Source organism: Phyllobacterium trifolii (assembly GCF_014192095.1).
Classification (GTDB): Bacteria; Pseudomonadota; Alphaproteobacteria; order Rhizobiales; family Rhizobiaceae; genus Phyllobacterium; species Phyllobacterium trifolii.
Genome location: NZ_JACHXN010000008.1, coordinates 1 through 55,555, shown reverse-complemented (window position 1 = coordinate 55,555; position 55,555 = coordinate 1). Strand labels below are relative to the sequence as shown.

Below are 55,555 nucleotides of genomic sequence, written 5' to 3'. Positions count from 1 at the left end.
TGGTTGAAGCGCCAGCAAAGTCAGTACGAAAACCACCCGGCTCGACGATCGTTACCTTGACGCCCATTGGGCCAATCTCCTTGGCCAACACTTCCGAGAAACCCTCGACACCCCACTTTGCGGCCGAATAGGGCGCGCGGCCCAGCGCTCCAATTCGGCCGCCGACCGAAGAAAACTGGATGATGTGGCCAGATTTTTGCTCGCGCATCACCGGGATCGCAGCCTTGGTGACATTGATGACGCCAAACAGATTGGTCTCGATCTGCGCCCGAAATTCCTCGATGCTCGTGTCTTCAATCGCGTTGACATTGCCGTAGCCCGCATTGTTGACAAGGACATCAAGGCGTCCGAACGTATCGACCGCCCTTTTTACCGCTGCGTCTGCCGCCGCTGGGTCGGTCACGTCGAGTTCGAATAGGCGGACCTGGTCGCCATAACGCTCTGCCAGACCGGAGAGTTGGGAAGGATTGCGAGCTGTAGCGACGAGTTTGTGGCCGGCCCGAAGTACCGCTTCTGCCAACGACCTGCCGAGGCCGCGGGAGCTGCCCGTTATCAACCATACCTGTGCCATGAATGTCTCCTTGATTTAACTGAAAGCAACGTAGGACTGATAGTATCCTCTTGAAAGAAGGAACCCGTTGGAACTATACTTACCTATTGGAAACCAAGGAGCTGAGATGACTGTTCAACCTTCGAAGCAAGCCATCGACTTTTGCGCTACCATGACCGACGAACAGGACGAATTTGCGCGCGAAATGCTTGAGCGGGTCTCGGCCAAGTGGCCGCTGCGCACATTGCAGATATTGCAGGCCGCAGGCGGGCCTTTGCGGTTTTCCCGCGTGCTCGAGCGGGTAGGCGGTATCAGCCAGAAAGTATTGACACAGACCTTGCGCATGCTGGAACGGGACGGGCTGATCACTAGAACGCTTTATCCCCAGGTGCCGCCGCGCGTGGAATACGAACTCACGCCGCTCGGATATGAGTTTCTTTTGCAGACCGTTCCACTCTGGCACTGGATTATTGAGCACCTTCCGGCATTCACCGCTGCGCGCCATGAAGCCGCCAAGCGGTAGAGGGCTGCGTCAGGGAGTACAATTGACTTGCCAGCCAAAATCCCTATGTGAGCGGTAACTTTCCTGCTTTGGGGCGAATTTTTATGGCAAAGATCACTTTTGTCACTCATGACGGCGCGCGTATTGAAGCGAACGCGGAAAACGGTTCGACCGTGATGGAAAATGCCATCCGCAATGCGGTGCCGGGTATCGATGCGGAGTGCGGCGGTGCCTGCGCCTGCGCCACATGCCATGTCTATGTGGATGAAGAGTGGACCTCCACGACCGGCGAGCCCGAAGCAATGGAAGAGGACATGCTGGATTTCGCCTATGATGTACGTCCGAACTCGCGTCTGTCCTGCCAGATCCGCGTTTCTGACGATCTGGATGGTCTCGTCGTGCAAGTTCCGGAACGTCAGGCTTAAAGCCTGCTGATATTTTCTCATCGACCGATTAGAATATGTACTCGCGAGCCAATTTGGCGGGCAAGAGAAACGCATTGTCTTGACCTTGGCGAGTGCAATCGTTACGCGCTTGGCAGCCCGCGTGTCCCGGACACGCCAGCCATACCCCTTTTTCTATCTGCACGGCATGCAGGCATGAGGAATTTTCGATGAGCGAGATTATCAAAACCGATGTTGTGATCATTGGCGCCGGACCTGTCGGTCTGTTCGCGGTGTTCGAGCTTGGCCTTTACGATCTCAAATGCCATCTCATCGATATCCTGGATCGTCCGGGCGGCCAATGCGCCGAGCTTTACCCGGAAAAGCCGATCTACGACATACCCGCTTGGCCGATCATCAGCGGGCACGATCTCACTGAAAAGCTCATGGAGCAGATCAAGCCGTTCGCGCCGCAGTTCCATTTCAACCGCATGGTCACCAAGCTTGAGCGTCAGGCCGATGGCTCATTCCACGTCGAAACCGACGAGGCGGAGGTGTTCGAGGCCAAGCTCGTGGTAGTCGCTGCTGGCGGCGGTTCTTTCCAGCCGAAGCGCCCGCCGGTACCAGGCATCGAGGCCTATGAGGGCAAAAGTGTCTTCTATTCCGTGCGCCGCATGGAAGAATTTCGCGATCAGGACATCTTGATTGTCGGTGGTGGCGACAGTGCGCTCGATTGGGCGCTCAACCTGCAGCCGATCGCGCGCAGTCTCACCGTTGTTCATCGCCGCGCCGAATTTCGTGCGGCTCCCGACAGTGTCAAGAAAATGTTCGAACTGGTTGAGAGCGGCAGCGTGCGTTTCGAGCTTGGTCAGGTTTCCGGACTCAAGGGCGAGGATGGCCAGCTTACCCATGCAACGATCAAAGGCACCGAGGGCGAGACCGACATTCCGGTAACGCGTCTTCTGCCGTTCTTCGGCCTGACGATGAAGCTCGGGCCTATAGCCGATTGGGGGCTTAACCTGCACGAAAATCTCATTCCGGTCAGTGTCGAAACATTCGAGACATCGGAGCCCGGCATTTTCGCCATCGGTGACATCAATACCTATCCCGGCAAGCTGAAGCTGATACTCTCCGGCTTCCATGAAGCGGCGTTGATGACGCAGGCCGCCAAACACATCGTCAGTCCAGGCGAGCGTATCGTGTTCCAGTACACAACGTCATCGACCAGCCTGCAAAAGAAGCTGGGCGTTAACTGACACCAATCAAGGGCTTTTTGCGAATTCGCGCTGGAGCCGGAAGACGAGAAGCCGCTCAAAGCGACTATCAAAGTTGACGGCTTCGACGCGGTCGAACTGGATTTGCGCAAGATCATGCTTGCGCATCAATTTTGTAGTCAGCGCATCGATGTCAGTCTTCATGGCGGTGCAATCGCTGCGCCATGGCAGCGCCTTGATCGCCCGCTCCATATCGCCTGCAGCCGTGCGCGCGATGACGATGTGGCTCTCCTCGTGCCGTTTTATGTCGGCCGACAGCGTATCCCAGATCAGGGCAAGGTCCGGTTTCGCCGTGCGGCGCTGTATCCAGCGGGGCAGGAAGACCTGGGCGTGAACGACGACGTTGGCGTCAACGACACGGCAGTTCCTGCCATCGGAACCGTATTTTATCCTGTTGGTGAAGCGCATCTTCGTCATGCCGGGATGACGCTGGCCCGTCTTTAGCAAAATGGGCCCCCGGCGGTACAATTCACGATCGAGATCCGCTGCTGTACGGCCATTCAGCGCGAAATATTCATATTTGCGCAGGACTGTTGCCGCGTTGGCGGCGGGTACGGTCATCAAGAGTGCCATACCGAGGGACACAGCTCTGGCAAAAATATGCATCTGGTACTTTCCTTTTCAGCCAAGTCTGCCCGATCCTGACACTATCGTCAAAAACATTGCGGATGAATTGACGTTGCATGCGTTCTGTTCAAAAACAGAACAATGATATGTGAAGCATGATGGGAGCGCGCCGATGCAAAGAGAATGGAAACTGGCACATGGCCGGTCTCTGACGTTGGGTGACCGCGCACTGATCATGGGCGTGCTTAACGTCACTCCGGACTCCTTTTCCGATGGCGGTGTGCATTATTCTCTGGATCAGGCTCTGGAGGGCGCGAGGGAGATGATCGCCGAGGGCGCATCGATCATCGATGTGGGCGGCGAATCGACCCGGCCCGGCGCCACACGTGTCGAACCGGCCGTCGAGCAATCGCGTATACTGCCCGTGATCGAAGCGCTGGTAAAAGAAACGGATATAATCATCTCCGTCGATACCTATCGTGAAGAGACCGCCCGCCTTGCCGTCGCTGCCGGCGCTCATATCGTCAACGATGTCTGGGGTGTGCAGCGCGAACCTGCCATTGCCGATCTCGCAGTGGAGACCGGAGCAGGGCTGGTCATTATGCATACGGGCCGCGAGCGGGAACGCGACCCCGATGTCATCGTCGACCAGTTTGCCTTTCTCAACCGTTCGCTGGAAATTGCCAAGGTAGCCGGTGTTTCGCGTGACCAGATCGTACTCGATCCAGGCTTCGGCTTTGCCAAGGACACGGCGGAAAACATTGCGCTGATGGATCGCTTTGTGGAACTCGAGGCGTTCGGTTATCCATTTCTTGTGGGCACCTCGCGCAAACGTTTCCTGCGTGCCACTTCCGGTGGTGAGCAACAGGAATGGGATATCGCCACGGCCGCTTCGTCCGCGATATTGCGGATTGCCGGTGCAGATATTTTCCGGGTGCACAATGTCGCGATGAGCCAAAGCGCGCTGGCGCTGGCGGATGCGGTATTGCAATCGCGCAGATCGAGGCAATGACCGCCTTGAAGCAAAAAGCGTGGCTCGGGCTTGGCGGCAATATCGGCGATCCGGTGACTTCGATGGCCAAGGCATTGCGTGCGCTGAACGAGCGCAATGAAACGCGTGTTCTCGGTGTGTCGCCAGTCTACAGAACGCCGCCATGGGGCAAGACGGATCAGGCATGGTTTCACAATGCCTGCGCCGAAGTCGAGACTTCGCTCGATCCGGAAGCGCTACTCGCAGCTTGTCTCGATGTGGAGTTGCGCTTGAAACGCCAGCGGCTCGAACGCTGGGGACCACGGATCATCGATATCGATGTACTGGCTTATGAAGGTCTGGAGGAATTCGAAAGTCCGACGCTCATCTTGCCGCATCCGCGCATGACCGAGCGCGCCTTCGTGATGGTACCGCTCGCCGATATCGCGCCGGATCTGGTGATCAGCGGCAAGACCGTCGCTGAATGGGCTGTGCTTTGCGACAGAACCGGTGTCGAAACTGCGCGCGATGATTTGGACTGGTGGAAATAATATCGGCTATGGCGCTGTGCGTGGTTCGACAAGCTCACCATGAGGGAGGTTGGGGATTGCATGGAGCCAAAACGGGCGATGGCAATAGCTTCGGTCAGTCCGAGGCGTTTACGATGGGAAAAAATAGTTGTGAGGTGAGCGATTATCACTGCAATCAACCCACTTCCCTCATGGTGAGCTTGTCGAACCACGCACAGCGGCTAGGCCAATTCAGTTGGCTTAATTCTTGGCGATACTGCCAACAGCCCTTGCATCAACGCGTTTCAGCGTCATACCTACAACCGGGATCAGCGCCTCTTCGAGCCGCACAGAAATCGTGACATTCATCGTGTTGTCATCGTTGAATTTGGCCAGCATGGCGCCGTTCAATTGTTTGCGGCTGATGGCGAGCACCACGCGGTTGCCGGAGACATTACCGCCGGTGATGTCGAGACCCTTCCCGGCCGAACCATCGAGAAAGCTGCCCTTGTAGCTATTGCCAGCGCGAACGATCGTTGCCTTCATCGGCTGGTTGAAAATGCCGACGCGGCAGCTGCCGTCCAGTGTCATGCCGGCTTTTTCCGCTGGCGTGGTCCCATCGAGCGTGCAGACGAATTTGGTGCCCTTGTATTTGCCGGCCACGATCTCGCCGGGACCGACCCATTGACCTTCCGCGGTCTGGAAGAATTCGGTGTCCTTGTCTTTGGCTTGCGCCGGCAACGTCAGAAACGCGCAGGCAAACAGGGACAGGGTAGCGGCTGCTGCGCTTCTTTTCATCGACAAGACTCAACACAAATCATTGGAATGGGCACTTAGGCGATCATCGTCCGGAATGGTTAATGGATGGTTGCCATTCAGTGCTTATTGGAATGAAAAGGAACCTTCAAGGGGAGGGCGGAGCGATATTCTTGCATATCTCCTGCATAACCAACGTAAGCAGTTCGTTTGATACCTCGCCAATAATTTCCGCATCGCGTTTTTCTATGGTTGCGATCTTCGTGGGTCTTATCAGCGATACAATGGGCAGTCCGGTAGCCTCAAGCAGCTGAATTGTCTGATCTCCTGGCCACTTGCGGTTTTCGGCGCTTGTTATCATAACAACCCATAACAAGGCATCATCCTTGCCAATTCCTCCACGCGAAACAACCAGAGCGGGTCGGTGTTGCCGTGTATTTTTATCGGTATGGGGAAATGGAACCTTTACGACGTGGCCCGCCCTAAAGATCGCCATAAGCTCTCCGGTCCGCCTCGGAATTCCATTCCTCAAAAGTTGCAAAGGGATTGTCGCCCGATATTTCTGCCGCGTGCTTGACCAGGATGACCTTTTCGCCCTCAATCTTGTATTCGATATGGTCACCTTCGACGAGATGCAGGGCAGATCTCACCGGCTGGGGTATCGTCGTCTGCGCTTTGCTGGTTAATTTGCTCGTTATCATGTTTCACCCAATGAGAATGGACATTCCTTACAATGTAAGGAAGGATTTGTCAATTTTCACCCTTCTTCGCACCACCAATACGTGCCAGATCGCCGATGAAATCGCCGATATTCGGTCGCCTTTCCGCATTGAACGGGAAGGGCCGTACGAGGTCCATGGCCGAGATGCCGATGCGCGCAGTCATCAGTCCATTGATGACGCCTTCGCCGAGCCGCGCGGAAAGCCGTGCTGCCAGACCGTGGCCGACCAGTTGCTGTATGATGCTGTCGCCCATCGCAACCGTGCCGGTGACGGCGAGATGCGCAATGACATTGCGTGTGAGCTTGAGGAAACCAAGAGTGCCCGGCCGTCCGCCGTAAAGTTCCGAAAGCCGCCGGATCAGACGCGCAGACTCAAAAACCACATAACCGATGTCGACCAGCGCACGCGGACTGACTGCGGTAACGATCGATACGCGTTTCGAGGCGGCGAGGATCATCTCCCGCGCCTGCCGGTCGAGGGGGCGGAGCAGTTCGGTTTCAGTGAGCCGGATAAGGTCGCGGCCGTCGATCACGTCATCGCGCAGATCGTGCAAAAGTGCACGGCCCTTGGCCGTAGCGGGGAGGGTCTCGGCAATGGAGACAAGCTTGCCGACAGCCGCTTTCGCCGCTCGAGCGTCATTGTCCGCTGCAGCCTTGGCTGCTTCGTCGCGCAAGTGCTGCACCGAGGCGAGGCGGCGCAACGCCAGCCCTTCGCGCAGGACAATGGCAATTAGCGCGAAGGCTGCGACGACACTGACACCAAGCGCCACCCAGCCCAGCCATGGCGCACGCTCGAACAAGGTACGAATGAGATTGTCGGCCCACAGGCCCAGCGCCAGCGAAACCAGCACTCCGAGCGCGCCAGTGAGCAGGGAGGCGAAAGAAAAGCGCTTTTTCTGTGCGAGTGCAGGCGGCGGGGTCAGCGCATCGAGTTCGTTCGCGGTCTCCGGATCGAGGTCGAAGACGTCGACGGCTGCCGGTGTGATCACCGCGACATCCTTGATCGCGGTCGGCCTGCGCTGTTGCGGAGCGCGCGCCTTCTGCGGATCAGCGATTTGCTCTGGCTGGTCGAGCCGAAAGGCAGCGGGTTTGCGGGCGTTGTTATCCGTCATGCGAGGCGATCTCCTATGAGGAATTGTAGCGCGCGATCGAGCCTTATATGCGGCAGCGACAGGGTGAGGCCTTCCGCGGTCTTCTCCAGCCGGGGCGGGCGGAAGCGGACGAAACGAATGGCCGGGTCTTCAGACACCCTCTCCGGATGTTCAAAGATTGAGTCCGGTTTTGCCGGCAAGTCACCGGGAAATATGGCGGTTTCGGTTTTGCCGTCGAACGTCTCGCCGTTGATGGTCTCGCCTTTCAGCGGCGTTCCGATAATGACCGGGAGCGTTTCCTTGCCCTGCGTTACCGTCGCCTCGCGGGTGGTGCGTACGGCTGCCATCGCCAGCACGTCGACGCTTGCACCAGAAAAATCGGCGCGGCTGACGGCGCGGTCGACCAATCGCCGGACGATGGCTTGCAGCCGGTCGTGGCTCTCGTGGTGCAAATGATCGGCCTTGGTTGCGGCAACGAGAATGCGGCTGATACGCCGCTGCACGAGGCCTGTCAGGAAATTGGTGCTACCAGGGCGAAAGCAGGAAAGGATTTCCGTCAGCGCTCGCTCCAGATCAGCCACGGCGGACGGTCCGGCATTCATTGCCTGCATGGCATCAACAAGGACGATCTGCCGGTCCAGCCGGGCAATATGCTCGCGGAAAAAAGGTTTAACCACATGGGTCTTGTAGGCTTCATAACGCCGCTCCATCATTGCCGCCAGCGAGCCGGGACGCGGCTTACCCGCATCAAGGTTTGGCAGTGGAGCGAAGGTGAGCGCCGGCGAACCGTCAAGATCCCCTGGCATCAGGAAACGGCCGGGTGGTAACGTCGACAACGCCCGTTCGTCGGCCTTTCCAGCTTTCAGATAATCTGTGAAGCTCTTTGCCAGGCGCTGCGCCGTCATTTCATCAGCGTTCGCATCTGCCTCGGCATCGTTCGACACCTTGAACCAGTCCGCTGCAAGATCGCGATGGCTTTCGAGCTGGGCGAGCTCAAACGAATCCCTGGAAAACTCCGCATAGGTTTTACCCAATAGCGGGAGATCCAGCAGCCATTCACCGGGATAGTCGACGATATCGACCGAAAGCTTGCCGCCGGAGAACATGCGGTTCCACATCGAAGCGGATTCATATTCGATCGTCAGACGCAGTTCGGAGATTGCCCGCGTCGAGTCGGGCCAGATGCGCTCGTCGATCAGCGCCTTCAGATGCTCCTCATATTGAAAGCGCGGGACTGCATCGTCGGGCTGCTCTTCGAGATAAGCGCGGGCGATGCGTCCGGATTTCTGCGCCTCAAACAGAGGAAGGCGGCCGCCATGGATCAGATTATGTACCAGCGCGGTGATGAAGACAGTCTTGCCGGCACGAGAAAGGCCCGTGACACCGAGCCTCAACGATGGGGACATCAGTCCGCTGGTGCGGTCGGCCAACGTATCGAGCGCGATTTTCGCTTCATCGGTAAGTGTCGTCAGTGTGCCCAATTCACCCGTCCTGTGGCCGCGTCGCAGTCTTGATCTCATCCCTTGGCTCCGCCCATTTGGGTGTCTGGCGTGTCAAAGGCAAGAAAATGATGATCTTACAAATGTGTTGAGGGAGAAAAGAAAGCCTGCAATGTCCCGGTTCCCGGGCGGATTTCTGCAAGCGGACTGTCGAACTGGATGACAGCCAAGGCGGCGGTCGGAAACCCGGATACGAAGGTCGGATGGCTGGGAGGCTTGCCACGGCCGGCGAGGGCGGTGGCCAGTTCCTCCATCATCGGGTTATGACCGACCAGCATCACGGAGTTGGCTGCTTCGTGTTCGAGCCCGGCCATGCGGATCGCCATGAGATAGGCGTCAGGACCGGCCGAATAGAGCTTTTCTGATTCCTCGACGATGAAAGGGGGTTGGATATCAACGTACTCAAGCGTCTGCCGCGCCCTGATCGCGGGTGAACATAAAACGATCTCCGGCTTCATTCCGGAGCGCCTGAGTTCCTCCCCCAGGACCTTGGCGGCTTCGATGCCGTCCGTATCGAGCGTCCGGTCGAAGTCTTTCTGGCCGGGGGATGGCCAGACTGCTTTTGCATGCCGCAGCAAATAAACCTGGCTCATCCTGCAACTCCCTGATGATATTGTTCAACAGGTGCCATGCTTCCCCGAAAGACGCAAACTTTGGATAAAATCTCTGCGGCAAATGTGACAATTATCAAATAATTGTGCAAAACAGGCCTGTCGAATTTCTGGGCGGCATGCATTTTTGCAAGGCAGGCTACAACCGGTAGTAGAGCCTTGGAGCTATAAAATGCCGAAATTTGCCCTCGTTTCTTCGTATTTTTGGTTAGAGAATCGATGAATCCTGCCATTTTTGCCAATAATTTGGGCAAAAAATCATGGTTTCTTTCTTTGATTTACATGTCTTTTTGTAGTTGTGCGCCAATCTGACACGACCTATATAGGCCTCCTCGCGTCTTACAGGTGCAGGGTGATTCAAAGATGAATAAACTGATCGATCTTGACTACAAGCCCACGGATGACGAGCCCTTCATGAGTGATCGGCAGAAATCCTACTTTCGTGAAAAACTGATCAACTGGAAAAATGATATTCTGCGGGAGGCGCGTGAAACGCTTGAGATCCTGCAGCAGGAAAATGCCAATCTGCCGGATATCGCAGACCGTGCATCATCCGAAACGGACCGTGCCATCGAGCTTCGGGCCCGTGACCGCCAGCGCAAGCTGATCTCCAAGATCGACGCCGCCTTACAACGCATCGACGATGGGACCTACGGTTTTTGCGAGGAGACCGGCGATCCGATCAGCTTGAAGCGTCTTGACGCGCGTCCTATCGCAACCTTGTCAATCGAAGCTCAGGAACGTCACGAACGGCGCGAGAAAGTCTACCGCGACGACTGAGCGCAATCCGAATTAAAAAAGGCCCGGTTTTCCGGGCCTTTTTGTTGATATGGTTATAAAAGCAGTTCGAGAATTCAGCCTAATGACGCAGATGGCGTGGTTTTCGAGAACCGGAGCGGAGTGGACTTTTTCGTCCATGAGCCTAGGCAAGCGCAGAAAATCGCGTCAGGTGTCCATCAGGTGGATTTCTCCTCTCAACGCTTCTCAGGTCGAGATAGGTCTCCTAGCAGCCGTTCCATCTCGTCCTCGATGCTGTCCTGTTTTTCAGGCTTTGCTTCCTTGCCGGGTGCAATGTTGAGTTCGCTTCCGAGGTCTGTCTCGAATGCGTCGCTGAAATCCATGTCGCCCAAGGTTATTTCAGATTCTTCCGTTTCCACGGACGCCTCGAACGTCGGCTCCTTGACGGCCGCCGCCGGTTCGTTGCGCACGGCGAAGGGGAAGGCAGCGGCAGTCGTCGTTCTGGTTTCAGATGCAGCTACCTCCCTGGTAGGTTCTGGCGTGTCTATCTTCGGCTCGGCGCGAGGCACGGTTCCAAAGGATGGCGAAGCGGTTCGCTGCCAACCATTGTCCCGTGCCGGTGCACTGACAGCCGGTGGCTCGTTCGAAGCAGCGGACGCTACTTCCGGGGCCTTCGATACCGGTGGAACGGGTTGCATGGGCGGCGTGGGTGGCAAGGGGGCAGGTTGCTCGGCCTGTCTCGGTGGTTCGGTCGGCCGCCGTGGCGGCTCAGACTGCTGCGGCGGTGCCGGACGCAACGGTATCTGCGGCGCTGGCGCTGTCTGAACAGGTGGGGGAGGCGTGTGAACCGGAGGGGCTGGAGATGCGATACGGGGCTGTGCGCGAGGTGGCGCTTCCGCGACCTTTGGCTCCGGCTTCGGTTCAGGAATTCTCGGCTCGGGCTCGGGCGTTGGTCCCGACGCTGGCGGTTCAACCCGCGGCTGTCGCGCGAACTGGCGAATGTTTTGCTCGATCACCAGGTCGCTGGGACCACCGATCAAGATCAGATGCTCGACATCGTCGCGGCGCACGAGTACCAGCCGCCTGCGATTGTCGACAGCTGCCGCATCGGTAACCGAGAGACGGACCTGCCGGTTGCGCCCGCCGGCAACGAATGTTCCACCCGTCACCCGCCGCAATATGGCGAATACCAGTAGAAGCAGGGCGATGACCAGAATGAACAGAAGAATAAATCCCACGATGGGGGCAGCGCTTTCGCCAACAATAGTGGCAAGCCAAGCGTTCATGATAAACTCTCCTTGTGCGTTCCTCGGGCCCAAAACTTGTTCCCCGACATGGGCTTCGAAGCATTACTTTATGCGACACTAGTGCGTGCCATAGTTAGCCGCAACCCTAACGCAGTTTCGGCCTATGTAGTACGGATTGTCTACGCGCGATATTGGATGTTCTAAATCGGAATTCGTGCGAAACCGTGGAATAATCGCGGTCATATAAAGGATGGGGTTTATACCGCGTCAAAGATATGATCCAAACGATTCGAGAATAAACATCGGCTTGATGCAATTGCGCCGGTGATGAAGAAAAGGGGCCTGAGACGTATGTCTCAAGAAACGAATAGCAGACGTATGTCTCAAGAAACGAACAGCGATCTTTATCCAGAACCTATCATCGCGAACACGAAATCCAATAAGGCCGGCTTGCGCCTGGTCCTCCTCGGCGTGCTGCTGATCGGCGTTTCAGTCCTTTACTTCATCTATCGCGATCAGCTCGGGCAGCAGTTCCTGCTTGGCCTCCTCGGCACGCTTGCCATGACCGGCGTGTTCTATCTGTTCGGCTCGGCAATCAATGTCATTCAGTTCACGCCGCGGGGCACCAGCGATGAACTCACACGCGCGTTTGTTGATACGTTTCCGGAAGGCACGGTCGTCTGCGATCAAAAGGGCCGCATCGTTTACGCCAACAGGGCCTATGCCGAGCTGACCGGCGTCACCAATTCCAACGATGTGCGTGCGATCGAGCACATTCTCTCAAGTGAGGCCGCAGCGTCGGATCCGATCTATCGGCTCGCCAATGCGGTGCGCGACGGCGTTTCCGGACAGGAGGAGCTTCGCCTGTCCCGGCCGCTCGATCCCTCGCGTGAGCCTGTGCCGACATGGTACCGGGTCAAGGCTCGGCCTGTTGCGGGCATTCCAGACCAGACGACGCCGGTTTATGCGTGGCAGATCGCCGATATTTCGGCTGAGCGTGCCGAACAGGAGCGTTATTTCCAGGATATTCAGGAGGCCATCGATCATCTTGACCACGCTCCGGCGGGCTTCTTCTCAGCCGATCCTGACGGCCGCATCATTTATATCAACGCAACGCTGGCGGAATGGCTCGGCGTCGACCTTACGCGGTTTACCCCGGGCTCGATGATGGTTCGCGATATCGTCGCTGGCAATGGCATGGCGCTGATCAACGCGGTCAAGACCGAACCTGGCACCAGCCGCAATACGGTCATCGATCTCGATCTTGCCAAATCCAATGGCCAGAGCCTCGCCGTGCGTTTCTATCATCGCGTTCAGGCGCAACGCGATGGCAGGCGTGGACCAACCCGCACCATCGTTCTCAACCGCGCTGAAGGCGAAGACAATTCAGCCGCGTTGCGCGCGGCCGAAGTGCGATTCACACGTTTCTTCAATTCGGCATCCATGGCTATCGCAGCCGTCGATGCGACCGGCAAGATTCTGCGCACCAATGCGCGGTTCCTAGGGCTTTTCGCCCCGGTTGTCGATCGTGATGATATCGACCGGCGCATCCCGCTTGAAACCGTTGTGCATGAACGCGATCGCGAGGCCTTCGACCGGGCGCTGGCTGCGGCTTTCGCCGGCAAGGCGGAAATCTCCCCGGTCGATACCGTTATTCCGGGTAATGAGGACCGCCATCTGCGCTTCTACGTCAGTCCGGTGTTCGACGCCGGGTCCGAGGATGGTGCCGAGGAAGCTGCCATTGTTTCAGTGGTCGAAACGACTGAACAGAAGGCGCTCGAAGCCACGATGGCGCAAAGCCAGAAAATGCAGGCCGTAGGACAACTTGCAGGCGGCATCGCACATGATTTCAACAATGTGCTGACCGCAATCATCATGTCTTCCGATCTGCTGTTGACCAATCATCGCGCATCGGATCCGTCCTTTGCCGACATCATGAACATCAAGCAGAATGCCAATCGCGCCGCTTCGCTGGTGCGGCAGCTCCTCGCGTTCTCGCGTCGCCAGACCTTGCGGCCGGAAGTGCTCAACCTCACCGATGTAATCGCTGATGTGCGCATGCTGCTGACGCGTCTTGCCGGGACGCAGGTCAATCTCAAGATCGAACATGGGCGTGATCTGTGGCCGGTGCGTGCCGATCTCGGCCAGTTCGAGCAGGTCGTGGTCAATCTCACGGTCAATGCCCGGGACGCTATGCCCGAAGGCGGCAACCTGACGCTCCGTACCCGCAACGTGACCGAAGCGGAGAGTGCCGAATTGACATATCGAGACCTCGTTCCAGGCGATTATGTGCTGGTCGAGGTAGAGGACAGCGGTACCGGCATGACGCAGGAAGTGATCGAGAAGATTTTCGAACCCTTCTTCACGACGAAGGAAGTCGGCAAGGGGACGGGCCTCGGCCTGTCCATGGTTTATGGTATCATCAAGCAGACGGGCGGCTCGATTCATGCCGAGTCCGAGCTTGGCAAGGGGACGACATTCCGCATTTTCCTGCCGCGTTTTGTCGAGGAAAAGCAGCCGCAGGTCCTGAATGCCGATGGCGAAGCCGTTGTGACCGAAATGCCGAAAAAGGAGAAGAAAACGGAAAAAGCCACCGATCTCTCCGGTTCCGCAACCGTTCTCCTGGTGGAAGACGAGGACGCCGTCCGCATGGGCGGGGTTCGCGCGCTGCAATCGCGTGGCTACACGGTGCATGAGGCATCCAGCGGCGTCGAGGCGCTTGAGGTGATGAAAGAACTCGGCGGCAAAGTGGATATCATCGTTTCCGATGTGGTCATGCCCGAGATGGATGGTCCTACGCTGCTGCGCGAATTGCGCAAGGATTACGGCGATATCAAATTCATCTTCGTTTCGGGCTACGCCGAAGACGCTTTTGCACGAAACCTGCCGGAGGACGCCAAATTCGGCTTCCTGCCGAAGCCGTTTTCACTGAAGCAACTGGCGACTGCGGTCAAGGAAACGCTGGAGAATTGAGGTTTCAAAGTCATCGAAATGGATCAACGATTCTGACACCTTCAACGATCTGGCCATGCGACAGGTCTTCAGAAAAGAGCTCGCTGCATCCAGCCTCACGCGCCGCCGAAATGATTGCGCTGTCCCAATAGGAAAAGCCGTAAGCTCGCTTTATCTCAAGCGCACCTTGCAAGATTGGTACGGTATTCTCCTGAACACGGAACCGCAGCCACGTCTTGATCAGCCCGGCAGCCAATTCGTGGGGAAGGGGATCGGTGCGTGATGCGCGCGTGGCCTGGACATAAAATTCTTGCAGTACCTGCACCGAGACAACGCAATCATCCCGATCCGTGAGCGCAATGGCCCTCATGCGCTTGCTCACTTCGTCGGCGGCGGTGCTGATGGAATAAAGCAGGATATTGGTATCGAGAAAAGCTGTCACTCTCGAAGGCCACGGTCATGAAGCTTGTCGCGGGAGAGGCGATCCCCGGCCCGAAACAGCTTGACTGATGCTCGCAATACAGCCTCCTCCCGGCGCAGCCGCTCCGCCTCGGTTTCGATCGTCGCAATCTCCGACAGGAATTGACGAACGAGCGCGGAGACGGATGTGTCCTGCTCTGCTGCCTTCATGCGGGCACGGCGGTAGATATCGTCATCCACGGAAACTGTGATATTTTTCATAGTTACACAGTATCACAGTTTTGGGGTGAATCCAATACTTACCAAAAAGCCGAGCGGGACCACTCCTCTGTAGCGAGCTTCTATTCCAGGCCTTCGAACAGCGCGGTGGACAAATACCGCTCGGCGAAGGAAGGGATGATCACAACAAGGTTTTTGCCCTTGTTTTCCGGGCGGCTGCCAACCTCTATTGCCGCCGTCAGCGCTGCGCCCGATGAAATCCCCACAGGCACGCCTTCAAGCCGCGCCACGAGACGCGCATTGGCGAAGGAATCCTCGTTCGAGACCTGCACGACCTCGTCATAAATGTGCGTATCGAGCACAGCGGGAGCAAAGCCTGCGCCTATGCCCTGGATTTTGTGCGGGCCGGGATTGCCGCCGGAAAGAATGGGCGAATCCTTGGGCTCCACCGCGATGACCTGCACACTCGGCTTGCGCTGCTTCAACACTTGGCCAACGCCGGTAATCGTGCCGCCGGTGCCGATGCCCGCAACCAGGATGTCGACTGTGCCGTCGGTATCGTTCCAGATTTCCTCGGCGGTGGTCCGGCGGTGGATTTCAGGATTGGCGGGGTTGTCGAACTGGCCGGGGATGACCGCGTCCCCGATGGTCTCGACCAGCTCGTTAGCCTTGGCAATGGCGCCCTTCATACCCTTTGCGCCTTCGGTCAGCACCAGCTCTGCGCCAAGCAGCTTGAGCATTTTCCGGCGTTCGACCGACATGGTTTCAGGCATGGTGAGGATCAACCGGTAACCCTTGGCGGCGGCTGCGAATGCGAGCGCGATGCCGGTATTACCGGAGGTTGGCTCGACGAGTGTCGTCTTGCCCGGTTTCGCCTTCCCCTGCGCTTCGAGCGCTTCGATCAGCGCGACGCCGATACGGTCCTTGACGCTGGCGATAGGATTGAAGAATTCGAGCTTGGCCAGAAGATTGGCGCCCACACCCTTTTCCTTGGCCAGTTTGTCGAGCCGGACGAGCGGCGTATCGCCTATCGTATCGACAATAGAATTGTAAATGCGGCCACGGCCTGGCTTGCGCGCGCTGTCGTTGCTCATGAATATCTCCTGATCCTGTTTGGGTCGTGCGGCGATCTTATGGGCCTTGCCTGAAAATTCCTAGTTGGGCTCGTGCGTAAACGCGGTGCCGCTTAGAAGAAAATACTAATATTCGGCTACAGCTGTAATAGCATTCCAGATCAGGAGGAGCGACCTGCTATGGCGAGCGCAGCGCCCGCCATAAAGGCTGCCGCTGTGCGGTTCAGCCGTTTTAGCGCCCGCGGCGAGGCGAGCAATCCTCGCGCCTTCGCTGCCAGTGCGAGATAGGGCACCAGCACCACGAGCAGAACCAAAACAGTCAGCGCTGCGAGGATCGAATAGTCGGCCAGAGTGATCGTATGCAGATCGACGAGAGTCGGTGTCAGGGCGATATAGAAGAGCATGGTCTTCGGATTGCCAAGCGTCACTGTCAGGCCGGCCACAACGCTGGAGACAGCACCGCCGCGGCTCTTCTTGGCTTCGATCTTTTCCGCCGATATGCCCGATGTCCAGAAACCCCAGGCAAGATAGGCAAGATACGCGACGCCAGCCCATTTGATCACCAGGAAAACCGTGCCGAATGTCTGCGCCACCATGGCAAGACCAAGCACCACTGCGGTCAAATAAGTGAGGTCGCCGATGATCAACCCGAGCGACATGAACAGCGATGAACGAAACCCCGAGCCGAGCGCCCGGGCAACAAGGGCAGTTACACCCGGTCCCGGAATAGCGGCGGCGATAGCAAGGGCACCAGAATAGGCAACAAAACCGGCAAGCGTCATGATCGTTCTCTATCGGAGGTTGGCGGAGGCGGAAGATACTCCGGGGCCGGGCTTCTGTCCATGGACCGTGAAAAACCCGATTACACCTTGAACACAGGGCTTTGAATCTGTAGTTTAGAATTGTTCTAATTTAGGATCACGCCATGCTCACCCGTTTTTTCGGTCATCGCCGCCACGCCCTGGAATCCCTTTCCGAACAGCAATTGCTGGCGCTGGCTATTTCGTCGGAAGAAGACGACGCGCGCATCTATCTCGCCTATGCGGATGGGCTGCGTGAGGACTTTCCGCAAAGCGCCAAGGTTTTCGACGAGATGGCAGAAGAGGAAAATCGCCATCGCCAGGCATTGATCGATCTGCACCAGGAGCGTTTCGGCAACCAGATACCGCTTATCCGCAGGGAGCACGTGCGCGGCTATCTCGAGCGCAAGCCCGACTGGCTGGTTCGCCCGCTCGGTATAGAGAAGGTGCGCGAAATGGCCGAGAAGATGGAGGAGCAGGCCTACCGATTCTATATCGAAGCACTGAAACTTGTGCGGGATGCCTCTACGCGCAAGCTCTTGGGCGACCTTGCCATCGCCGAGAAGGCGCATGAATCGCTCGCCCACCGGCTCGGTGTGCAGCATACACCTGACGATGTGCAGGAGGTCGAGAAACAGACCGAAAGGCGACAGCTGATCCTGACCTATATCCAGCCAGGTCTTGCCGGCCTGATGGATGGTTCGGTCTCGACCCTTGCGCCGATTTTTGCGGCCGCCTTCGCCACACAGGACACATGGCAGACGTTTCTTGTGGGCCTGTCTGCGTCGCTCGGCGCCGGCATTTCCATGGGCTTCACGGAAGCTGCGCATGACGACGGAAAATTGTCCGGTCGCGGCTCACCCTTGAAGCGTGGCCTCGCCAATGGCCTGATGACGGCGATCGGTGGCCTTGGCCACGCGTTGCCTTATCTCATTTCGGATTTCTGGACAGCCACGACAATTGCTGCGATCGTCGTTTTCATCGAGCTCTGGGCCATCGCCTATATCCAGCACCGCTTTATGGAGACGCCATTCTTCCGCGCCGCGATCCAGGTCGTTCTCGGCGGTGGGCTTGTACTGGCGACAGGCATATTGATCGGTAACGCGTGATTCGATTTCTTGTAGAAATCCACGCGATTCACCAACTTTTCGGGCGCCTTATTGAAGCAAAAAGGGCGAATTTTTGCCCTTTTCCTGTTGCGAAAAGATATTTCTGCTCAACTGGTTAAGGCTAATTTTCTATGAATTCATGTGATTTTAACCAACGCCGTTCAGGAGGCGTTCATCTTTATGCATTAAATTTTAGCTAATTGATCGCTATCGGCCTGGTCCGGTATGCCAAAAACAAGAGACAAAAATGATGACCATGATTATCCAGCTACGCGATACGCTACGCGTCGTGCGAGAATTCATTGCTCCGAGTTACCGGCCCGAGCGCCACTATATGCGTGGCCCCGGACCGGCTTGTGCCCAGCGCAACCAGGTTCAGGCGTGATGGTACACTCGCGCATCAAGCGGAGCTTCATCACGGGCGCGCAACCCATAATCACGTATAACGGACGCAATCCGCAGCCTGTAGTCGGCAAAGATCCCGGCGCGGCCGTCACGTTGAGCCAGACGATGTTCCTCGGTCTGGCGCCAAGCCGCCACTGACGCTTCATCGCGCCAGAACGACAGGGAAAGATAGCGGTTTTCGTTGGCAAGGCTGCGAAACCGCTCCACGGAAATGAAGCCGTCCATCGTCTCCAGCAGCGGCTTCAGGTCCGCTGCCCGGTCGAAATAATCCTTGCCGCGGCCTTCCGCCGGCTCCACCTCGAAAATCACCGCAATCACTTGAGCATTCCTCCATTCGTTCCTGTCACAAGGCGCAGGAATGTACGGTCCTCACGCCGGATAAAGCGCTTATCCCTGGAAAATTCGTAGTTGGCCCGGCCCAGTGGATCGGCCATGAGCCGCGCGCGATAGGCTTCATACGCGGCCAGGTTCTCGATGTTGTAGACGCCGTAGGCCAGCGTCGCGGAGCCCTCATGCGGCGCATAATAGCCGATGAGATCTGCGCCGCAACGCGGTATCGCCTCGTTCCAGTTGCGCGCATATTCCTCGAAAGCGTCCTTCTGATAGGGATCGATTTCATATTTGATGAAACAGGTGATGGTCATTTCGGGCACTCCTTCGTTAGCGTTGACCATGGGTATAGCCGCCAATGAGCGCTTGATACTTCGATCGTTTTCGAAGCATCATCGTCTGTGTTGGGATCAGTCTTGATTGGCCAACAAACACGGAAACGATCATGTCGAACAATGCGAGATTTGCCGAAATAGCCGCGCTTGCGGGTGATCCCGGTCGTGCGAGCATGCTCAATGGGCTCATGGATGGCCGCGCGCTGACCGCATCGGAACTCGCTCAACTCGCCGGCATCACCGCGCAGACCGCCAGCAGCCATCTGACGCGCATGACCGAGGCCGGCCTTCTCGCTGTGGAAAAGCAGGGCCGGCATCGCTACCACCGGCTGGCTTCGCCTGCCGTGGCCCAGATGATCGAAAGCATCATGCGGCTCGCCGCGCCGGAAGTCACAGCCAAGCCGCTGCGCACCGGGCCACGTGATGCGGCGCTCAGGGCAGGGCGCACCTGCTACGACCATCTCGCCGGGCATCTCGGCGTTTCAATCACCGATGCGCTGATCGATGCTGGCCATCTCGATCTTGGCCTCGATGCGGGCGAAGTGACGGATAGTGGGCTTGCGCTATTTGCCCGCGCCGGAATCGCTATCGAAGCGTTGACCGCCAAGCGCAGCCGCATCCTGTGCCGTCCGTGCCTCGACTGGAGCGAGCGCCGCCCGCATCTTGCCGGTGCAATCGGCGCAGCGCTGTGCAGCCACTGCTTCAACAATGGCTGGATCAGGCGGCTGGAAGGAACCCGCGCGGTGTCGGTGACGCCGAATGGCCAGAGACATTTGCGCGAGACATTCGGCGTCAGTCTCTAAACATGCCGCGTGATGCCGCCATCGATCCGTATGTTCTGGCCGGTGATATAGCCTGCATCGTCTGACAGCAGGAAGGCGGTTGTCTTGGCAATTTCCGCCATCGTCCCAAGTCGCTTCATGGGCACCTCGTCTTCGGTTCCGGGCTTGTGGTCGAGACTGTCGATATATCCCGGCAGAAGTGCATTCATGCGGATATTGTCGGCGCCATAGCGATCTGAATAGAGCTTGGTATAGGCGCCGACGGCCGCGCGATAAGCACACGACACAGGAAAGACAAGGCTTGGCTCGAAGGAGGCGAACGTCGTGATATTCACCCAGGCGCCCTTGCCCTGCTTCAACATGTGGGGTGTCACCAGACGCGCCATGCGCACCACGCTCAGAACCATCAGATCATTGCCGATCACCCATTTTTCATCCGTGATATCGAGGAGATCGCCCTTCGGCGGATGGCCGGTATGATTGACCACAGCATCCACACGGCCATAGGCCTCGGCGGTCTTTTCAACCAGCGCCTCCAGATCTTTGGCCTCACCGGCAGAACCCTTGATGCCGACACCGCCAAGCTCGGCGGCAAGTTCGACCGCACTGCCCGACGGCGACATCAGTCCGAGACGATAGCCTCGCTCGTGCAATTCGCGGGCGATGGCGGCCCCCATGCCGCGTCCTCCACCGGTGATGATTGCAACTGGTGCTTGTGAAGTGTCGGTCATGATGCTCGCCTTTCAAGATTTTGAATGGCGGGGAGCATGTTTGATCGGTAGCTCCAGCGCAAATGAATTCAGGTGGCGGCGAGGCTCAAATATTTTGAACGAACTTCCGGAAATGAGTCAAAAGTCGAATTGAAATTGTTGAAATAATTGTGAGAAGTCATTGCTGGCTCATCAAGAAAGAACATGACGATGGCAATAGCATTTGATACTCTTGGTTATTCAAAGCGGTTGCGTTCTGGCGGCATAGACCAGCAACACGCCGAAACCCATGCCGAAGCTGCGAGGGATTTTATCATGGCCGAACTCGTTACCAAATCTGATCTGGCAGCGGCAGTAGCGGTTATAAACCTCACACTCACATTACGCCTCGGTGCCATGTTGGCGGTTGGATTTGGTGTATTGGCGACGTTGATGAAGCTGCTTTAGCACTCCGCTCTCCCCGGTAGCGATGAGGAGAATTATCATGAGCCCTGTTAGCAGCCGCAGCGGAGTGAGGGAAGTTTAACTCGCCCCACTCCATCTCCACGCCGTATTAATCCATTGTCACGCCCGTACTCTTTACGACAGGCTCCCATTTCTGGATTTCTGCTTTGACGTGGGTCGCAAGCTCGTCTGGCGTTGAACCGACAATCGTCGCGCTGAAATCTTTCATGCGTGAAACGACAGCGGGGTCTTTCAGAGCCGTATTGGCCGCCTCGTTAAGGCGGGTAACAACCTCGGGTGGCGTTCCCGCGGGCGCAAACAATGCATTCCAGGTATATGTCTCATAGCCCGGCACGGCCTCAGCGACCGTTGGCACGTCGGGGAAGGAAGGAGCCCGATCCTTCGTCGTGACACCGAGAGCTTTCAGGGATCCGGCCTTTATGTGTGCCGAAGACGACGGCAAATTGTCGAACATGATCGACACCTGATTGCCAAGCAGATCGTTCAAAGCCGGTCCCGCGCCCTTGTATGGGATATGTTCCATGGAGACCCCGGCCATGCTTTTGAAAAGTTCGCCGGATAAATGCAGCGGAGTGCCGTTTCCAGACGAAGCATAGGAATATTTGTCGGGGTTGTCCTTGAGCAGCTGAACGAGCTCTTTGACGCTGTTAACTGGCAGCTGCGGATTGATAACCAGCACATTGGGTACCAATACCAGAAGCGAAATCGGCGCAAAATCAGTGACGGGATCATAGGGTTTCGTTTTCAGCATCAGCGGATTCAGCGCATGGGTTGCAACCGTTCCCATGAGGATTGTGTAACCGTCGGGCTCCGCCCTGGCCACTTGGGCAGCTCCGAGGTTTCCGCCCGCACCCCCGACATTCTCGACGATCACTTGCTGTCCGAGAGTCTTTGACATGTTTGCTGCGACGAGACGGGCAACGAGGTCGGTCGAACCACCAGCCGCAAAAGGCACCACAAGCGTGACCGCGCGATCCGGAAATGTTTGTGCTGAAGCCGGTAATGCCGATGCGATTGCCGAACCAATCGCCAAGCCTAAAACAACGCGTCTATTCAATGCCACAGTATACCCTCCCGGTACGTTCACATGATGTCGAATGGCCATCTCGAGAAGATATTCTCGATCGGACCATAAACTCAATGAGCTATAGGACGGTATTTCAGAATCCATGTCCAGACCAGGATTTTGCCTCAGCGCTCTTTTTGCAGCAAACCGGCGGCGAGATGCCGGAAAGCGTCGACAGCCTTTGCAAAGACAATGCGAGGATCATCAGCCGCGGCAATCCAAAGCGACGCATCCAGCACGTCTTCTCGCAACCACGGTCATCTCCCGTAAAATACATACACTCCGTATGCCAGTTGACATACGGAGCGTATGCGAATATATGGCTACATACGGGACGTATATCAATGATCGCCCCGGACAGTAAAGCGCAAGGGCTTTGAAACCGGCGCGAACCGGCTCATCCATCCCCGCCTTAATTCTAACAGGAACAACCAATGACAAAACGCGATGCCATTTTCCCTGCCGGTCGGCAGGCACTCTATGAGATCAATCGATATTCGGCGGCGATCCGCTCGGGCGACCTTCTGTTTGTCTCGGGGCAGGTTGGCAGCCGCGAAGACGGGTCACCGGAGCCTGTCTTTGAAAAGCAGGTGCAGCTTGCCTTCGACAATCTTGCCGCCGTGCTGAAGGCTGCTGGCTGTACGTTCGATGACGTGGTTGACGTTACCACCTTCCACACGGACCCTGCCACGCAGTTTGAGGCAGTCAATACAGTTCGCCTGAAGGTCATCGGTGAGCAACCCTACCCGAACTGGACCGCGGTGGGCGTGAACTGGCTGGCCGGCTTCGATTTTGAAATCAAGGTAATAGCGCGCATTCCTCAGTTCAGCTGATCGGTTTGACCATTCCACACGATGACGGCCGGTGTGCGGCCGTCGTCTATGCAAGAGCCCGGATGTTACCGTTACGTACTTGCCCCTGACCATATCCGGACCGATCATTGTCCGCTCACGCCGCCCAGTCCTAGTTCAGCATCGCGGCGTGCACTTTCGCAGGACCATATCCGCAGAGCACACGAGATGTTACGGGCGCAACGTTCCCCGCAGCAGCATGTCCTCTGTTTTTGGCCTGACCAATGGAGGACGACAATGCCAGAAAATCCAGATCCGAGCAGGCGTGACATCTTGCTGACGGGCGGAACATTGCTCGCCATGTCAGCTATCGGCGCAGGTGCCGCAAGCATTGTTTCACCATCCTCGGCGCGGGCGGCCACAAGTGAAGAAATCCGCCCGTTCAGCATACACTTTTCGGACGAGCAACTTGCCGATCTGCGCAGGCGCGTTGCTGCTACGAGATGGCCAAGCAAGGAAATTGTCACGGACGCATCACAGGGCGTGCAGTTTGCGACGTTGCAGAAACTCGCACAATATTGGGCGACTGACTATGACTGGCGCAAGATGGAAGCGAAGCTCAACGCCTTGCCGCAATTCAAGACAAACATCGACGGGGTGGACATTCATTTCATCCACGTTCGTTCGAAGAATCCCAACGCGCTCCCGGTGATTATCACCCATGGCTGGCCAGGCTCTATTATCGAGCAGTTGAAGGTCATCGAGCCGCTCACCGACCCAACGGCCAACGGCGGTCAGGCCGAAGACTCGTTCGACGTCGTGATCCCGTCGCTGCCGGGCTACGGCTTTTCAGGAGTTCCCACCGTTACCGGCTGGGATCCTGTCCGCATCGCAAGCGCCTGGATCGTGCTGATGAAGCGCCTTGGCTACGACCGCTATGTTGCGCAGGGCGGCGACTGGGGGAACGCAGTCACGGAGCAGATGGCCGTGCAGACGCCTCCGGGGTTACTCGGCATCCACACCAACATGCCCGCCACGGTGCCCGACGATATTGCACAGGCACTGAGTTCCGGAGGCCCACCGCCGCCGGGCCTGTCTGCCGACGAGAAACATGCCTACGAGCAGCTCGACTTTTTCTATAAACACGGCCTGGCTTACGCCCAGGAGATGGGTAACCGCCCGCAGACACTATACGCGATCGAGGACTCGCCGGTCGGTCTTGCCGCCTGGATGCTGGACCATGACGCGGCCAGTTATGCACTTATCGCACGCGTTTTTGACGGTGTGCCCGAGGGCCTTACGCGAGAAGACATCGTCGACAACATCACGCTCTACTGGTTGACGAATACCGGCGTCTCTTCGGCCCGTCTTTATTGGGAAAGCAAGCTTCCCTTTTTCGCCCCCAAGCATCTCACCATACCGGTGGCCGTAAGCGCCTTTCCTGACGAGCTTTACCAGGCTCCGCGAAGTTGGGCCGAAAAGGCGTATCCGAAGCTCATCTTTTACGCCAAGCATGACAAAGGCGGGCACTTCGCGGCGTGGGAACAGCCGGCGTACATCACGGCCGACCTTAGGGCGGCTTTCAAGCCGCTGCGCCAGTAGATTTATAAAAACACTGCGCGAATTGCGCACAATCCTTTCAACAGGCATCGAGGAGGACCATGCCATGACTGAGACAAATCAAGCGCGAACGGCCGATATGAAACTCGAGATTGTCGTCATCCCTGTTTCGGACCCGGACCGCTCGAAGGAGTTCTACGCCAACCTCGGCTGGAGGCTGGACGCCGATTTCGCCGGCACCGATTTTCGCGTAATGCAGTTTACGCCGCCCGGTTCCGGCTGCTCCATCATCTTCGGCAAGAATGTCACCGCTGCGGCCCCGGGCTCCGCTCAGGGGCTATACCTGATCGTTTCCGACATCGAGGCTGCCCGCAAGGAGCTGATCGGACGGGGCGTGAAAGTCAGCGACGCGTTTCACCCTGCCGGTGACGTTTATACGGGTCCGGACGAGCCCTATTTGTTTGGACGAGTCCGGACTGGCGGTCTGCATCCCGAACGCGGCACTTATCGCTCATTCGCGTCGTTCAGTGATCCCGATGGCAATGGCTGGCTGTTCCAGGAGGTTACGGCGCGATTGCCAGGACGTGTCGATGCGACCGATACGATCTTCACCTCGTCGAAAGAGCTCGCAGCCGCCCTACGCCGTGCAGGGGCAGCGCATGGCGAGCACGAGAAGCGGACCGGTGGTGAGTATGATGAGGGCTGGCCTGACTGGTATGCGGAGTACATGGTCAAGGAACAGTCGGGCGAACCACTGCCAACTTGAGCAGGCTACGGCGAATCCGAGCCAATGATGATCGAGCTAAGCGGCTTGATCACCATTCTCCAGCTTCGTGGCCTGGATGTCTGCGGAGCCGGTTTGCCTTTCCTGAAACAGTGCTGCAATCAGGTCCGATTGTGTGACGATGCCAACGACACGGTTGTTTGCATCGACCACGGGCATGTGATGCAGGCCCATGTCGGCCATTGGCGGCACAAGCTTGGCGATCATGGTTTCCTGCAAGGCCGACTGGACCCGGCGTGTCATTATGTCGGCCACCGTGTGCTTGGACTGGCGCGCCAATCGGAACCTGTTGCCGACGCGGACACGCCAGCCAAGATGGAGGCGGCCATCATCGGCCAAAAGCGATGCCCGCATGAAGTCTGTCTGGGTGATGATACCGACCAGTTCGCCAGCCGGTGAGGTCACGGGAAGCGCCTTGACACGGTGATTGATGAGGAGCTTCCAGGCGTCGCGCAAAGCTGTCTCAGGGCGCACCGTTGCGACATCCTTCGACATGATCTGTCCACAGGTGATCTCGCCGGTTCGCCTTTCATAGGCGCGGATCTGCGCACGATGCAGCAACGCATCGAGCTCGTCGGGGCTGACATTGACGATCTCGTCATACTGGGCCAGCACGTCCTGCAGATCGCTGGGCACAAATCCCAGGCGAGCCGTCGGGGGCAAGTCAGCCGTATCGTGGATGTTGACTTGAGGGCCCGGCGCAAGATGGGGATAACGGCGCCCCGCCAAATTGTTGAAAACCAGCGCCGACGCCAGCAACAACAGGGAATTGAGCCCGACTGGCCAGAAGACGAAGCCGTATCCTTCCGCCTGCAACACTGGACCGCCCAACACGGCGGTCAATGCAACTGCCCCGCTTGGGGGATGCAGACAACCCAGCGCCAGCATCAGGCCAATGGCGACCGACACGGCCAATGCCGACGCAATGATCGGATCCGGCACCAGAAGTGCGAATGAAACGCCGACAAATGCGGACAGCATGTTGCCGCCGAGTATCGACCATGGTTGCGCCAGCGGACTTGTTGGCGCAGCAAAGAGCAGCACAGCCGATGCGCCCATGGGAGCAATCAGCAGGGGAAGGTTAACCTCTGGACCCAGCGCAAGTTTACTGACAGTGCCGGTAACCAAGATGCCGACAAGTGCACCAATGCACGCTCTGAAGCGCTCATGCTTGCTGATCGGCGCAACCGCAGGGATGAAGCGCTTGAGGGTGCTCCAAGGCATGGTTAAATTATCCGTCTGTTGGATTGGCCCGGAAGCGTAGCTTGACGCTTGGGTGTTTGCCTAAATCACTAGCAGTTAGCTCATATTTTAGGCAACGAATAAACATCTTCGTTGCGCGCCAATCGCAGAACTAAATTTCGTCCCTTGCCGGTATATAGGCAAATCAATCCAGTGGCTGAATGGCCGGTTTTAGAAAGGGCCAGAGGAATTTCAATCGGGCCTCTGCTCGCCGCCTTCTTTACCCTTCTTTTGCCCGAATCACTCGTATATTCCCTGCCACATCCAACCGGGGACTTGATTCCATGATAAAAAGATTTGCCATCGGCTGCCTTGCCGCGACCTTTCTTGCGGGCTGCACCACGACCGACCCCTATACGGGCCAGCAGAAAATGTCGAACACGGCCGGCGGTGCCATGATCGGCACGGCTGTCGGCGCGTTGACGGGTCTGGCGATTGGCGGCGGTGGCAAGTCCGGGCGCAATGCGGCCTTGATCGGCGCGGGTATCGGCGCGCTCAGCGGTGGCGCGATTGGCAATTACATGGATCGTCAGGAATCGGAACTGCGCGCGCAGTTGCAGGGCACCGGCGTCTCGGTGACGCGCAATGGCGACCGGATCATCCTAAACATGCCGTCCAACATCACCTTCAACACAGATCAGGATCAGGTGAAGCCGGAATTCTTCTCCACGCTGGGTTCTGTCGCTATCGTCCTGCGCAAGTTCGACCGCACCATCGTCGATGTCGCCGGTCACACGGATTCCACTGGCAGCCTGCAGCATAACCAGTTGCTGTCCGAACGCCGCGCCCTGTCCGTTGCCAATTATCTGACCCAGCAGGGTATCGATAACCGTCGATTCGACGTTCAGGGCTACGGCCCGACGCAGCCCGTCGCGACCAACGCCACCGAAGCCGGGCGCGCGCAGAACCGCCGCGTCGAGATCCAGATTTCGCCGCTTACCGAGTAGCCTTCACCAACGATACCGCGATCTTTGCGGCGAGCCGCGCATTGTTCTCGACGAGAGCAATGTTTGCTTTGAGGCTCTCGCCTTTGGTGATGTCGAGAAGTTCCGAGAGAAGAAACGGCGTCACTGCCTTGCCGGTGACGCCTTTTTTTGTGGCGCGGGCAATTGCTTCGCTAATGTACCCGCTCATGATTTCCGCAGGGATTTCACTTGCCTCGGGGATGGGATTGGTAATCAGCATGCCGCCAACGACGCCGATGGCATCCCGCGCAGCCTGAAATTTTGCAATGGCATCCGGCGTATCGAGCCGCAATGGTGCCTTGATCTGCGACTGCCTTGACCAGAATGCAGGAAGCACATCCGCACCATAGACGACGACAGGTACGCCTTTGGTTTCAAGCACTTCCAGCGTTTTCTCGATATCGAGAATCGCCTTGGCGCCCGCTGAAACGACGATGACTGGCGTGCGGCCGAGCTCTTCCAGATCAGCGGAAATATCGAAACTCAGCTCGGCGCCCTTGTGTACGCCGCCAATGCCGCCCGTTGCGAAAACCTTGATACCGGCAAGGTGGGCGGCAAGCATCGTTGCTGCAACCGTGGTTCCCCCTGTACGCCCTTCCGACAGCGCAAACGCCAGATCCGCGCGCGAGAGTTTCATCGCGCCCTTGACCTGCGCCAGCGCCTCGCGCTCTTGCGCGGAAAGACCGATCTTCAAACGCCCGTCGACGATGGCGATGGTGGCCGGGACCGCACCCTCCGCAATGATGATTGCTTCGACGTCTCCTGCCATGCGGCTGTTGTCGGGGTAGGGCATCCCATGAGTGATGATGGTGCTTTCGAGGGCAACGACGGGTTTGCCCGCGGCCAACGCGTCTTGAACCGCGGGGGCAACGTCCATGAATGGGTTCAAAACTTTGGTCATTATCATTTTCCTTTTTGGGTCTGTTGAGATTCACGTCAGGGCGAGACGAAAACGATGGTTTTCGAGCACCGGAGCGAAGCGTACTTCAAGGTACGTGAGCACCGGAGCGCAGAAAAGCGCCGTTTGCAGGCCGCCATGGCGTGAACATCGACAGACCCCTATACGAGAGCAGTCGCAGCCGGTATCTGTGCAAGTGCCGTGTCGAATTCCTGCTGTGTGAACCTGGCGCTGGCGGTGTGGACTTTCAGCGTGAGCATCGATGCTGCCAGTCCCTCGCGCAAGGCTTCATCAAAGGCGAGCCCCCGCATCAGCGCGGCGATGGTGCCGCCGGCCAGCGCATCGCCGGCGCCGGTGACATCGGCGATTTCATCGACGGCGGGTGGGTGGATAGTGAACACATCATTGCCGGAAAAGGCGAGGGCGGCCTCACCGCCATTGCTGATCACTGCGCCCTTGAGACCGTCAGCGTGCAACACCTTATAGATGTCCTTTAGTCCGGCGTCGGGACCGAGCCCGGTCAGTGCCAGCGCTTCGCGGCGGTTCATGAACAGGCAGGTGAGGTTGCTGAAGATCGGCCCCAGACGAGACACCTTAGCCGGCGAAATCGCCAGCGCAAACAGCGGACGCTCGCCTGCGAGACCAGCCAGTCGCTGCAGCGCATCCGAGGGGAGGTTGGCATCGCAAAACACCGCGTCGGCCACAGCAATCGAATCTCGCACCTTGCGCCGTCGCAATTGCCGGGGCAAGGCGAGCTCATAAAGTCCCATGTCCGCGATGCCCGCGACCACATCGCCTTGCTCGTCTAGGATGGCGGTATAGCTCGGCGTCGCTCGGTCCATGAAGACCACCGAGCCGTCATGAATGCCCGCCGATTCGATGGCTGCTGCAACCATTTCTCCGATCCTGTCGCCGCCGCGCACCGAGAGAATCTCGGCGACGATTCCGCGCTGAACCGCGAGCCGCAGCGCATTGAAAACGCCGCCGCCCGGCTCCTCGCGCATGATTCCAGGGTTGGATGCACCGGGCACGAAAGGCACGAGGCTCTGGCCGCGCCGGTCGAGATGAGCGCCGCCGACAGCGAAGAGCAACGGCTTGGTGACTTGGATCATGGTTGATTGTGTATCCGGACAAAACTTCAAGTTGTGGGCACGGGCGCCCGCGCTTCTCTCTAGAACGCCGGAGGCCGCGGTGCAATCATAAGAGCGATTCGAAACGTTGAGTGCCACTTCGCCCGGCGAGGCGGAAATAACGCCTTGGTAGATGTGAACAGAACGCCACGTTCGTCCTGAGAACATTTTGCGAACATTTTTTGGTTATCGTTATTTTACCGTGGGTTATGCCTGTTGCCAAACAAGAACAAAACAGATACAAATAAATTCAGATACAGGAACATTCCGGACTTCATGCACAACACAGGGGTAGTGTAACATGGCTCAAAATTCATTGCGGTTGGTTGAGGGTAATTCGGTGGATAAAACGAAAGCGCTGGATGCGGCATTGTCCCAGATCGAGAGGGCCTTTGGTAAGGGCTCGATCATGCGGCTTGGACGCAATGAGCAGGTGGTTGAAATCGAAACGGTTTCGACCGGCTCGCTGTCGCTGGATATTGCCCTTGGCGTCGGCGGATTGCCGAAAGGCCGTATCGTCGAGATCTATGGGCCGGAAAGCTCCGGCAAGACGACGCTTGCCCTGCATACGATCGCCGAAGCCCAGAAGAAGGGCGGCATTTGCGCCTTTGTCGATGCCGAGCATGCGCTTGATCCTGTCTATGCCCGCAAGCTTGGTGTCGATCTGGAAAACCTGCTGATCTCGCAGCCGGATACCGGCGAACAGGCTCTGGAGATCACCGATACGCTGGTGCGCTCCGGCGCGATTGATGTTCTGGTCGTCGACTCCGTCGCCGCGCTGACACCCCGCGCTGAAATTGAAGGCGAGATGGGTGACAGTCTGCCGGGCCTGCAGGCGCGTCTGATGAGCCAGGCGCTGCGCAAGCTCACCGCCTCCATTTCCCGCTCCAACTGCATGGTCATCTTCATCAACCAGATCCGCATGAAGATCGGCGTCATGTTCGGCTCGCCCGAGACCACGACAGGCGGCAATGCGCTGAAATTCTATGCATCCGTCCGTCTCGATATCCGCCGCATCGGTTCGCTGAAGGAGCGCGATGAGGTTGTCGGCAACCAGACCCGCGTCAAGGTGGTCAAGAACAAGCTGGCTCCGCCCTTCAAGCAGGTTGAATTCGACATCATGTATGGCGAAGGCGTTTCCAAGACGGGCGAACTGGTCGATCTTGGCGTCAAGGCGGGCATCGTGGAGAAATCCGGTTCCTGGTTCTCCTACAATTCGCAGCGTCTTGGCCAGGGCCGCGACAATGCGAAACTGTTCCTGAAGGAAAATCCGGAAATCGCCAACGAGATCGAACTGGTGCTGCGCCAGAACGCCGGTCTCATCGCTGAGCAGATGCTCGACAAGGGTCCGGACGATGTCGAAGATGATGAGAGCCCGGACGCCGCCGAGGGCTGATCGCCGATTAGAACCTGAGGGGCTTTATCTCTCACTGTGACGATGAACCCGCATCCAGAATCTGGCTGCGGGTTTGTTTTTCTATGATGCCAGCCCATATTAAGTTGCTCCTGGGCTGGTGCCAAACGGCTTGCCTCCCTCATGGTGAGCTTGGCGTTGTTGCGAAACATCCTTTCACCCAGATTTTCTGGACAGGTCGCGGCCCTATCGCTACAAGCGGTGCGTTCTGCCCCTTTATCATTGAATGGGGCCAATTCCGTTTCGGACAATAGCAGGTCAGAAGGCAATAAGATGAGTGGCGTCAACGAGATCCGGTCGACATTTCTGAACTATTTCAAGAAGAATGGCCATGAGATCGTGGCGTCGAGCCCGCTTGTTCCGCGCAATGATCCGACGCTGATGTTCACCAACGCGGGTATGGTCCAGTTCAAGAATGTTTTCACCGGCCTGGAGCAGCGCCCTTATAGCCGCGCCACCACCTCGCAAAAGTGCGTTCGCGCTGGCGGCAAGCACAATGACCTCGACAATGTCGGCTATACCGCGCGCCATCACACCTTTTTCGAAATGCTGGGCAATTTCTCTTTTGGTGATTACTTCAAGGAAGAGGCAATCTCGCTTGCCTGGAACCTGATCACCAAAGAGTTCGGCCTTCCGGCAGACAAGCTCACCGTCACCGTCTATCACACGGACGATGCGGCTTTTGATCTTTGGAAGAAGATCGCCGGTCTCCCGGAAGAGCGCATCATCCGTATTGCCACCAGCGATAATTTCTGGGCGATGGGCGATACCGGTCCTTGCGGTCCGTGCTCGGAAATCTTCTATGATCACGGCGCGGACATTTGGGGCGGTCCGCCCGGCAGCGCCGATGAGGATGGCGATCGTTTCATCGAGATCTGGAATCTGGTCTTTATGCAGTTTGAACAGGTGACGAAGGAGCAGCGCATCGATCTGCCGCGCCCTTCGATCGACACCGGCATGGGGCTGGAGCGGCTTGCCGCGGTTTTGCAGGGCAAGCACGACAATTACGATATCGATCTGTTCCAGACGCTGATCCACGCTTCGGAAGAAGCAACCGGCGTCAAGGCGGAGGGTCCATTCCGTGCCAGCCACCGCGTTATTGCCGATCATCTGCGTTCGTCGAGCTTCCTCATTGCCGATGGCGTGCTGCCTTCCAATGAAGGCCGCGGTTATGTGCTGCGCCGTATCATGCGCCGCGCCATGCGTCACGCGCAGCTGCTTGGCGCCAGGGAGCCGCTGATGTATCGCCTGCTTCCGGCGCTGGTGCGCGAGATGGGCCAGGCTTATCCCGAGCTGATCCGGGCGGAATCGCTGATCTCCGAGACGCTGAAGCTCGAGGAAACCCGCTTCCGCAAGACGCTCGAACGCGGCCTTGGCCTGCTTGGCGAAGCAACGGAGTCTTTAAGCGATGGCGACAGCCTCGATGGCGAAACAGCATTCAAGCTCTATGACACCTTTGGCTTCCCGCTCGACCTGACGCAGGATGCGCTGCGCCAGCGTGGCATTTCCGTCGATACGGAAGGCTTTTCCGCTGCCATGGAACGGCAGAAGGCCGAGGCCCGTGCCCATTGGTCCGGGTCGGGCGACGCGGCAACGGAGACCATCTGGTTCTCCGTTCGTGATAAAGTCGGGGCAACCGAGTTTCTTGGTTATGAGACCGAGAAGGCAGAGGGTGTTATCACTGCGCTGGTGCAGAATGGCGCGGTTGTAGACAGCGCCAGCGAAGGCGACGCGGTGTCCATCGTCGTCAACCAGACGCCGTTCTACGGCGAATCCGGCGGCCAGCAAGGCGATACGGGTACCATCTCCGGCGATGGCTTCCTAGTGACCGTCACCGACACGCAGAAGAAGAACGACGGCGTTTTCGTTCATGTCGGCACCGTGACCAAGGGTACGGTGAAGGTGGACGTGCCGGTTGAGCTCACTGTGGATCATGCGCGCCGTACGCGCATCCGCTCCAACCATTCGGCAACGCATCTGTTGCATGAGGCGCTGCGTGAAACGCTTGGCACCCATGTCGCGCAAAAGGGTTCGCTCGTCGCGCCTGATCGGCTGCGTTTCGACTTTTCGCATCCGAAGCCGATTTCGGACAAGGAGCTTGCCGTCATCGAGGATCTTGCCAACGAGATCGTCCTGCAGAATGCGCCGGTCACTACGCGCTTGATGGCCGTGGATGACGCCATTGCCGAGGGTGCCATGGCGCTGTTCGGTGAAAAATATGGCGATGAGGTGCGCGTGGTTTCCATGGGCACCTCGCTGCACGGCAACAAGGCCGGCAAGAGCTATTCGACTGAGCTTTGCGGCGGTACGCATGTGCGCGCCACGGGTGATATCGGTTTGATCCGCATTGTTTCCGAAGGGGCAGTTGCCGCAGGCGTGCGCCGCCTTGAGGCTCTGACCGGCGAGGCCGCCCGCCGCTACCTCGAAGAGCAAGACGATCGCGTCAAGGCAATCGCCGGCGTGCTTAAGTCTACGCCGGCCGATGCGTTGTCGCGTGTCTCGGCGCTGATGGATGAGCGCCGCAAACTCGAACGCGAACTGACTGAAGCGCGCAAACAGCTGGCTTTGGCCGGCCCGGCTTCGGGCGGTGCACAGTCCGAAACGGTCAATGGCGTCGGTTTCATCGGCAAGGTGGTCAGCGGCGTCAATCCGCGCGACCTGAAGCCACTTGCAGACGATGCGAAGAAGACCGTCGGCTCCGGCGTCGTCACTTTCATTGGCGTATCGGACGATGGCAAGGCAAGCGCTGTCGTTGGTGTTACCGATGACCTTGTGGGCAAATTCAGTGCCGTCGAACTCGTCCGCATTGCCTCGGCTGCACTCGGCGGAGCAGGCGGTGGTGGACGTCCTGACATGGCACAGGCCGGTGGCCCCGATGGCTCCAAGGCCGAGGAAGCCGTGTCTGCCGTGCGCGAAGCTTTGGCGGGATAGGTCATCACTGACACCAGCCGCGCGTATTGCGCGGCTGGAATCTATCCCAAGTTGCTATTGGTAATAGATTGGCAAGTACGACTAAGTGTTTAATTTTAAATAATTATTTTCTTCCTGTGTCGGGAGTATTATCTTGGATGAATAGTTTATTTGTAATATTGTGTTAAGTCGTTTGAAAATTTATTGTGCATTAACTTGAATATGAAGGCCGCGGTAGTCGGTGCCGTGCTTCGGATACCTGTAACTCTCTTTTTAAAGTGCTGAGGTTCTTTATGCCGCGTAAAGCGGCGGATTGTTACTTATACATTGCTTGGGGGATTGGCTTGGTGAGGCGCATCTTTGTTCTGCCAGCGCTTGCGATTGCACTTTGTTCATGCATAACGCAGTCAGCAATTGTCAAGGATGTGCACGTGGGTGATCAGATAGCCTATGGACCAGTTGTTACGGCCTATTACGCTGTTTTAGAGTTTCTGCAAATCAGACCGTTTTATTCGATGAAATCGGGGTATGGCTTCGAGACGCGCTTCGCTAGCTATGGCAAGGCCTCATTTATCGAGGCTTGGAGCTTTGGAAAGCAGTTAGACTACAGCAAAGGTGTGTCGCAAAAGCGGATTTGCTTCCAAGCGCCGTGCATGATTGAGGAGACAGGGCTTGTCCTTTTAAGCGAGGCCGATTTTCTGGCAGCTGAGCAAAACGGTTTTGCTTTCGCGTTGGTAGGCAAGCTACGAAGGATCAATGGGAAGGCATCAGCGCAGGCTTTTGGCGCGGTGCTGAAGCTCAAAAAACAGCTCGCGCCCGCTGCGCCAGCGGTTCAGGTGATAGAGCCGCCTCCAAAGCCCTATCCGGATCTGGCTTTGGAATTGGATGCGAAATCGGGAGAGTTACGTCCACGTGAACAGGTCCTGACCCTGGATTAGCCGGCGCGAAACCCTCGCGCGGCCGCAATATGCATCGGCGCGATGCTGTAGCTGTTCAGTCCCGCCATCACCGTCGGGTCGTTCTCGGCAAATTGTACTGCTTGATTGTGATCCACGACTTCGAGGAGCGCGATGCCGAACCAGCCGTCCGGGTCTTGCACCGGGCCATAGGCGAGAACGGTTCCCTCTTCGAAATATTCGCCGACATAGGTCACGTGCTGGCGCATCAATTCCTGTTCGTCGTCGTCCATATCGTCGGCGAAGGTCGGGCGCGGCGGGATCAAGCGGAAAAAGAAATGCTGCGTGGTCATCGTTTCAGTCCCCCTGGTTCGATGGCGCTGTGACACTCCATCATACCGCAGGAACATGGGACTTGCGATCCAGTAAATATTTGCCGCTTTGCGGTGGCTATTTCCTTGAGCCTAAACGAAAATTTGTTATGGGTCGCGAAAATGGCGGTTTTCGAGCACCGAAGCGCAGCGTACATTTGGTACGTGAGCATCGGAGCGCAGAAAAACGCCAGTTGCAGCCCTCCATGGAAAATTTACCGTTGGGCTCTTACCTGATCCATTTCGCTTTTGATCAGTCCGCCAAGCCGCTGCATGCCTGTATCGATCGCTTCGGCATCTGGCAGCGAGAAGTTCAGCCGTATCGTGTTTCTGCCGGTGCCATCGGCGTGGAAGGCCGCACCAGGCACGAAAGCCACGCGGATCTGCTCGATCGAACGGGCGAGCAGCGCCGCACCATCCATATGGTCCGGCAGCGTCATCCAGACGAACATGCCGCCCTCCGGCTTTGTCCATGTGACGCCTTCCGGCATATATCGTGCCAGGGCGTTCAGCATGTGATCGCGCCTTTGCCGGTAATGCTTGCGCGCCTTTTCCACCTGTGCATCGAAATGGCGCTCCGCCACGTGGTGAATGACCATCTGGTTGATGGTCGGGCTGTGCAGGTCGGCCGCCTGCTTGATCAGGACCAGCTTGCTGATGACCGGGTGTGCTGCGCAGATCCAGCCAACACGCAAACCGGGCGTCAGGGTTTTCGAGAAGCTGCCGGAATAGAGGACGCGTGTCTGGTCGATATGGCCTTCGCGCTCGATATCCAGCGCCAGCAATGAGGGCGCATTCTCTCCCTCGTAGCGCAGGGCGCGATAGGCGGCATCCTCGATCAGCGGAATATCGAGTTCATGCGCCAGATCGATCAGCTTCATGCGATCGCTGCGGCCGATGGTTTCGCCGGTCGGGTTGGAAAAATCGCTGGTGAGATATGCGAGTTTCACCTGGCCTCCCGCCGCCCGCGCATTGGCCCGGTAGGCGTCAGGCGTCATGTTGCCGCCGTCGGGGATCATGCGATCGTAGTGCGGCTCATAGGCATTGAACGCCTGCAGCGCGCCGAGATAGGTCGGCCATGTGGTGAGGATTGTGTCACCCGGCGAAATGAACAGCTTGCCAAGATAGTCGAGCGCCTGCTGTGATCCGGTGGTGATGATGATGTTGTCGATCGTGCAGGCAACGCCGAGCGATGCCATGTATTGCACCAGCCATTGCCGTAGCGGCTTGTAGCCTTCGCTCACTGAATATTGCAGCGCTGCATCCGCATTCTCATGCAGCACGGCGGCATAGGCCTCCTTGATCGCATCTTTTGGAAAGAGCGCCGGGTCTGGAATACCGCCGGCGAACGAGATGATGTCCGGCTGGTCAAGCAGCTTCAACAGCTCGCGAACTTCCGAAGCGCGCATCTTGCCGGTGCGTGCCGAATACCGGGCATCCCAGTCGCTCATTTCAATCCTCCCATGTGCAAAGGCACTCGACCGCAATTTCGTTATTATGTCAACAATGCTGTCGTATATTTGGGTTTTCAATTTGACAATATAAAAAGCCCCGGCGAACCGGGGCTTTTTGTTGCATCAGGTGCTGGATCAGGCAGCCATGGCCTTCGACAGGTTCTCGTTGATCTTGTCGAGGAAGCCTGTGGTCGACAGCCAGGGCTGATCCGGGCCGATGAGCAGGGCGAGATCCTTGGTCATGTAACCGGATTCTACTGTATCCACGCAGACCTTCTCGAGCGTATTGGCAAAGCGCTCTAGCTCCGCATTGCCGTCGAGCTTGGCGCGGTGCGCGAGGCCACGCGTCCAGGCGAAGATCGAAGCGATGGAGTTGGTCGAGGTCTCTTCGCCCTTCTGGTGCTGGCGATAGTGGCGCGTTACGGTGCCGTGCGCAGCCTCAGCTTCGACGGTCTGGCCATCCGGCGTCATCAGCACCGAGGTCATCAGGCCGAGCGAGCCAAAGCCCTGCGCCACGATGTCGGACTGCACGTCGCCGTCATAGTTCTTGCAGGCCCAGACATAGCCACCGGACCATTTCAGCGCCGAAGCGACCATGTCATCGATCAGGCGATGTTCATAGGTGATCTTCTTGGCTGCGAACTTGTCCTTGAATTCGGCGTCGAACACTTCCTGGAAGATATCCTTGAAGCGGCCGTCATAGGCCTTGAGGATGGTGTTCTTGGTCGACAGATAGCAGGGAACGCCACGATTGTGGGCATAGTTCAACGAGGCGCGGGCAAAGTCGCGGATCGAATCGTCCAGATTGTACATGGCCATCGCAACGCCGGCGCCTGGTGCGTCGTAGACTTCGTGCTCGATGGTCTCGCCATCGTCGCCGACGAACTTGATCGACAGCTTGCCCTTGCCGGGGAATTTGAAATCGGTGGCGCGGTACTGGTCGCCGAAAGCATGACGGCCGACGATGATCGGTTGCGTCCAGCCTGGAACAAGGCGAGGGACGTTCTTGGCAATGATCGGTTCGCGGAAGATGACGCCGCCGAGAATATTGCGGATCGTGCCGTTAGGCGACTTCCACATCTTCTTCAGGCCGAATTCCTCAACGCGCTGCTCGTCCGGGGTGATCGTGGCGCATTTGACGCCGACGCCATATTGCTTGATCGCGTTGGCTGCATCGATAGTCACCTGATCGTTGGTCGCATCGCGATGCTCGATCCCGAGGTCATAATATTTCAGGTCGATATCGAGGTAAGGATGGATCAGCTTTTCCTTGATATATTGCCAGATGATGCGAGTCATCTCGTCGCCATCAAGCTCGACGACCGGATTTGCAACCTTGATCTTTGCCATGGAGTGTCAGCCTCTTTTTTGCTGCGTCTGGGAGTGTCAGCACGGGATTAAAGTGAGGGTTCGCGCCCCTATAGCACCACGATTGCAGAACGCAAAGTGAGGGATGCGGTGGTTTGAGGGTGTTTCTGAAATATTCGGCTTTGCAGCCCTCGCAGGATGGCAATGGCGCTGTGCGTGGTTCGACAAGCTCACCATGAGGGAAATGGAGTTTTGCAGGGCGCCAGCGCAGAAGCCCCTCTCATGCAATCAACCAACCTCCCTCATGGTGAACATGCCCATATCGTAACATATTGATATTGTTGGCGAATTAATTATCGGTTAAATGCTTCCCGGTTGCATTCCTAGTTCGCCCATGCCGTATCGCGACCGATTGGCGAGGCCATGAACGGAACGCTGCGCCAATGCCGAAGCGGTGGTAACCGGCCACAAGTAGGCCGATTTTTTGCCGGTTTTTCCCAGCTTGACTAGATCAATCGCGGCTTCGGCGATGGTAATCGTGATCCAAGTCTTTACAGACATAAAAGCCGTTCCAAAGAACAAGCCACGCCGATAGTGCTCCGAGCGAATTTGTATTTATAATCTGATACGCGGAACTTTGACCATTCGAGGGGTCGTTCCTTTTTGCCCAGAGACCTATGAGGGCCAATATCCACCAAACGATGATAAGAACGGCGGCAAAGTTCCAACGATAAGCGACCGCCGCAAGACACATAATCAGAAACGATCTGTAGATGTTGAGTTTGGACATTCAACTCTCCTAACATGGAGCGCAACAAAACGACACAAGCCCATACGTGGCGCAGGCTGGTGGCGTCTCGCAACCAATAACCGAAGGCATGGAGCGCATTTGCGCCAATGCATCAATTTTGAGATTCAACGGCAACAACGTTGATGTTCTCATCCGGCTCTTCCTCGACCATACTCTTATATGCGGTTAGTCGTTTTTTAAAAGGCGGATACATAGCACTCACGTCATCCAGCATCCTATTAATCACTTTGCAAGCATCAGGTAAAACCGAAGGCATCGGCAAAACCTGAGGGCTTGGAATCAAATGGAACCGATGGAGTGGATTAAGGCAGTTTACGAATACCGTACTCCTTGTACTAGCCCACTGCCCGTGCACATACCCCGATGCCCAATCGTAAAACTTGTCGTAGATATCTTTCACACCGGCGCTCTCCGCCATTTTGCGAAGGTTTGATCCAGCCCAATGACCGAGATCGATATCCGCTAGTTCCATCCATCGATCTTCGTTTGCAATAGTGTGAAGCTCGTCCAAATCGATAAAGTCTGGAAGGTTCACTTCCCTCATATATTTGAGGAATGCCAACTTTGTTTGCCCCGTTCCATACTTCCGGTATTGGAGCCACAGAGTCGGGTTGTCTTCTTTGATCAGGTAATGGAGCAATATAAATGTCTCCATAATCGTGCGTAGCGTCATGCGACCATCTACTTGGTTGTGGCTTGCTGACGAAGCGCAACATAAACCCAAGTGCGACGCGTACAATGCCAGCCCAAAAACAGCTTCATGTTTTGGATCGGCCAGAGTTGTTGCTATGGTCTGCATATAGTGACTAGCAAGATCAGCGGCAGTTTCCGCTATATCCTTCGAGACCTCTTGTGGCCCTTTTTGACTGTCGGGATACCTCGACAAAGCAAAGCAGGGTGTATCCTTGAACATTTGCTGCCAAAACAGTTCGGGATCATTCGCAGGCATTGTCGCCCGTTCAATCGGCCAATGCTTTTCTTGGCCCTCAATCTGAAACTCGATCGTTCTCAGGCCGATTTCCATCGCACGAATGCTGGGTCGCACTGCCACCTGATCGCCAATTTCCGGATAGCCAAGAATTTCGTCGAGTTTCTCCTTCATAGATTCGTCAAACTTTAACTGCTCTCTGCAATGCAGCACGTACATGAGCTTGAACCATCGAATGTCCGTCGATTGTTCCGACTGATGATCAAACACGTTGTTAATGGCATCGACCAAGAATTCGATCGCTGCAGCCTTCTCGATGGGTTGGAAATGCCTCGCCCAATGTGCTCTATCCGGTAAAGCCTCTACCGCGAGAAGTGCACCTAAATACTCATGGAGGCGTTTGTCATCCAGAACCGGCTCCATCATTGCGTCAAACTCGTCATCTGTCGTTACTGACAGGAAATTATGCGTAACGTGGAGTTCTGCGTGTTTGGGAACGTTGTCATGCGCAGCGTGAAGCACCTTTCGAAAAACATTTAAATATTCGGTGCGGTCTAAAGCAGAGACTACGAGCACAGCCCACAGCGCATTGGGAACACAATAATTGAGCCAATTCGCGGGATCCCTAACATCGCCAAGAGCAGCAAAGGGGCTCAGTACTTTGCCCTTGTGCTGCTTGAGTCCGGCCAGCGGGGACATGTTGTAGTTTTTGTATCCGGCTTTCTTTGCCTTGTTGCTTTTCTTCACCGCCCGATTTCCCCCAATCAATAACCACCAGCATCTTGCCAGTTGTAGGGCGATTACAATTGGTTGCAATGCCTCCACGCCGACTGGCGCAACCTGATTCGTCGAAAAGCAAGAGCTAAGTACTCGCTTCGTGCATGCTTGCAGTGGATGGGAATGTATATCCGCCGCCTGCATTGATTACGATATGGTTGCGGCGGATCGTCTATTGGCAACGATAGGAGCGATTCGATGACTTCAACCACTGACGGTAATAAACGATGGCACGAGGTGGGCGCGTTCAAACTACTAGCTTGCGTCACCATCCTAGCTATTGCCGCTGTACTGATCTTTCGACCGGATGCTTTGCCCATCAGGGAAGTCATGGCCAAAGATCAGTTTGCGGCTTGGGTCACCTTGCTTGCGGCGTTCATCGGATTTGGCGCGATCGCCTACCAAACTTCGAAGGGTTTCGATCATCTAATTGCCTCGCAAAAAAATCAGGCCGAAATTGATCGGCTGGCGCGCGACGAACAGGCGGAGCGGGATCGCGAGGCCAGAATGCATCAGGCCGCGATTGCAAGAAACAATATTCTCGATGATCGGATTGCGAAACGCAAAGCGCTTGCGGCGGCGTTGTGCGGCGAACTTGGCGCCATAACGTTGGCCATCAACATATCCTTCGATGCCGTCAAGATGATGATCATTGTTTTCGAACATTTCGGTGAGACAAAGTTGGGTCCGAATTTCGACGTGACATGGCCAATGCCGAAAATTGATCCCATTGTTTACAAGGCCAATATTGCTGATCTGGGTCTGCTCGGGCCTTCGACTGCTGGCGATGTCGTCCAAATTTACCAGTTGGTGCTAACCGCCCGGCCGCCCATAGAAAATTCCAGCCTTACCGGAACCATGGCGTCTAAAATGTTCGGGGCCCAACATGAGCATTTAAAAAAGTGGGTCACGAGTTCCTATCACGTCCAGCAGCGGCTACTGAGCCAGTTGGGCGATAGTACAGAGGACCCCGGTCCCCTGTTTTTTATGAACAACCCCGAGACGATCGCTGCAACGGAAAAAACGACGACGGCTAGCGGCTCATCGCTTGATCCATAATCGAGTTCGGCGCTTCAGCCATGGCGACGGCCCCGCTTGTCGTCGAGGTATGAAAAGCCGTTTTCTTGTATCTTCGGAACCCTAAGAGGCGATGCTGTCGCCCATGGAAGATATATCGACATATATACTCCACGCCGTGATTGCTAAGGCGATAACGATGGAACCTATCCAAAGGTTACAGACGATTTTACCAAACCTCGTTGCGTAAAATCCTCGTATTTCCTGCAAAGCTATGGTGAGCCGAGTATTTTGAATTCTGAGCAACTTCACTAAAGGGTTCCAGTGAAGGTCGTCCTTGCAATAAAAGTCGTCGATCCAGAAATCCCTGCGTTCGGTTATGCGTCGATACAGATTAACGAAAATTATCCCACCACCGAGAAAAAAACATACCGATAACATTAGGTCCATAATTGTGTATCCCAAGATGATGTCTTCCCCGCATTCTGCGATTGCATGCATGAACTGCCGCAATGAAGCGGGGAAGAGCCCGATATAACAATTCGTAAAACCTTACGGGAGATTTTGACGCTGGTTTAAATCCAGGCTGGTAGTGCTTCTGGCATGAACAAGACAAGAAATCTTATCGATACGCTCAAGGTCGCTTCGCCCGTCTTGGGGCTTGCTGTGGGGACATCTTGTCGGCCCACCATCCCGACATCAAAAGGCGGGGTGGCAATCATTGCCTTGCTCCTCTGTTCGCCATGACGCCGTTTCTTTATCAGGTTGTCATGACCCGCCCTGCGTTCGCCGATCTGGTGTTCATGGCAACCCTCGCCTACTATAAGCGAACTTGGCCTATCGTTCGCTATTATCGTTCGACCAAGCAGTATCTCGCCGCAAACGGGTGGTTGGGATAGACTGCGCGACGAAGCTCTGCCTATCCATCGAAACATCAACGCCGCTAGAGACATTCGAAATGAAGCGTTTCCTGCTTACTTCCGCCGCCGCTGTCGCTACATTGTCCGGTTTGATCACTCCTCCGGCGTTCGCCAAGGACACGTCCTTTGCCTTCAAGGGCACGTACAACGGTACCGAATTTTCAATCGACAAACTTTCAGCCGAGGATTGCGCTAAGCTGCTCGCTAAGACGACCGTGGCAATCAGGCGAAATGACGGGGCGCGCCAGATTGTTCCTGCCACCGACGTCGAAGGACGCCAGTGTATTGCGATGAGCGAAACGGAAGAGCCGGACAATACTCTACGCTTCAAGGGCTTCCCGCCGGTCAAGGTCTACAATGGTGGCGGCAGCTATGGCAGCGATCGCATACAGGTAGGCGACGGCCCCAAAGTAGATCTCAGTATGGGTGCACAACAATGGACGTGGGAAGATGCTGGGCACTCGTACTACATGGTCGACAACCTTTCGGTCACCGACAAAAAAACCGGCAAAGACGTCTGCTATCAGCAAGACCCACCGCAATTCTCTTGTGAGGTCAATCCGGTCGTAAAAAAGAAGGGCAAGAAGAAATGATCCTCGCCCGGGTCCTTAATAATACAGCTATCGTTCTTCTGGCTCTCTCCGGCAGCAGCTTGGCGCAAACAGCAGAAGAAACAGCAGCATTTCTATTTCGCGGCATGTCCGATTCTGGCTCAGAATATCAGGCATTGAAGATGGGCAAAGAAAACGAAAAACGTCTGTCCACCGATCCTTTGACGTTTGGTATCGTTGTTGACGGCGCCGTCACAATTGAGCAGATCAATGGCTGCCAGTTTCGCTTCACCTATGTCTTCCCGCAAGGATCAAAGGCGGCAGCCAAGGGAAATCGAATTGAGACCGTCGATTTTGCCAAAGCTTACTATCCGCCGATTGATCCAACAAAAAATTATTTTCCGACTGGCAGCGAAACCTATGACTACGGCAATGACGACGGTTTCGTTCAGATCATGCGGCCAGACGGCACCAGCGAAATTCTAAAAGCTTATGACAAGAACCCGATTTTGCGTGACCCTGTCCGCATTCGTGCGGCGGTCGAATACATGAACGCCAATTTCTGCAAGACGAAGGCATTTTGAACCACATCACCCACCCCGCGAAATCTACGGAACTGAGTTTCCTACAGCAAGCAAACCCGTACGCTATCGTTTGACTGTCGAAGATTCTTTGATCCGCCAGCCTGCGTGCCGCAGCTGCCAATACGGTGTCAGCACGTCAATTTCGTTTACGTTGTACAAATATAGAATTGCCATACTATAGTTCGTAGTCGAGGGAGCTTTACATGGTGAGTCGGGACGAACTGCTGTTGATCGCACTAGCGGCGGCTGGTGAAAATGCGCGGTTTACACCCGTGCAAGTGCAGAAGCTTTGCTTTCTTATTGACCGTGAGGCATCCCATCTGGTCGGTGGCTCACATTTTGACTTCCGGCCTTACGACTATGGTCCGTTCGATAGCGCGGTCTATAAATGTCTGGAATCGCTGGAGCAGCGTGATCTCGTCAACATCAGCCAGAGTGGGCGCTACAAGACCTATTCGCTAACCCCCGACGGCTATCATCAAGGTCGCCAGATACTTGACGGTATGCCGGAAAATGTCAGTACTTATTTCATCAATCTGGCGAATTGGCTCCGGCGACTGTCGTTCACCCAATTGGTCGCGACCATCTATCGACGTTACCCCGATATGAAGATCAACAGTGTCTTTCGCGGATGACGGTAGTAGTCGGCTTCCTTTGTTCAGATGGAGTGGTGATCGCTGCCGACAGCATGCTTACTCCGAGCATGGGCAACATGGGCGTCGGCCACCATCACGGAAAGAAAATTTCGATCCTTGCAGGGTCGTCCCAAGTGTTTTGCTTTGCGGGCGATCTGGGCATCGCCATGAGATTCAAAGTCATGGCTGAATCTGTTTACGCTCAAATGCAAAATGTCGCGTTGCCACTCGATTACCCGTTGGCGATCACGCAGAACATCATGAACCAACTTAGGACGACCGAAAGCCTGCATGCGGCAACAGGCACAAATACCTTGCTTGCGTTTGACCATGGCAACAACCACCAGTGTTGCGTCTTTGAAGGTGCAATGCAGCCGAGGCTGCTCGATCAGGATCACTACTATGTAGCGCTGGGAAGTGGGAAATTATCTGCCGACCCTTTTCTTCGCTTCCTCTCCGATATTTTCTGTCCGGATGGACCACCGACGGTCAGCGAAGCTATTTTTCTGGCGACTTGGGCAGTACAGCATGTGATTGACGTTAATCCCGGTGGCGTTGCAGGGCCAATTCGGATTGCCACATTCGTGCTTGATCCAATAACGCAGCAGTATGGTGGAGTTGCCCTGCCAGACGAAAAAATAGAAGAACACCGAGAGGCCATAGCAAATGCAGCGGAAACGCTGCGAGGATGGCGGGGTTCGTTTGGAGCTGGCGCAGCTGAGCAGCCAAACGAGGGAAATGCAGAAGTTAATGCGCCTGTTGAGCAGCAAGACGCGGACGTGCCAGAAATGCCGCAAGCGCCGGATTTGCCGCTCCCACAAGAAGACGAAAATGTAGCAGTTTAGCAAGGCCCCGTCTTGTCGTCAGCCAGGGCGTTTCCTCAGGGCATCGACTTCGCTGCGCAAACTTGCAAGTTCCCGTTTCAGCAGAATGATCTTGCGCACGCTGCTGTCCTTGAGCTGCTCCTACTTGCTCACATGGGTGATCGGCGACCGCATCCGTGCGCATAAGGAAGCCGCTTTGTTATCGTTCCGTTCTCACGCGAATTCGCCACCTCCCAGATGTTTCGCGGCGCGCGCTGCAATTTCTTTAGGCCATAGACGCGCACCAGACTTCTCCATCTCGGCTAGCCGCCGTCGGATCATGGGTCTCAATGTGGGCTGATCGGCTTGCATCCTTGCCTGCAGGATCAAAGCTTCGATCCCATCGAAGTCTGGGAACAGCACGGGGGTTGATTCCAACGCCAAGCGGGCTCCATCAAAGCAAGGCTCGGCCCAATCCAGGACTGTCGCTGGCGGTAATGGTTGCGCGAGGCTGATAGCGATGGTCTTGAGCAGCGGTTTCCAAGGCCGCAAAACAGCGACAGCTTCTTCGATATCCTCATCGTAGAGGCGATCCAATTTGTCTTCATTGCCAAGAATTAGAATTGAAGCGTCACCGGCTGCACGTATCAGGTCGCGCGCTTCACCGCTTCCGGCGTATGACCCGTAGACGTCAAAAACTGCGTCGCTCAGGCTCGTCTCGATAGCGAGAATCGCAATGCCGTGCAACGCGAACATGACGATATGACCCGCCTCTGCGGGCCGGGCGTAGCTGGCTACGGCGGTTAGATCAACTGGGCTTTCGACGTCGGCCATTCTGAGCTCCCCCTAGCTTTTGCCGTATAGAAGGGAGAGCCGGTAAGGCATTTTTTCCTCGTAACGGGCGGCAGCGGCGTTATAGCCTTCGCGCACCGCCGTCCCCTCGTCATTCGGCGGAATTGTCGCGTCGCTCTGCGTCTTATGCGCCGCGACGGCATCTGCATGGGCCATGACTCCGATGACCTTAGCTTGACGGTCCCATGCATCGGCAGCGGCGATTAGGGTTTGCGACATTGTGTGCATACTTGTTTCAGCCGCCAAGACGTCGGTGCGATCAAGGACCCCGAGGGCCTTCACCTCATTAAGCAGTGAACGGAGGCGCAATGTTCGGGCATCGCCCCATGTCAGATCGCCAGCGAGGCCGAGCCCAAGAAACCGCAGGCGTAGCGCCTTGTCGATGAGCTGCAAGCCGAGAGTGGTGATTGGTATCTGTTTGCGGTCGACATCGTCATGCTCGTAAATCGTGCCGCCAATCTCGCCAATAATGCGCTCAACCGCCTGCACATACAGCATCAACAGGCTTTGCTTGCGCGACGCACGACCGCGTTCAAGCGTGCTTCCGTTAACGCGTTTGATTGAGACAAACGCTGGTAATGACTTGACGAAATGGTATTCGCCTGCGAGCGCTGCAAGTGCATCACGGAAGCTTTTGGCATAGCTTTCAGCTCCTATCCCGTTTTCCAAACTCTCGCTCGACAATGCGTCAAGACTGTCCTCGATTTCCCGCAACCGGGTGAGCGCGATAACCTGAGCTGCTTCAATAGCCGTCTGATGGGCAGGATCGGTCTTGAGGTCGTCAATCTGTTCTTGTAGGCCCTTGCGCAGATCGCCGAGGACGTCACGTACCGCTTCTGCAATGCTTTTCATCGTATCATGAGATTCACGACGGACGCGGCGTTCGATGTAGTATTCCAAATGCTTGAGCTTACCGTTGTTCAACCGGATGTGGCTGGCCTCATGTGTCGGCCACCACTCGCCATTACTGCCGTGGTAACGGCCAGGTTGTTCGTGATCGGCGAGCTGTATGACTGTCTCAGGGTTCTTTGGCTGCGTGGGCAACCGTGCCACCGAGCCGGTGGTTCCATCTGGTGCAGGTGCCTTGTTCATTGCCTGTCTCCCATCTGATGTTCTTTGGGGTTTACACGTCCAAACCCTTGATCCGCAGCATTTCGATCACAGCGTCACGAATACTGCGTATGAATTCAGTTGCATCGGATCGCAGTTCCCGGCCTTCCTCGTCGATCGCCACAAGCTCATAGCCATGCATGCGAAACTCAATAAGCCTCGGAGCTGGTGGACCGGCTGGCCCGGCGGGACCGGCGGGCCCTTCTTCGCCGCGCGGGCCGTTTGCACCCTGATTGCCTTTCGCGCCGCGCGAAGCAACCAGCGACCAATGTCCTTTTTTGCCACCGTTTGCGCTATACATCGTCATCATCATTTTCCTCTTCCGATCCAGCGCAGGACCTTGCTGATCTCCACGCTCATTGCCGCAGGCGAAAGCTGATCTCGTTCTGCGTACTGCATCGCAGCACGACGAACCCAGCGGTCATCGTTGCCAAACCGCGGATCGGCGAGACAAATCTTAATCACCGCGCGGCATCGTTTCTTCAGATCGGCCTGATACTTTTGGTCGTACTGTTGCTTATACTCAGCGAACGTTCGAGGTTTGGGCAGCTTCGGTGTAGGCTTGGTTTTTAAGGCTACTGGCGTGGGCGCGATCAGTGCGATGGCCCGGCGCATGGTTCGTTCATCAAGACCTTGCTGCAGGCCGACAGTTAGGCACGACCGTTCAAAAACCTCGCGCGACACCAGTCCGATCAATATCTCCTTGTTGCGTACAATCTTGCGGGCGGTCTTGAAATCTGGAGCGCTAAGCATCGCCGTTCCTCGTCAGAAAACCTCAAGTTTTCCTGCTGCAAGTTTCACAATTAAGTCGTCACTCAGTATACCCTTATGGCAGATGTAGTGGCAAACAGTTTAAAATGTTCAAATTTGGCACATTATGTAGTAATTCCGATGGTCAACGTTGGCAACGATGCAAAGAGGGTGTAACTTTCGGCTCGCGATCGGAAACAAGCGATGGCGTACTAAATCGCGGCCCAACAGCCACACAGTCGGTGGTTCCAACGAAGCGGACAATTGAACCCAATGCTGAGCAAGGAGCCAGCGCATGAGCGGAACCAAGGGCCGATCAGGCCGCAATCCGAAACCGTTAGCAGTGCTGCGGCAGGAAGGTGATCGCGGTCATCGCGGACCAAAGCTCAAGAGGATGGTTGAACCGCAAGCGAAAGGAACGCCGAAATGTCCGACGCACCTGAGCGATATCGAAAAAGCAATCTGGCGGCATGTCATTGCCCACGCGCCAGCCCAGGTCCTCAACCGTTGTGATGACCTGCTGCTCGAAGTGCTGGCCGTCAATCTGGCACGTATGCGGCTCGCCAACAGCACCGTCGACAAAACTGGGCTCGTGGTAAAAGGGCCGCAAGGTGCCATCATTAATCCCTTGGTCCGGATCGCTAACGCCAGCGCAGCTATCGTGCGCAACATATGCAGTGACATCGGCTTGTCACCGGTTTCGCGCGCTCGACTTATTCAACTCGAGGACTTTGAGAGCTGCGATACTGTTTTCGAGAGTTATGTTTTCGGTGATGCCGACGATACCTCGCTTTATGGCTCTGCTGGCAATTCGCGCAGCAAACGTCCGCGCAACGGTGGACAGCTTAACTGAGCCATCGGCGTGAAGACTCACTCCCGTTACGTTTTGGCGTCACCGAGAGTTAATCATCGCGCGCCGACCCAACTTGTCCGTCGCATCTCTCGCAGCCGGACCAATAGGTACCCTCAGCATTGCCGGTGAACGGCTCATTGCACCATTCGCAGTACTCGATCTTTTCGGGCCAGCAAAAGCAATTGAAACAAAAGATCGTTTCGCCGTTATCCAATGTGCCCGCTGTCTCAGGGATGTGACTGCACTCCGTACATAGCGCTGCCTGATTGGGATCGTCGTGATCGGCTTTGCCTTCGATCGTGTACTCGTACAGAACATCGCTTAACTCAATAGATGTTCCACAGTCGCTACAAGCCCATGTCTCGCATTCCTCAATGGGTAGCAGTATTTTACTGCCGCAATCTTCGTTGGGGCAATCGTGTAGAAGAAAGCTCTCCTTCGCGAGGCAAACGCGACATTTATGTTCATGAGGACCGATGTAATCGAGTACGTGGGCTTCAAATCCGCACGCGCTACACACCGCCAAATTGGCACCTCCCTGACGGGCAGCTTCAAGTTCGGGTTGGATTTGCGCATATACGGCACCTAGATATTCGCGGTGTCTCTTCATGGACATGTTGATGTCCGCAACCTGCTGTTGGAAAGCTGCGAAAACTTCTGCCCAATCGTCGCCTAGGAGGCGGCGAAGATAGAACCACCCACGGCACTGCTCTAAGATGACAGCTTCCCGCTGCTTTTCTTGATCTGGCTCCTCGATGTCAATGAGATGGTAGAAATGTACCATACGGTTGCGGTGCTTACGTAGCTCCTCAAACGAATTAATCGCATTCGGCGGTACGGTGACTTGTGCAACTTTTTTCAACCTGTGAACTGCCTGCTTCAGTCCGACAGTTTGCGCTTCGCCGTTCAGGAATTCATCGATGTCTGCTTTGTTGGGATCGGCCACGATCAGCGACCAATGCTCATGCATCAGACGCGCTTTCAAAAGCAACTCGACTCCAGAATAGAAGTTTATGACGGAATATTTCAGAGCGTCAGGTGAACCGTTTTCCCAAAGTTGCTCGATTGCCTTGGATACGAAGCCGAATCCGTTCTCGCAGAGGCGCATAAATTGCTGGTCGTGTGTAAGCGCGGTTTTGGCCATCAGCGCCGCGCATCAGCAAACAGGGTCTCAAGGTCGACCATGGCGTTTTGAATGGTCGCATCTGAGAGGTTTAGCTTTTCGATCTTTGAACGCCATTCGTCGTCAGCCTCGATGTAGGCAAGGATCGCCGCCGGAGTTGGTGGGGAGTTCTGCCGGTTCAACGCCAGCGTAGCATAATCGATCGTAGCTGAGATTTCCCAGATATCATTGGATTTAAACTTGAACCGGTCGCGGACCCACGCGGCGGTAGTGGCGAACTGATATCTTTCAATCCATTCGTCCAGCTCTGCGGTGACGCTGCCCAGCGTATTACCTTCCCCGAAGTTCCCGACGGCCCGCTTGATCCACTTCTTATCGGTAGCAATCTTGATGCCACCTGAATACCGCATGGACGGATTATAGGGACCTGCCGCCTTACGCAGATAATCCTTATCCAATGCGGTTTCACCCATATGGCGGCGGGCAAAATAGACCGCTTTTTGAAGTCGGAAGTTGCCTATCGGTTGGCCACCGTCTTCTTGGAAAGCCTTAACGATTGCACCCACAAGAACCGCTTCCTTAAAGGACGTGTCAATTGTGGTCGTCTGCGATTTGGGTAGTCGGACAACTTTTGTGCTGGAAGCCGACTGTGAGGCGTGCGTCGCGTCCGGTTGCCGCTCAAAAACCTCATGCAACATTGCGGGAATTAGAGTGTCTGCCTCCTGCGTACGAGATTTAATGGCGGCTGCCGCTTGCCTTACTTTTTGGATAATCCCTAGCGCCACTCTTTGGTGATCCAAGCTGGGCATACGCAATTCCAGTGCTGTCAACATTTCGGGGCGAAGACGTTCACGTCGCGCGCCTTGTCCTTTAGTCATTTTCGAAAGCTCCTGCTGAAACCACGGTGTAACGATCAGCGCGGACAGGTATTGGTGGTCAAGCCTATCTTCATCACAGCGAAACGTGCGGTACTCAGGCGAAACAAACCAACCATCGTGCTCGCTTGAGGCTACCGCGATCGCACCTTCCCAGCCCTTAGGCTGGCTTACGATTAGCGCGCCCTCATAAACCTGATTGAATTTCTTGTATGCTGTTGCTGTGCCTTTCACGGGTTCCTTGAAAAACAGCCCATTTCCAAAGCTCCGAATTCCGATTTGCGGAAACTCTTCATCGGCTTCTACTGCGACCTGCCGCTCGTCTAGCTGCGCAAGTTCCCCAAAACGGATGGGCTCAGGAGATGAAAGTTCACTGTGCAAGCTGAAAACCAGATCGTGACTTTCCTTCACAGCAGTTTTGGAAAGTGCCCGCACTTGCTGCATTGCGAGAGATGCCTGTTCCAACCTTTGGACGATTGCGCGCTGTTCATCGAGCAGTGGAAGGGGAATGACAATCTCCAAGAATCTCTCTGGTTTTAGGCGGTTTTGACCACTGGTACCACGAGACAGCAGGTCACACTGGTCCCAGAGCATCCGTGTTTTGGTGAACCAGTAGAAGTAGCGCGGAACCAGGGCCGTCTGATCGATCTCGTAGACGGGAAACTCTGGAGAACCATAGCAACCGTCCAGGTCTTCGCTGACGACGCTAACACTCCCATTCCGCGCCCATATTTTATTGACGATGATATCGTTTTTCTTCAATTGCGTGAAATTGGCGTATTTTGTCTCGGCCCCGGAAATTGTTTCGCGCTCATATGCGCCCGCTCCCCACAGTCGAACCCCGATCTGACGATATTCTTTAGTCGGCGCGACTGGCTCCAATCGCTTCACCAGTTGCGCCACAGTGGATAATTTTGCGGAGCGCCAAGCCACTATACCATCTCCGAAAGAGTGTGCTTGATGTCGATCATGATGGCGAGAATGCGCTGTTCCTTCGCTTCGATGCTTTCGACGATTTCAAGCGGGGTGCGGTGATCGATGACGCCGGCAGCATTGGGGTTTTTCATGTCAAGATTGCACGCCACGACGCGCCCTGCTTCATCGGTCTTGATGAGGTCGGGGCCGTGGACTTTCCATGCTTGTTCGTTCTCTCCGCGCGCTTTCCACCATTCAACGCAGGGCTTCAGCTCGTCGAAGGTCAACGGCGCTGTTTTAGAATATTTCTTGCGCCCTTCAGGCTTGGGTTGCTCGTAAAACCAGATTTCATCGGTGGCCCGGGTAGTGTCAAAGAATATGATGTTGGTGGGAATATCCGTATAAGGCGCGAAGACGCCTTCAGGTAGGCGGACCACCGTATGCAGATTGAACTCCTTCAGCAAGTCCGCCTTGATGCGCGCGGCAATCCCATCGCCAAACAAGACGCCGTGTGGGACAACAACAGCAGCGCGTCCTTTGCCGCCACGTTTCAACCGCCGCATGATGAGTTGTAGGAATAGTAACGCCGTTTCCGCCGTTCGCCGGTCTTCCGGGAAGTTGTTTAGGATGCCGGTTTCTTCCTCGCCACCGAACGGTGGATTTGTCAGAATAACGTTCACACGGTCGGCTTCACCGATTTCCGACAGGCGAGCCCTCAACGAGTTGTCGGATGTGATCTTCGGCGCTTCGAGACCATGCAACAGCAGATTCATCTGTACAAGGAGAAATGGGAGCGGCTTGGCCTCACCGCCGTAGATGCTTAACGACTGAAGGACATCGCGTTTCTCGACTGTATGGGCTTGTTCGGCCATGTGAGCATAGGCTTCGGTCAAGAATCCGCCAGTGCCACAGGCCGGGTCAAGCACTGTTTCTCCAAGCCGGGGATCACTCATTTGAACCATAAATCGCACTATGGGACGCGGCGTATAGAATTCACCAGAGTCGCCCGCTGCATCGCGCATTTCGCGCAGAAGCGTCTCGTAGAGTCGTCCAAGGGTATGGACTTCTTCCGAGGAATCGAAGTGGATGCCGTCCACCAGATTGAAGACGTCACGCAGTAGGTAGCCGCTTTCCATGCGGTTGGAAAGCCCACGGAAAACGGTGGCGATGACATCCTTGCGGCCACGCGTGCCATTGTGCCCACGAAGATTTCGAAGATAGGCGAACAACCCTAGCCCTTGCGTGCCATCGGGGCGTTCGGCTACATCTGATGTCAAGAATTTGATGAGATCCGGGCCGGTGATGCCGCCCTCTTCCGCCGCCCAATCACGCCAGCGATATGGCGCTTCAATGGCTCCGCGATAGGGCTTGCCCGCCATTTCCGCTCGTTCTTCCTCGATATGCTCCATGTCATCCAAAAACTTCAGGAACATAATCCATGTTAGCATCGGGAGCCGGTCGAGGTCGCCGCTCAACCCCTTATCTTTGCGCATAATTTTGCGCGCCGATTTGATGATGCTGTCTAGGCGCTGGGCAGTTGTTCGCGGCTGCTTGTTTTTTTGTAGGGATGCCAAGGTCATTTCACTTTCTTATGCGCTGTAGAGGCGTTTTTGCAGTTCGTTGACGGCTTCGCGCATGGCCTTGCCGCCGCCAAATCGGGCAGCGATTTCCACCACGTTTCCCCAATCGTTGAAAGGCGGGACTTCTAGCACTTCAGGCAGCTTAAACTGGGCTGTCCCGTACTCCGCGTATTTCTCAATAAGCGCATCGAGCACCTGCCGCGCACCCTCTTCATGCTCTTGAAAGAATTCGGTCTCTTCACGCTTTAGACGTTCCGCGCGTTCCCGTCGCGTACGAAGCGGCGCGTTGTAGGCAAGGTGGCAAAGCAGGTCGAATGGGTCCGCGTCGGGCCTCCCTACAGCTTCGCCCAGCGTTCTGGTATCGATGCCCTTTTCTTCAAGCTTTTCGATAATATCTGCGCGCCGCGCGGGGTCGAGCCAATCCTTCCTAAGTTCGGACGCGTTGGGATAGAGTATCCGCACCTTCTCGCCGGTGTAGTCCGTCAGTTGACGACAAACTAATTGCTTTCCCTCGGAATCGAGTTCGTAGACAAGTTGGCGGATAATCTCTACGCCACCGCCATCGTAGTAGAACTTTCGGGGGAAACTAGGATCGGTGTCATCGGGGAGTTTGTCCGTCGTATCGCCGATTTCAGTTGTTTCGGTGTCCCCGGGCGTGTCGGTCTCGTTGGTCACGTCGGTTTCGTCTATGACCTCACCGTCGTCGTTGATAACCTGTTCGCGCTCCCTCACAGGATCACCATCGAAAGCAGGGTCGGCGAATTTTTCAGTCGCAGTGCCCGTGTAGTCGATGATGTTGAAGGCCAGTTTGCCGTAGTCAGGGCGCAGGCGGGTTCCACGTCCAATGATTTGCTTGAACTCCGACATTGAGCCGACGACGCGCGCCAAAACAACGTTCTTGCACGTTGGCGCATCGATGCCAGTTGTCAGCAAATGAGAAGTCGTAAGGATTACAGGAGTTGTTTTATCGATGTCCTGAAACTTTGCTCGATGTCCCGACCCGATGTCACCTTCGTCTGAGGTCACACGGCACACATAATCGGGATATTGTTTTACGAGGTCCGCGTTGAGGCGCGCAAGTGCGTTGCGCATCTCAAGAGCGTGCTCTTGGTTAACGCAAAATACAATGGCCTTTGCGAATCGATCGCTCTGCTTAAGGAAGGTAGTGAGGTGCGTGGCGAAAGCTTCCGTGCGTGCGCGCAAGGCAATTATGCGTTCAAAGTCTCTTGTTCCGTATTGTGCATCCGGTATCTCGCGACCATAGCGGTCGAGCTCACCTTGCGAAGGACGCCAACCTGCTGCGTCGAAGTCGGAAATAATTCGGTGTACTCGGTAGGGAGCTAGGAAACCGTCCGCGATGCCTTCGGCAAGGCTATATTCGTAAATTGGATCGCCGAAGTAGTTGTAAGTATCAGCATTATCTCCGCGCTTCGGAGTGGCAGTCATGCCGATCTGGTACGCTGGTTCAAACCACTCAAGGATTTCACGCCAATTACTGTCGTCGCGTGCACTCCCCCGGTGACATTCATCCACGATGATCAAGTCGAAGAAGTCGTTTGCGTATTGCTTGAACACGCCATCACGAGATTCGTCGCCAGCGATAGCCTGATAAATGGCGAAATAGATATCTCTACCTTTACTCATTTCCCCGCCACTGATCTTGAAACGGGCATCCCCGAAAGCGCTGAAGTCTTTATCCTTGGGGTCGTCTACGAGAACGTTCCGATCGGCCAAGAACAGGATTTTAGGCTTTCTGTTTTTTCCTTTTGGATTCCATCCACTGTTCCAAAGTTTCCAGCAGATTTGGAATGCAACAGCCGTCTTACCCGCGCCTGTGCATAAAGTGAGTAGGACGCGCTTACGGTTCTGTAGGATCGCCTGCACTGTACGATTGACTGCGATTTCTTGATAGTAGCGTAGTGGCTTGTCCTTATCGGGAAACGTCGGCGATAGGAGGTGGTCCTTAATGTCGCCGTCAAGTTCTTCGACTTGGGAAAGGCGTTGCCAAAGCTCTTCTGGGGATGGAAATGACGTTAGATCGCGTTCTATGCCCGTCGTGTAGTCTACCTCGACAATCTCTCGACCATTGGTCGCGTAGGCGAACTTCAGGCCAAGAATTTCCGCGTATTCTTTTGCTTGTTGGAGACCGTCGGCAGCATGCTTGTATCTTGATTTCGCCTCGACCACAGCAATTGGGAAGTCGGGCCGATACCGGAGAATGAAGTCGGCCCGCTTTTGCCGCCCTCGGCGCGCCTTGCCGCCAACAAACACAATGCGTCCGTCAGTAAATGACCGTTGCTCGTTCACAGCGTAAGGTGGGCTGTCCCAACCGGCATCGACGAGTTTGGGCACCACTTCCTTGCGGCAAGTGTCAGCTTCGGTATCCAATCTGATGAGCCCCCACGAATAGATGTCAAAATCTGGTCCCTAAGTTACCTGCCCATTACACAAAGCCCAATGGGGAAAAAGAAGATTTTTGCTATACTATCCAATTTCATCGGCCATTTCCTTCTACTATCCGGTAGAACATCAACGGCGCTCGACGAGTAACTTCGTAAGCTGATGGAGCTGACCTGCTCCCCTTTGTGTCCGCATTTATAAGTTAGCTCTGTTCTGGTTTTGGCCTTTTTCGGACCGGGTTGCGAACTCATAGGGTGTCATGCC

Annotated in this window: 59 protein-coding genes (1 of these 59 cut by a window edge); 25 read left to right on the top strand and 34 right to left on the bottom strand. The window is 56.0% G+C overall.

Annotation, left to right across the window (positions count from 1 at the left end):
* On the bottom strand, positions 1-571 hold the 5' portion of the coding sequence (locus FHS21_RS13755) for an oxidoreductase (protein WP_183662327.1). Its footprint begins 266 nt before the window's first position; only the first 571 of its 837 coding nucleotides appear in the window; the start codon lies at positions 569-571; the stop codon falls past the left edge of the window.
* 106 nt (positions 572-677) lie between these two features.
* On the opposite strand from FHS21_RS13755, the gene FHS21_RS13750 reads away from it, so the two are divergent.
* The 3 genes from FHS21_RS13750 (at position 678) to FHS21_RS13740 (ending at position 2,691) form a co-directional block, all read left to right on the top strand.
* Positions 678-1,073 carry a winged helix-turn-helix transcriptional regulator gene (locus tag FHS21_RS13750; protein WP_112528470.1) on the top strand — a complete coding sequence of 132 codons (396 nt, stop codon included), beginning with the start codon at positions 678-680 and terminating at the stop codon, positions 1,071-1,073.
* An 83-nt stretch (positions 1,074-1,156) separates the two neighbouring features.
* Positions 1,157-1,477, top strand: coding sequence for a 2Fe-2S iron-sulfur cluster-binding protein (locus tag FHS21_RS13745; RefSeq protein ID WP_112528468.1), 321 nt, complete (start codon positions 1,157-1,159; stop codon positions 1,475-1,477).
* 188 nt (positions 1,478-1,665) lie between these two features.
* Positions 1,666-2,691 carry an NAD(P)/FAD-dependent oxidoreductase gene (locus tag FHS21_RS13740; protein WP_112528466.1) on the top strand — a complete coding sequence of 342 codons (1,026 nt, stop codon included), beginning with the start codon at positions 1,666-1,668 and terminating at the stop codon, positions 2,689-2,691.
* 6 nt (positions 2,692-2,697) lie between these two features.
* Here FHS21_RS13740 and FHS21_RS13735 read toward each other — a convergent pair whose 3' ends face one another.
* On the bottom strand, positions 2,698-3,315 hold the full coding sequence (locus FHS21_RS13735) for a DUF922 domain-containing Zn-dependent protease (protein ID WP_183662325.1): 618 nt from the start codon (positions 3,313-3,315) through the stop codon (positions 2,698-2,700).
* Positions 3,316-3,448: 133 nt separating this feature from the next.
* On the opposite strand from FHS21_RS13735, the gene folP reads away from it, so the two are divergent.
* Both folP and folK read left to right on the top strand, forming a co-directional pair.
* On the top strand, positions 3,449-4,288 hold the full coding sequence (gene folP / locus FHS21_RS13730) for a dihydropteroate synthase (protein ID WP_112528462.1): 840 nt from the start codon (positions 3,449-3,451) through the stop codon (positions 4,286-4,288).
* On the top strand, positions 4,285-4,797 hold the full coding sequence (gene folK / locus FHS21_RS13725; protein ID WP_112528460.1) for a 2-amino-4-hydroxy-6-hydroxymethyldihydropteridine diphosphokinase: 513 nt from the start codon (positions 4,285-4,287) through the stop codon (positions 4,795-4,797). The genes folP and folK overlap by 4 nt, the downstream gene beginning before the upstream one ends.
* A gap of 219 nt (positions 4,798-5,016) precedes the next feature.
* Here the strand turns inward: folK and FHS21_RS13720 are convergent, their stop codons facing one another.
* The 7 genes from FHS21_RS13720 to FHS21_RS13690 form a co-directional block, all read right to left on the bottom strand.
* Positions 5,017-5,553 carry a hypothetical protein gene (locus FHS21_RS13720; RefSeq protein WP_112528457.1) on the bottom strand — a complete coding sequence of 179 codons (537 nt, stop codon included), beginning with the start codon at positions 5,551-5,553 and terminating at the stop codon, positions 5,017-5,019.
* Positions 5,554-5,659: 106 nt separating this feature from the next.
* The gene (locus tag FHS21_RS13715; protein ID WP_112528455.1) at positions 5,660-6,007 is read right to left on the bottom strand and encodes a type II toxin-antitoxin system PemK/MazF family toxin; all 348 of its coding nucleotides are present in this window, start codon (positions 6,005-6,007) and stop codon (positions 5,660-5,662) included.
* Positions 5,994-6,212 (bottom strand): AbrB/MazE/SpoVT family DNA-binding domain-containing protein, encoded by a 219-nt coding sequence (locus tag FHS21_RS13710; RefSeq protein ID WP_112528453.1) that lies wholly within the window; start codon positions 6,210-6,212, stop codon positions 5,994-5,996. Before FHS21_RS13710 ends, FHS21_RS13715 begins: the two co-directional genes overlap by 14 nt.
* 49 nt (positions 6,213-6,261) lie before the next feature.
* Entirely contained in the window at positions 6,262-7,344 is a 1,083-nt protein-coding gene (locus FHS21_RS13705; protein WP_112528451.1) for a YcjF family protein, read from the bottom strand.
* Positions 7,341-8,843: a YcjX family GTP-binding protein gene (locus tag FHS21_RS13700; protein WP_112528449.1), complete on the bottom strand. Its 1,503-nt coding sequence runs from the start codon at positions 8,841-8,843 to the stop codon at positions 7,341-7,343. The genes FHS21_RS13705 and FHS21_RS13700 overlap by 4 nt, the downstream gene beginning before the upstream one ends.
* 56 nt (positions 8,844-8,899) lie before the next feature.
* Positions 8,900-9,415, bottom strand: coding sequence for a SixA phosphatase family protein (locus FHS21_RS13695; protein ID WP_112528447.1), 516 nt, complete (start codon positions 9,413-9,415; stop codon positions 8,900-8,902).
* On the bottom strand, positions 9,412-9,687 hold the full coding sequence (locus FHS21_RS13690) for a hypothetical protein (RefSeq protein WP_158482234.1): 276 nt from the start codon (positions 9,685-9,687) through the stop codon (positions 9,412-9,414). The genes FHS21_RS13695 and FHS21_RS13690 overlap by 4 nt, the downstream gene beginning before the upstream one ends.
* A 109-nt stretch (positions 9,688-9,796) precedes the next feature.
* On the opposite strand from FHS21_RS13690, the gene dksA reads away from it, so the two are divergent.
* A complete protein-coding gene (gene dksA, locus FHS21_RS13685) occupies positions 9,797-10,213 on the top strand; it encodes an RNA polymerase-binding protein DksA (protein WP_091877580.1) in 417 nt (138 codons plus the stop codon).
* Between the two features lie 194 nt (positions 10,214-10,407).
* Here dksA and FHS21_RS13680 read toward each other — a convergent pair whose 3' ends face one another.
* Positions 10,408-11,457, bottom strand: coding sequence for a flagellar biosynthetic protein FliO (locus tag FHS21_RS13680; protein ID WP_162701884.1), 1,050 nt, complete (start codon positions 11,455-11,457; stop codon positions 10,408-10,410).
* Positions 11,458-11,796: 339 nt separating this feature from the next.
* Between FHS21_RS13680 and cckA the strand changes: the two genes are divergently transcribed.
* On the top strand, positions 11,797-14,391 hold the full coding sequence (gene cckA, locus FHS21_RS13675) for a cell cycle histidine kinase CckA (protein WP_112528443.1): 2,595 nt from the start codon (positions 11,797-11,799) through the stop codon (positions 14,389-14,391).
* Positions 14,392-14,401: 10 nt separating this feature from the next.
* On the opposite strand, the gene FHS21_RS13670 is transcribed toward cckA, so the two are convergent.
* The 4 genes from FHS21_RS13670 to FHS21_RS13655 all read right to left on the bottom strand — a co-directional run bounded on the left by FHS21_RS13670 (position 14,402) and on the right by FHS21_RS13655 (position 16,864).
* Positions 14,402-14,812: a PIN domain-containing protein gene (locus FHS21_RS13670; RefSeq protein ID WP_112528441.1), complete on the bottom strand. Its 411-nt coding sequence runs from the start codon at positions 14,810-14,812 to the stop codon at positions 14,402-14,404.
* Positions 14,809-15,051, bottom strand: a complete 243-nt coding sequence (locus tag FHS21_RS13665) for a hypothetical protein (RefSeq protein ID WP_112528439.1) — start codon at positions 15,049-15,051, stop codon at positions 14,809-14,811. Before FHS21_RS13665 ends, FHS21_RS13670 begins: the two co-directional genes overlap by 4 nt.
* An 80-nt stretch (positions 15,052-15,131) precedes the next feature.
* Positions 15,132-16,103, bottom strand: a complete 972-nt coding sequence (cysK, locus tag FHS21_RS13660) for a cysteine synthase A (RefSeq protein WP_112528437.1) — start codon at positions 16,101-16,103, stop codon at positions 15,132-15,134.
* Positions 16,104-16,243: 140 nt separating this feature from the next.
* Complete coding sequence (locus tag FHS21_RS13655) at positions 16,244-16,864, bottom strand: LysE family translocator (RefSeq protein ID WP_112528435.1); 621 nt, start codon at positions 16,862-16,864, stop codon at positions 16,244-16,246.
* A gap of 143 nt (positions 16,865-17,007) precedes the next feature.
* On the opposite strand from FHS21_RS13655, the gene mbfA reads away from it, so the two are divergent.
* Both mbfA and FHS21_RS13645 read left to right on the top strand, forming a co-directional pair.
* Entirely contained in the window at positions 17,008-17,991 is a 984-nt protein-coding gene (gene mbfA, locus FHS21_RS13650) for an iron exporter MbfA (protein WP_112528433.1), read from the top strand.
* A gap of 247 nt (positions 17,992-18,238) precedes the next feature.
* Positions 18,239-18,376, top strand: coding sequence for a hypothetical protein (locus FHS21_RS13645; RefSeq protein ID WP_162701881.1), 138 nt, complete (start codon positions 18,239-18,241; stop codon positions 18,374-18,376).
* Here the strand turns inward: FHS21_RS13645 and FHS21_RS13640 are convergent.
* Both FHS21_RS13640 and FHS21_RS13635 read right to left on the bottom strand, forming a co-directional pair.
* On the bottom strand, positions 18,367-18,714 hold the full coding sequence (locus FHS21_RS13640; RefSeq protein ID WP_112528431.1) for an antibiotic biosynthesis monooxygenase family protein: 348 nt from the start codon (positions 18,712-18,714) through the stop codon (positions 18,367-18,369). The genes FHS21_RS13645 and FHS21_RS13640 overlap by 10 nt on opposite strands.
* A complete protein-coding gene (locus tag FHS21_RS13635; protein ID WP_112528429.1) occupies positions 18,711-19,040 on the bottom strand; it encodes an NIPSNAP family protein in 330 nt (109 codons plus the stop codon). The genes FHS21_RS13640 and FHS21_RS13635 overlap by 4 nt, the downstream gene beginning before the upstream one ends.
* Before the next feature lie 131 nt (positions 19,041-19,171).
* On the opposite strand from FHS21_RS13635, the gene FHS21_RS13630 reads away from it, so the two are divergent.
* Complete coding sequence (locus FHS21_RS13630; protein WP_112528427.1) at positions 19,172-19,864, top strand: ArsR/SmtB family transcription factor; 693 nt, start codon at positions 19,172-19,174, stop codon at positions 19,862-19,864.
* Here the strand turns inward: FHS21_RS13630 and FHS21_RS13625 are convergent.
* On the bottom strand, positions 19,861-20,574 hold the full coding sequence (locus FHS21_RS13625; protein WP_112528425.1) for an SDR family oxidoreductase: 714 nt from the start codon (positions 20,572-20,574) through the stop codon (positions 19,861-19,863). The genes FHS21_RS13630 and FHS21_RS13625 overlap by 4 nt on opposite strands.
* Positions 20,575-20,763: 189 nt before the next feature.
* Between FHS21_RS13625 and FHS21_RS13620 the strand changes: the two genes are divergently transcribed.
* The gene (locus FHS21_RS13620) at positions 20,764-21,000 is read left to right on the top strand and encodes a hypothetical protein (protein ID WP_183662323.1); all 237 of its coding nucleotides are present in this window, start codon (positions 20,764-20,766) and stop codon (positions 20,998-21,000) included.
* Between the two features lie 106 nt (positions 21,001-21,106).
* On the opposite strand, the gene FHS21_RS13615 is transcribed toward FHS21_RS13620, so the two are convergent.
* Positions 21,107-22,123 carry a Bug family tripartite tricarboxylate transporter substrate binding protein gene (locus FHS21_RS13615; RefSeq protein ID WP_112528421.1) on the bottom strand — a complete coding sequence of 339 codons (1,017 nt, stop codon included), beginning with the start codon at positions 22,121-22,123 and terminating at the stop codon, positions 21,107-21,109.
* A gap of 395 nt (positions 22,124-22,518) precedes the next feature.
* Here FHS21_RS13615 and FHS21_RS13610 point away from each other — a divergent pair, with 395 nt between their 5' ends.
* The 3 genes from FHS21_RS13610 (at position 22,519) to FHS21_RS13600 (ending at position 25,201) form a co-directional block, all read left to right on the top strand.
* The gene (locus FHS21_RS13610; RefSeq protein WP_112528419.1) at positions 22,519-22,917 is read left to right on the top strand and encodes a RidA family protein; all 399 of its coding nucleotides are present in this window, start codon (positions 22,519-22,521) and stop codon (positions 22,915-22,917) included.
* 255 nt (positions 22,918-23,172) lie between these two features.
* On the top strand, positions 23,173-24,477 hold the full coding sequence (locus FHS21_RS13605) for an epoxide hydrolase family protein (protein ID WP_112528417.1): 1,305 nt from the start codon (positions 23,173-23,175) through the stop codon (positions 24,475-24,477).
* 64 nt (positions 24,478-24,541) lie between these two features.
* On the top strand, positions 24,542-25,201 hold the full coding sequence (locus tag FHS21_RS13600; RefSeq protein ID WP_112528415.1) for a VOC family protein: 660 nt from the start codon (positions 24,542-24,544) through the stop codon (positions 25,199-25,201).
* A gap of 36 nt (positions 25,202-25,237) precedes the next feature.
* Here FHS21_RS13600 and FHS21_RS13595 read toward each other — a convergent pair whose 3' ends face one another.
* Positions 25,238-26,443, bottom strand: coding sequence for an HPP family protein (locus FHS21_RS13595; RefSeq protein WP_112528413.1), 1,206 nt, complete (start codon positions 26,441-26,443; stop codon positions 25,238-25,240).
* A gap of 302 nt (positions 26,444-26,745) precedes the next feature.
* On the opposite strand from FHS21_RS13595, the gene FHS21_RS13590 reads away from it, so the two are divergent.
* A complete protein-coding gene (locus tag FHS21_RS13590; protein ID WP_112528411.1) occupies positions 26,746-27,408 on the top strand; it encodes a YiaD family glycine zipper/OmpA-like lipoprotein in 663 nt (220 codons plus the stop codon).
* On the opposite strand, the gene FHS21_RS13585 is transcribed toward FHS21_RS13590, so the two are convergent.
* Together FHS21_RS13585 and FHS21_RS13580 are read right to left on the bottom strand one after the other, a co-directional pair.
* Positions 27,398-28,327, bottom strand: a complete 930-nt coding sequence (locus FHS21_RS13585; protein ID WP_112528409.1) for a pseudouridine-5'-phosphate glycosidase — start codon at positions 28,325-28,327, stop codon at positions 27,398-27,400. The genes FHS21_RS13590 and FHS21_RS13585 overlap by 11 nt on opposite strands.
* Positions 28,328-28,485: 158 nt before the next feature.
* On the bottom strand, positions 28,486-29,436 hold the full coding sequence (locus FHS21_RS13580; protein ID WP_112528407.1) for a carbohydrate kinase family protein: 951 nt from the start codon (positions 29,434-29,436) through the stop codon (positions 28,486-28,488).
* A 319-nt stretch (positions 29,437-29,755) separates the two neighbouring features.
* Here FHS21_RS13580 and recA point away from each other — a divergent pair, with 319 nt between their 5' ends.
* The 3 genes from recA (at position 29,756) to FHS21_RS13565 (ending at position 34,716) form a co-directional block, all read left to right on the top strand.
* Positions 29,756-30,850: a recombinase RecA gene (recA, locus tag FHS21_RS13575; RefSeq protein WP_114428850.1), complete on the top strand. Its 1,095-nt coding sequence runs from the start codon at positions 29,756-29,758 to the stop codon at positions 30,848-30,850.
* Between the two features lie 291 nt (positions 30,851-31,141).
* Entirely contained in the window at positions 31,142-33,799 is a 2,658-nt protein-coding gene (alaS, locus tag FHS21_RS13570; protein ID WP_112528403.1) for an alanine--tRNA ligase, read from the top strand.
* A 410-nt stretch (positions 33,800-34,209) separates the two neighbouring features.
* Positions 34,210-34,716 carry a hypothetical protein gene (locus FHS21_RS13565; RefSeq protein WP_158482233.1) on the top strand — a complete coding sequence of 169 codons (507 nt, stop codon included), beginning with the start codon at positions 34,210-34,212 and terminating at the stop codon, positions 34,714-34,716.
* Here FHS21_RS13565 and FHS21_RS13560 read toward each other — a convergent pair.
* From FHS21_RS13560 to FHS21_RS31340, 5 genes are all read right to left on the bottom strand, one after another.
* Positions 34,713-35,027: a YciI family protein gene (locus FHS21_RS13560; protein WP_162701883.1), complete on the bottom strand. Its 315-nt coding sequence runs from the start codon at positions 35,025-35,027 to the stop codon at positions 34,713-34,715. The genes FHS21_RS13565 and FHS21_RS13560 overlap by 4 nt on opposite strands.
* A gap of 233 nt (positions 35,028-35,260) precedes the next feature.
* Complete coding sequence (locus FHS21_RS13555; RefSeq protein ID WP_112528397.1) at positions 35,261-36,496, bottom strand: aminotransferase-like domain-containing protein; 1,236 nt, start codon at positions 36,494-36,496, stop codon at positions 35,261-35,263.
* A gap of 138 nt (positions 36,497-36,634) precedes the next feature.
* Entirely contained in the window at positions 36,635-37,849 is a 1,215-nt protein-coding gene (locus tag FHS21_RS13550) for an NADP-dependent isocitrate dehydrogenase (protein WP_112528395.1), read from the bottom strand.
* Positions 37,850-38,167: 318 nt separating this feature from the next.
* The gene (locus FHS21_RS13545; RefSeq protein WP_183662321.1) at positions 38,168-38,368 is read right to left on the bottom strand and encodes a hypothetical protein; all 201 of its coding nucleotides are present in this window, start codon (positions 38,366-38,368) and stop codon (positions 38,168-38,170) included.
* A gap of 341 nt (positions 38,369-38,709) precedes the next feature.
* On the bottom strand, positions 38,710-40,293 hold the full coding sequence (locus FHS21_RS31340) for a DUF5677 domain-containing protein (RefSeq protein ID WP_183662319.1): 1,584 nt from the start codon (positions 40,291-40,293) through the stop codon (positions 38,710-38,712).
* A gap of 228 nt (positions 40,294-40,521) precedes the next feature.
* On the opposite strand from FHS21_RS31340, the gene FHS21_RS13535 reads away from it, so the two are divergent.
* From FHS21_RS13535 to FHS21_RS13510, 6 genes are all read left to right on the top strand, one after another.
* Entirely contained in the window at positions 40,522-41,382 is an 861-nt protein-coding gene (locus FHS21_RS13535; protein ID WP_183662317.1) for a hypothetical protein, read from the top strand.
* A gap of 635 nt (positions 41,383-42,017) precedes the next feature.
* A complete protein-coding gene (locus FHS21_RS13530; protein WP_183662314.1) occupies positions 42,018-42,239 on the top strand; it encodes a hypothetical protein in 222 nt (73 codons plus the stop codon).
* 59 nt (positions 42,240-42,298) lie between these two features.
* Positions 42,299-42,853 (top strand): hypothetical protein, encoded by a 555-nt coding sequence (locus tag FHS21_RS13525; RefSeq protein WP_183662311.1) that lies wholly within the window; start codon positions 42,299-42,301, stop codon positions 42,851-42,853.
* On the top strand, positions 42,850-43,395 hold the full coding sequence (locus tag FHS21_RS13520) for a hypothetical protein (RefSeq protein WP_183662309.1): 546 nt from the start codon (positions 42,850-42,852) through the stop codon (positions 43,393-43,395). Before FHS21_RS13525 ends, FHS21_RS13520 begins: the two co-directional genes overlap by 4 nt.
* Positions 43,396-43,598: 203 nt before the next feature.
* Positions 43,599-44,030, top strand: a complete 432-nt coding sequence (locus FHS21_RS13515; RefSeq protein WP_183662308.1) for a hypothetical protein — start codon at positions 43,599-43,601, stop codon at positions 44,028-44,030.
* Positions 44,027-44,875 carry a hypothetical protein gene (locus FHS21_RS13510; protein WP_183662306.1) on the top strand — a complete coding sequence of 283 codons (849 nt, stop codon included), beginning with the start codon at positions 44,027-44,029 and terminating at the stop codon, positions 44,873-44,875. Before FHS21_RS13515 ends, FHS21_RS13510 begins: the two co-directional genes overlap by 4 nt.
* Positions 44,876-45,067: 192 nt before the next feature.
* On the opposite strand, the gene FHS21_RS13505 is transcribed toward FHS21_RS13510, so the two are convergent.
* From FHS21_RS13505 to FHS21_RS13490, 4 genes are read right to left on the bottom strand one after another with little or no spacing between them, the layout of a single operon-like run.
* A complete protein-coding gene (locus FHS21_RS13505; protein WP_183662304.1) occupies positions 45,068-45,667 on the bottom strand; it encodes a hypothetical protein in 600 nt (199 codons plus the stop codon).
* A gap of 12 nt (positions 45,668-45,679) precedes the next feature.
* Positions 45,680-46,777, bottom strand: coding sequence for a hypothetical protein (locus FHS21_RS13500; RefSeq protein WP_183662302.1), 1,098 nt, complete (start codon positions 46,775-46,777; stop codon positions 45,680-45,682).
* A gap of 31 nt (positions 46,778-46,808) precedes the next feature.
* Entirely contained in the window at positions 46,809-47,108 is a 300-nt protein-coding gene (locus tag FHS21_RS13495; protein ID WP_183662300.1) for a hypothetical protein, read from the bottom strand.
* On the bottom strand, positions 47,105-47,548 hold the full coding sequence (locus FHS21_RS13490; protein ID WP_183662298.1) for a hypothetical protein: 444 nt from the start codon (positions 47,546-47,548) through the stop codon (positions 47,105-47,107). Before FHS21_RS13490 ends, FHS21_RS13495 begins: the two co-directional genes overlap by 4 nt.
* Positions 47,549-47,840: 292 nt before the next feature.
* Here FHS21_RS13490 and FHS21_RS13485 point away from each other — a divergent pair, with 292 nt between their 5' ends.
* Positions 47,841-48,398 (top strand): phage terminase small subunit P27 family, encoded by a 558-nt coding sequence (locus tag FHS21_RS13485; RefSeq protein ID WP_183662296.1) that lies wholly within the window; start codon positions 47,841-47,843, stop codon positions 48,396-48,398.
* Positions 48,399-48,447: 49 nt separating this feature from the next.
* Here the strand turns inward: FHS21_RS13485 and FHS21_RS13480 are convergent, their stop codons facing one another.
* From FHS21_RS13480 to hsdR, 4 genes are all read right to left on the bottom strand, one after another.
* Positions 48,448-49,542, bottom strand: coding sequence for a hypothetical protein (locus tag FHS21_RS13480; RefSeq protein WP_183662294.1), 1,095 nt, complete (start codon positions 49,540-49,542; stop codon positions 48,448-48,450).
* Positions 49,542-51,329, bottom strand: a complete 1,788-nt coding sequence (locus tag FHS21_RS13475) for a restriction endonuclease subunit S (protein ID WP_183662292.1) — start codon at positions 51,327-51,329, stop codon at positions 49,542-49,544. Before FHS21_RS13475 ends, FHS21_RS13480 begins: the two co-directional genes overlap by 1 nt.
* Complete coding sequence (locus FHS21_RS13470) at positions 51,329-52,804, bottom strand: class I SAM-dependent DNA methyltransferase (protein ID WP_246411023.1); 1,476 nt, start codon at positions 52,802-52,804, stop codon at positions 51,329-51,331. Before FHS21_RS13470 ends, FHS21_RS13475 begins: the two co-directional genes overlap by 1 nt.
* Before the next feature lie 96 nt (positions 52,805-52,900).
* On the bottom strand, positions 52,901-55,279 hold the full coding sequence (gene hsdR, locus FHS21_RS13465) for an EcoAI/FtnUII family type I restriction enzme subunit R (protein ID WP_183662288.1): 2,379 nt from the start codon (positions 55,277-55,279) through the stop codon (positions 52,901-52,903).
* Positions 55,280-55,555: the final 276 nt, after the last annotated feature.

Coding starts and splice junctions, on each gene's coding strand:
- FHS21_RS13490 (WP_183662298.1), bottom strand. CDS start 47,548: ATGCTTAGCGCTCCAGATTTCAAGACCGCCCGCAAGATTGTACGCAAC.
- FHS21_RS13555 (WP_112528397.1), bottom strand. CDS start 36,496: ATGAGCGACTGGGATGCCCGGTATTCGGCACGCACCGGCAAGATGCGC.
- FHS21_RS13680 (WP_162701884.1), bottom strand. CDS start 11,457: ATGAACGCTTGGCTTGCCACTATTGTTGGCGAAAGCGCTGCCCCCATC.
- FHS21_RS13520 (WP_183662309.1), top strand. CDS start 42,850: ATGATCCTCGCCCGGGTCCTTAATAATACAGCTATCGTTCTTCTGGCT.
- FHS21_RS13470 (WP_246411023.1), bottom strand. CDS start 52,804: ATGCGCAAAGATAAGGGGTTGAGCGGCGACCTCGACCGGCTCCCGATG.
- FHS21_RS13595 (WP_112528413.1), bottom strand. CDS start 26,443: ATGCCTTGGAGCACCCTCAAGCGCTTCATCCCTGCGGTTGCGCCGATC.
- FHS21_RS13585 (WP_112528409.1), bottom strand. CDS start 28,327: ATGACCAAAGTTTTGAACCCATTCATGGACGTTGCCCCCGCGGTTCAA.
- FHS21_RS13750 (WP_112528470.1), top strand. CDS start 678: ATGACTGTTCAACCTTCGAAGCAAGCCATCGACTTTTGCGCTACCATG.
- FHS21_RS13505 (WP_183662304.1), bottom strand. CDS start 45,667: ATGGCCGACGTCGAAAGCCCAGTTGATCTAACCGCCGTAGCCAGCTAC.
- FHS21_RS13560 (WP_162701883.1), bottom strand. CDS start 35,027: ATGACCACGCAGCATTTCTTTTTCCGCTTGATCCCGCCGCGCCCGACC.
- FHS21_RS13510 (WP_183662306.1), top strand. CDS start 44,027: ATGACGGTAGTAGTCGGCTTCCTTTGTTCAGATGGAGTGGTGATCGCT.
- FHS21_RS13525 (WP_183662311.1), top strand. CDS start 42,299: ATGAAGCGTTTCCTGCTTACTTCCGCCGCCGCTGTCGCTACATTGTCC.
- FHS21_RS13665 (WP_112528439.1), bottom strand. CDS start 15,051: ATGAAAAATATCACAGTTTCCGTGGATGACGATATCTACCGCCGTGCC.
- FHS21_RS13745 (WP_112528468.1), top strand. CDS start 1,157: ATGGCAAAGATCACTTTTGTCACTCATGACGGCGCGCGTATTGAAGCG.
- FHS21_RS13580 (WP_112528407.1), bottom strand. CDS start 29,436: ATGATCCAAGTCACCAAGCCGTTGCTCTTCGCTGTCGGCGGCGCTCAT.
- folK (WP_112528460.1), top strand. CDS start 4,285: ATGACCGCCTTGAAGCAAAAAGCGTGGCTCGGGCTTGGCGGCAATATC.
- FHS21_RS13590 (WP_112528411.1), top strand. CDS start 26,746: ATGATAAAAAGATTTGCCATCGGCTGCCTTGCCGCGACCTTTCTTGCG.
- cysK (WP_112528437.1), bottom strand. CDS start 16,103: ATGAGCAACGACAGCGCGCGCAAGCCAGGCCGTGGCCGCATTTACAAT.
- FHS21_RS13695 (WP_112528447.1), bottom strand. CDS start 9,415: ATGAGCCAGGTTTATTTGCTGCGGCATGCAAAAGCAGTCTGGCCATCC.
- FHS21_RS13705 (WP_112528451.1), bottom strand. CDS start 7,344: ATGACGGATAACAACGCCCGCAAACCCGCTGCCTTTCGGCTCGACCAG.
- FHS21_RS13550 (WP_112528395.1), bottom strand. CDS start 37,849: ATGGCAAAGATCAAGGTTGCAAATCCGGTCGTCGAGCTTGATGGCGAC.
- recA (WP_114428850.1), top strand. CDS start 29,756: ATGGCTCAAAATTCATTGCGGTTGGTTGAGGGTAATTCGGTGGATAAA.
- FHS21_RS13655 (WP_112528435.1), bottom strand. CDS start 16,864: ATGACGCTTGCCGGTTTTGTTGCCTATTCTGGTGCCCTTGCTATCGCC.
- FHS21_RS13700 (WP_112528449.1), bottom strand. CDS start 8,843: ATGAGATCAAGACTGCGACGCGGCCACAGGACGGGTGAATTGGGCACA.
- FHS21_RS13735 (WP_183662325.1), bottom strand. CDS start 3,315: ATGCATATTTTTGCCAGAGCTGTGTCCCTCGGTATGGCACTCTTGATG.
- folP (WP_112528462.1), top strand. CDS start 3,449: ATGCAAAGAGAATGGAAACTGGCACATGGCCGGTCTCTGACGTTGGGT.
- FHS21_RS13620 (WP_183662323.1), top strand. CDS start 20,764: ATGGCAATAGCATTTGATACTCTTGGTTATTCAAAGCGGTTGCGTTCT.
- FHS21_RS13720 (WP_112528457.1), bottom strand. CDS start 5,553: ATGAAAAGAAGCGCAGCAGCCGCTACCCTGTCCCTGTTTGCCTGCGCG.
- FHS21_RS13480 (WP_183662294.1), bottom strand. CDS start 49,542: ATGGCCAAAACCGCGCTTACACACGACCAGCAATTTATGCGCCTCTGC.
- FHS21_RS13635 (WP_112528429.1), bottom strand. CDS start 19,040: ATGACCATCACCTGTTTCATCAAATATGAAATCGATCCCTATCAGAAG.
- FHS21_RS13515 (WP_183662308.1), top strand. CDS start 43,599: ATGGTGAGTCGGGACGAACTGCTGTTGATCGCACTAGCGGCGGCTGGT.
- FHS21_RS13615 (WP_112528421.1), bottom strand. CDS start 22,123: ATGGCCATTCGACATCATGTGAACGTACCGGGAGGGTATACTGTGGCA.
- FHS21_RS13610 (WP_112528419.1), top strand. CDS start 22,519: ATGACAAAACGCGATGCCATTTTCCCTGCCGGTCGGCAGGCACTCTAT.
- FHS21_RS13500 (WP_183662302.1), bottom strand. CDS start 46,777: ATGAACAAGGCACCTGCACCAGATGGAACCACCGGCTCGGTGGCACGG.
- FHS21_RS13600 (WP_112528415.1), top strand. CDS start 24,542: ATGACTGAGACAAATCAAGCGCGAACGGCCGATATGAAACTCGAGATT.
- alaS (WP_112528403.1), top strand. CDS start 31,142: ATGAGTGGCGTCAACGAGATCCGGTCGACATTTCTGAACTATTTCAAG.
- FHS21_RS13645 (WP_162701881.1), top strand. CDS start 18,239: ATGATGACCATGATTATCCAGCTACGCGATACGCTACGCGTCGTGCGA.
- FHS21_RS13545 (WP_183662321.1), bottom strand. CDS start 38,368: ATGTCTGTAAAGACTTGGATCACGATTACCATCGCCGAAGCCGCGATT.
- FHS21_RS13485 (WP_183662296.1), top strand. CDS start 47,841: ATGAGCGGAACCAAGGGCCGATCAGGCCGCAATCCGAAACCGTTAGCA.
- FHS21_RS13625 (WP_112528425.1), bottom strand. CDS start 20,574: ATGACCGACACTTCACAAGCACCAGTTGCAATCATCACCGGTGGAGGA.
- FHS21_RS13740 (WP_112528466.1), top strand. CDS start 1,666: ATGAGCGAGATTATCAAAACCGATGTTGTGATCATTGGCGCCGGACCT.
- FHS21_RS13495 (WP_183662300.1), bottom strand. CDS start 47,108: ATGATGATGACGATGTATAGCGCAAACGGTGGCAAAAAAGGACATTGG.
- FHS21_RS13715 (WP_112528455.1), bottom strand. CDS start 6,007: ATGGCGATCTTTAGGGCGGGCCACGTCGTAAAGGTTCCATTTCCCCAT.
- dksA (WP_091877580.1), top strand. CDS start 9,797: ATGAATAAACTGATCGATCTTGACTACAAGCCCACGGATGACGAGCCC.
- FHS21_RS13535 (WP_183662317.1), top strand. CDS start 40,522: ATGACTTCAACCACTGACGGTAATAAACGATGGCACGAGGTGGGCGCG.
- cckA (WP_112528443.1), top strand. CDS start 11,797: ATGTCTCAAGAAACGAACAGCGATCTTTATCCAGAACCTATCATCGCG.
- FHS21_RS13605 (WP_112528417.1), top strand. CDS start 23,173: ATGCCAGAAAATCCAGATCCGAGCAGGCGTGACATCTTGCTGACGGGC.
- FHS21_RS13710 (WP_112528453.1), bottom strand. CDS start 6,212: ATGATAACGAGCAAATTAACCAGCAAAGCGCAGACGACGATACCCCAG.
- FHS21_RS13630 (WP_112528427.1), top strand. CDS start 19,172: ATGTCGAACAATGCGAGATTTGCCGAAATAGCCGCGCTTGCGGGTGAT.
- mbfA (WP_112528433.1), top strand. CDS start 17,008: ATGCTCACCCGTTTTTTCGGTCATCGCCGCCACGCCCTGGAATCCCTT.